Origin of the sequence: Streptomyces sp. NPDC060232 (assembly GCF_042726555.1) — a bacterium.
GTDB lineage: Bacteria > Actinomycetota > Actinomycetes > Streptomycetales > Streptomycetaceae > Streptomyces.
Map to the genome: position 1 here is coordinate 1 of NZ_JBHXAG010000008.1, position 57671 is coordinate 57671.

Consider the following 57671-nt stretch of genomic DNA (forward strand, 5'->3'; position numbering starts at 1 on the left):
GCCTAGGGTCTGTATCGAGTTGCCCCGTGGAGCAAGGAGCGGCGTTCGGTGCGTGCCCTCGGCGTGCGGGACGCATGTCCTCGTAGCGGAGCTACGAGGACATTCGGCTCGTGCGCCGAGGGTGCGTGCCGAACGCCGCTCCTTGCTCCACGGGGCAACTCGATACAGACCCTAGCCCCGGTTCACTTCATGGGGTACTTGGTCTTCTCCGCGAGCTTGCCGTCCTTGAAGCAGAAGCGGAGCACCGTCTCCGCGCCCGGCTCGGTGTCATCGCCGGATATGTACCAGGCGCAGGTGCTGCCTTCGGGCTCGACCGGTCCGCCCTCCTTGAGGACGTCCTTGACGAAGCTCTCGCCCGACGGGAGCTTCGCCCGGACGTCGCCCTCCGCGTCGCCGACCTTCACTCCCTCGTAGACCGCGGGGTCGACCACGGTCTTCTCGGCCACGTCGAGGACCTTGCCCATGCCGAAGACCACCGCGGCGAGGACGCCGATGCCCAGCACCAGCGCCACTCCGCAGCCGATCAGACAACCCTTGCGCTGAGCCACGCCCGTTCCTCCAAGTCGCTTCGCGTCCGGCGGCGGTCGCCTGGACGCTCACACCCTCGCAGGGGGCGGGGGTACAGGCTGTCCTCGAAAGTCGTCACCCACCGCAACGATCGTCGTTCGAGGCCGGCTCTGCGTTGCGTGTGTACGGGCCGTCGTCCGCCGACAGGCGTCGGCCCGGGACCTCAGGCCAGGGGGTCCGTCAGGTCCCGGGGGTCCGTGTTGGCCCCGCACAGGATGACGGCGACCTTCTCCCCCAGCTGCTCCCGAGCGCCGTGGAGCGCCGCCAGGGCGGTGGCCGCGCCCGCCTCGACGACGATCCGGTGCTCCTCCCACACGGCGCGCCGCGCGGCCGTGATCGCCTCGTCCGCCACGAGGACCGACGTGACGTTCTTCTCCTGCGCGGCCGCCAGCGCGTCGGCCGAGACGCGGGTGGCCCCCAGGGAGTCGGCCGCCACCGAGTCCACGGCGACGTCGACGACCCGGCCCGCCTCCAGGGCCGCGTTCAGGGCCCGGCAGTTCTCCGGTTCGGCCGCGACCACCCGTACGCCGTGCTCGCGCGCGGCCGTGGCCACTCCCGCGAACAGTCCGCCGCCGCCCACCGCCACGACCACGGTGTCCAGCCCGGGCAGGGCGTCGCGGATCTCGTCGAGCAGGGTCCCGGCGCCGGCCGCGATGAGCGGGTGGTCGTAGGCGTGGCTGCTCAGCGCGCCGCTCGCGGCGGCGAACTCCTGGCAGGCGGCCTGCGCTTCGGCGTACCGGTCGCCGACGAGCCGGACGTCGGCCCCGTAGCCGCGCAGCCGTTCCACCTTCACGCGCGGGGCGTTGGCGGGCAGGAACACCGTCGCGGGCACGTCCAGCGCGCGGGCCGCCCAGGCGCAGGCGAGCCCGGCGTTGCCGCCGGAGGCGATGGTGACGCCGGCGGCCGGGAGGGCGCCGGCCTCGTGGTGGGCGGCGAGGAAGTTGCGGGCGCCGCGCGCCTTGAAGGTGCCGGTGTGCTGCAGGTACTCCAGGGCGTACCAGACACCGTCGGCCGCGGGCGCCACCGTGACGGGCCGCACCCCGCCGGCGATCCGCGCGGCGGCGGCGCGCACGGCGGCGTAGTCGAGCTGCCGCGGGGGCTGCAGCTGCTGCGGGTCCTGCGGACGTTCCATGGTCGGTCTCCCCATCAGGTGGCGGGCCGGGCGGCCTCGATCAGCTGGCGCAGGGCGCCGTAGTACACCTCGTGGTCCGTCAGGGCCGGCAGCACGTCGGGCAGTCCGCCGCAGAGCACGGGGAACTCCTCGGGATCGAGCGCGGCCAAGGCGGCGCGCGAGGCGGAGGTGGCGCCGGCCGGATCCCGGTGGTCCACGAAGGCCGCGCTGCCCAGGGTGAGCAGGTACATGCGGCGGTATGCGGTGATCGCCTCGGTGACGGTCATCCCCGCGGCGACGCTGTCGGCGAGGGCGGGCTCGACGAGGCGGGCCAGCAGCTGCCGGCCGAGCCAGGGCCGGCCGCCGCGCAGGACGAGGAGTCCGGGGTGGGCGGTGAGCAGCAGGTACAGCGCGCGGAACCGCTGCTCGGTTGCCTCGGCCCAGTCCGTGCCGGCGGGGATCTCGGGGAGCTGTGCGGCCAGGTGCTCGGTGCACAGGTCGAGCAGTCCGGCGAGGTCCACGCAGCGGCGCTGGACGGTGGCGTGGGAGACGTCGAGCCGGTCGGCGAGGGCGCGGAAGCTGAGGCCCTGCGGCCCCTCCTCGTCGAGGATCCGCAGCGCGGCGACGGCGATGGCCCCGGGGGTCGCACGGTCCAGGGCGGCGGATCTCCTCGGCATAGATACACCGTATCATACGACGTATCGACACTTTCGTGTGACATCCATTGCAGCCATATTGCTGGTCATCGCACGACAACCAGCGACTTGCGTTGACACTGAGTAGCCGCCTCGCTGCACTGGTCGCACGACTGTCCCCCCGTCAAGGAGACCCAGTGCCGCCTCGCCTGCGCGCAACGCTCCCCTGTCTGACCGCGGCCGCCCTGCTCGCCCTCGCGCTCTCCCCCGCCCCGGTGGCGGCCGAGCCCCGGGCGACCTCGGACACCCCGCTCGCGCTCACCCCTCCCATGGGCTGGAACAACTGGGCGCACTACATGTGCGACATCGACGAGGCCAAGGTGGTCGCCAACGCCGACGCCCTCGTCTCGACGGGGCTCGCCGCCAAGGGCTACGACACGGTGACCGTCGACGACTGCTGGATGACCAGGAGCCGCGACGCACGGGGCAACCTGGTGGTCGACACCGCGAAGTTTCCGCACGGCATGGCCTGGCTCGGCGAGTACCTGCACGCCAAGGGCCTGAAGTTCGGCATCTACCAGGACGCCGGCTCCCTGACGTGCGAGAAGTACCCCGGCAGCGGCGCCCCCGAGGGCGGTGGGCCCGACCACTACGCCCGGGACGCACGGCAGTTCGCGTCCTGGAAGGTCGACTACGTCAAGATGGACGGCTGCAACCTGTGGGTGCCGGAGGACCGTACGAAGGAGCAGGCCTACCGGGACGCCTACAACGCCGTCGCCAAGGCACTGCGCGAGAGCGGCCGGGACATGGTCCTGTCGGCCTCCGCGCCCGCATACTTCCAGCAGGGCGAATGGGGCGGCTCCGACTGGCACAAGGTGCTCGGCTGGGTCGGCGAGACCGGCCAGCTGTGGCGCGAGGGCAAGGACATCAAGGTCTACAACCCGGCCGCGCCCGCGACCTCCCGGTGGAGTTCGGTGCTCGGCAACTACGGCTACAACCGCTGGCTCGGCCGGTACGCCGGCCCCGGCAACTGGAACGACCCCGACTTCCTGATCGCGGGCGCCCCCGGCCTCACGGCGGCCGAGAGCCGCAGCCAGGTCGCCCTCTGGTCCATGATGGCGGCCCCCTTCATCCTGTCCTCCGACGTCTCGAAGCTGACCCCCGCCGGGCTCGCCGCCCTCGGCAACACCCGGATGATCGCGCTGGACCAGGACCCGATGGGCCGTCAGGGCGCCGTGGTCTCCTCCAACGCCACCTTCGAGATCCTGGTCCGTCCCCTCGCGAACGGCGACCGGGCGGTGGCCGTCCTCAACCGCTCGGCGAACACCCGGGACATCAGGGTCCCGCTGGACGAGATCGGCCTGAGCGACTGCACGGCCGACGCGCAGGACCTGTGGAGCGGTGCGCGCGCCGAGGTCTCCGACGCCCTGACCGGGAAGCTGGCCGGCCACGACACCGCCGTTTGGCGGCTCAGCCCGCGCGGCTGCGCCGAGGCCGTGCCGACCGGGCAGATCGTCGGTGACGGCGTCCGGTGCGCCGACGGGGCCAACACCAGCGGTGTCGGCGCGGTCGTGATGGCCGGCTGCACCGGAGCCCCCGACCAGCGGTGGTTCCTGGGCGAGGACGCCCGCCTGCGGCTGGCCGGCGAATGCCTGTCGGCGGGCGGGAACGGCCTCGTGGAGCTGGCCGACTGCGCGCCGCGGCACAGCGGGCAGCCCGGCCAGAGCTGGCACCACCGCCGTGACGGGTCCCTCGTGGAGGAGGCGAGCGGCATGTGCCTGACCGCGCCCGCCCGGGCCGCCACTCCCGACGCCCCGGCCGAACGGCTGCGGCTCACCCCCTGCGGCGAACACCGGGTCGACCAGGCCTGGTCCCTGCCGGTCTGACGACCCGAGCGAACGGATGACGAACCCGATGCCGCGAAGCGGGCGCCGCCTGCCCGCCGCCCGCCCGGCCGCCCTCGCCGCGCTCCCCGCGGCGCTGCTGGCCGTGATCTGCGCGGGACCCGCGCCCGGAGCCACCGCCCCGGGCGCCGGATCGCCCGCACGTGCCGACGTACGGCCCCTGGAAGGGGCGGCGCATGCGCACACCGGCGCCCCCCGCGCCGCGACCTTCGACACCGCGCCCGCGCGCGCCGCCCTGGAGCGGCTGCTCCCGCGGCACGCCCGGCAGTTCACCCTGGTGCCCGACCCGGCCGCCGGCGCCGACACCTTCACGGTGTCCGGGACCGCGGGGGCCGTCACGGTGCGCGCCGGCACCGGAGCCACGCTGCTCACGGGCGTCGGCTGGTACCTCCAGCACGTCGCCGGCGCCGACATCGGCTGGCCCGGCGACAGCATCGGCATGCTGCCCGCCCGGCTGCCGGCCGTACCGGCACCGGTGACCCGCAGCGCGCAGGTCCCGCACCGCTACGCCCTCAACGACACCGACGACGGGTACTCGGGCCCGTACCGCACCTTCGAGGAACACCAGCGGCAGATCGACCTGCTCGCCCTGCACGGCATCAACGAGGTGTTCGTGCAGGTCGGAGCGGAGTACCCGTACTACCGGGCGCTCCAGCGGTTCGGGTACTCCGCCGAGGAGCTGCGGGCGTGGATCCCCGGCCCCGGCCACCAGAGCTGGTGGCTGCTGCAGAACCTCAGCGGCTTCGGCGGCCCGGTCACCGAGCGGCTGATGCGCGAACGCGCCGAGCTCGGCGGCCGGATCGCCGAGCAGCTGCGCGGCCTCGGCATGACCCCGGTGCTGCCCGGCTACTTCGGCACCGTGCCGGCCGGTTTCGCCGCGCGCAACGCCGGGGCCGCGACGGTCGCGCAGGGCGACTGGGCGGGCTTCGACCGCCCGGACTGGCTGGACCCCGCCTCGCCGGTCTTCGCCAGGCTGGCCGCCGCCTACTACGCGGAGCAGCGCGCGGTGTTCGGGGACAGCACGATGTACCGGATGAGCCCGCTGCACGAGGGCGGCCGGACCGGCACCGTCGACGTCGGCGCGGCGGCGGGCGCCATCCAGGCCGCGCTGCACGCCGCCCACCCGGGGGCGCTGTGGGCCGTGCTGGGCTGGCAGGACGACCCGACGCCGGAGCTGCTGGCCGGCGTGGACACCTCGAAGCTGCTGATCCTCGACGGGCTGTCCGACCGCTACAACCGGCTCGACCGCGAGACCCGTTGGGGCGGCGTCCCGTACGCGATGGGCACCATCTACAACTTCGGCGGGCACACGACGATCGGCGCGAACACCTCGGTGTGGCTCGAACGCTTCGGCCCCTGGCGGGCCAAGAGCAACAGCGCGCTGGCCGGCATCGCCTACCTGCCGGAGGCCACGGGGACCAATCCGGCGGCGTTCGACCTCTTCACCGACCTCGCCTGGGACGCCGGGCCGATCGACCAGCGCACCTGGTTCGCCGGCTTCGCAGCCCGCCGCTACGGCCGCCCCGACGCCGAGGCCGCCGCCGCCTGGGAGGAGCTGCGCAAGGGCCCGTACAGCACCTCCTCGGGGCTGTGGTCGGAGTCGCAGGACAGCCTGTTCAGCGCCCGGCCGAGCCTGTCCGCGGCGGGGGCGGCGCACTGGAGCCCCAAGTCCATGCGCTACCCGGCCGGTTCGGTGCGCAGGGCCCTGGACCACCTGCTGCGGGTGGATCCGGCGCTGCGCGGCTCCAGCGCCTACCGCTTCGACCTGGTGGACACCGCGCGGCAGGCCCTCGCCAACCACTCGCGGGTGCTGCTGCCGAAGATCAAGGCGGCCTACGAGGCCGAGGACCTGGCCCGCTTCCGCGCGCTGACGGCCGAATGGCAGGACGGGATGCGGCTGTTGGACCAGGTGACCGGCTCCGACCCGAACCTCCTCCTCGGGACATGGCTCTCCCGGGCCCGCTCCCACGGCGCCGACCGGGCCGAGCAGGACCGGTACGAGTACGACGCCCGCTCGCTGCTGAGCGTGTGGGGCCGGCGCAGCACCAGCGAGGGCGGCTTCCTGCACGACTACGCCAACCGTGAATGGAGCGGCCTGGTCTCGGAGTTGTACGCCAGGCGGTGGGCGGCCTACTTCGGGGCGCTGGACGAGGCGCTGGTCGCCGGGGCCGCGCCGCGGGAGATCGACTGGCACGCCTTCGAGGAGGAGTGGGCCCGGCGGACCACCCGGCACCCGGACCGGCCGAGCGGGGACCCGTACCGGCTGGCCGCGGCGGTGGCGGCGGCCCTCCCCGCGGCGGCCACCGGCTGACCGGCGGACGCGGCCTACACCACCGGCGGCGGTGGTGATCGCCCGTCGTGGTGATCACCACTCAACCGGTGGAAACTCCGCGCTCGTGCGAGGGAGATCACCGTCCGCGGTTCGTCGCGCGGGGACGGCACTGGGTTGACTGGCCCGTCAGAAGACCAGGGGCGGCCACCGACAGCGATCCGGTGGCCGCCTCTTGCCGATGCCACGAGGCGCGACGCGACCAGGAGTGCACCCGAGCATGTCCCAGACCGAAGACGACCAGACCTCGTACCAGGGGGAACAGGAACGGCAGCGCCAGGGGCGGTCCGCGGGCGCCGGCTCCGCAGCCGCGTCCCTGGAACTCCTGACGCTGCTCGCCGCCGGGGCCGCCGACCTGGCCCTCGACCAGCTGCGGCAGACCGCCGACCGCGCACAGGACGCGCTGCGCCGCGCCGACCTGCGCGAACTCCTCACCGAGGGAGTCGTGGAGCTGCGCAAGCGCGGCGAACTGGCCACCCGCCGGGCCGGCACGGGCGACGAGAACTACCTGGAGACCATGGCCCGCCGCGTCGCGGAGCAGATGACCTCCGAGGGCCGCCCCTGTGCATGACCACACCGGCTTCAAGGAACGCATCGACGAGGTGCTGGTCCGGCTGGCCGACGAGGAGGAGCAGGCCCTGCTCGGCCTGCACGCCGAACTCACCCCGCTCTCCGAGCAGCTGCGCCGGTCCCTGGCCCGCGGCAAGCGGATCCGGGCCGCGTTCCTGTACTGGGGGTGGCGGGCGGCCGGCCAGCCGGACTGCGAGGGGGTGATCCGCGCCGCGGCCGCGATGGAGCTCGTCCACGCGGCGGCCTGCACCCACGACGACATCATCGACGACAGCCGGATGCGGCACGGGCAGCTCACCGCGCACGCCGCCTTCGCCGCGAACGGGCAGCGCTCCACCGCCCTCGCCATGATCCTCGGCGACCTGCTGATGGGGTACGCCGGGCACGTCTTCACCTCCTGCGGGCTGCCGGGGGCCTACCTGGCCCGGACGGTTCCGCTCTGGTCCACGCTGCTGCGCGAGACGATGGCCGGCGAGTTCCTGGAGGTGCTGCGCACCGAGGCGAGAGCGGACCGGGAACCGCTGGTGGCGGAGTCCCTGGAGGTCGCCCGTTTCAAGACGGCCAAGTACACGGTGGAGCGGCCGCTGCACCTGGGCGCCACCCTCGGCGGCGGCTCCCGCGCCCTGCTGGAGGCCTTCTCCGGCTACGGCCTCCCGCTCGGCGAGGCCTTCCAGCTGCGCGACGACCTGCTGGGGACCTTCGGCGACCCGGCACGGACCGGCAAGTCGAACCTGGACGACCTGCGGGACGCCAAACCCACGGCGCTGCTCGCGCTGACCGTGGCGGCGGCCGGACCCGACGACCGCCGACTGCTCGCGAAGCTGGTCGGCAACCCGGAGCTGGGCGAGCAGGAGGCCTCGTCGGTCCGCGAGCTGATGGAACGCTGCGGGGCCAGGCAGCAGGTCGAGGACATGATCCGCGAGCGCATCGGCCGGGCCGAGGCCGCCCTGGACCTCGCCGCGATGCCCGCTGAGGCCCGGTCCGCGCTGAGGGGGCTGGCCGCGACCGCCGCCGACCGCTCCCTGTAGCCGCGCGACCGCGCCCCCACCCCTGCCTCCTCGCCGCGCCGCCGGGCTCGGCCGCCCGCGGCGGCCCCTCCCCGGACCAGGCGGCCGGTCCGCACCCGAAGACACGACAAGGACGACCGACGTGAACGCCAACGCCACCAAGACCGACCCGGCGCCCGCCCGTTACGACCACGCCGCGCTCGACGCCCTGCGCATGCAGGGCGATCCGCTCGCCGACGAGACCGTCGCCGAGATGTTCCGCCGTGAGGAGGTCGGCGATCTCAACACCCTCATGCGGTTCTTCACCACCACCGGCGACAAGCTCCCCGAGCAGCTCCCGCGGTCCGCGCGCGCCTACTTCGAGGCGACCGCCATGCCGCCCAGCTGGGTGGACTGGGACGTGATGGAGCAGGCCCGGCTGTTCTTCATGGACAACGCGGCCCACATCAACACCGGCCTGTCCTTCGCGGCCATGCCCGCGACCTACGCCATCCCCCGGCTGTCCCGGCTGCTCGCCTCGACGCACTCCCTGGCCTACCCCTCGCGGCGGATGGCCAACACCGGGCAGTTCGTCACCTACCTCATGCAGACCAACTCCTTCGCGGAGGGCAGCAAGTTCATCCCCGCCGCGCAGAAGGTGCGCCTTCTGCACGCTGCGGTCCGCCACCACCTGCGCCACGGCGGCCACTGGAACGTCGAGAAGGACGGGGTGCCCATCTGCCAGGAGGACATGATCGGGGGGCAGATCTGCTTCTCCCTCCTCGTCCTCGACGCGATGCACCGGCTCGGCATCCACATGAGCGAGGACGGCGCCGAGGCCTACTTCTACGCCTGGCGGGTCGTGGGCGCCATGCTCGGCTGCGACATGTCGGCGGTGCCGCAGACCCTCGGCGAGGCCCGCGACTACTGCGACCTCTATCTCCTGCGCAACCTCGGCCCCTCGCCGGAGGGGGTCCGCCTCAACGCCCAGCTGATGCGCATGTACGAGGACGTGGTGCCGGGCACCCTCTTCGACCCGATGGTCCCCGCCACCGTCCGGTTCCTCGTCGGCGACACCATCGGCGACTGGCTGGAGATCCCGCGCACCGCCTGGGACACGGCGGCCAAGGCGGTTCCGGTGTTCCTCGGGCTGCTGGAGACCATCGAGGACAGCAGCCCGTACGCGGAGTGGGCGCTCGACAAGGCGGGCTCGCTGCTCTCGGGCTTCGAGCTGGCCTCACTGACCCGGGGCCGGGTGATGCACCACGCCATCCCGGCGGAGCTGAAGGACGACTACGGGGTGAAGGCGCCGCGCACCGGGCGCTGGGTACCGCCGGCGCCCGTGCACTGATTTCCCGTGTGGCGGGGATCCGGCGGGTCGGGACCGTGCCGGACGGGGCGACCGGGTGGCACGCGGTGGGGGTGCACGTCCGGGCCCTGGGCCGAGTCCCCGCGGAGGTCACCCGTGCAACGGCTCCCGCATGCGGCGGACGGGGCCGCCGGTTAGCCTGCCGGGACGAGGCCTGCAATCGCGAGGCGGGGGACCTTCGCCTTCGACCCGCATGGAGGCACGCCGTGCGCCACCCCAGGACCTTCACCCTCACCTGTCTGGGCGGCCTCATGCTGGCCGCTTCGCTGGCGAGCGGCGCCGCCGGCCCCTCCGGGAGCGCCTCCCCGCAGTGCCCGGAGGGCCAGATCTCCCGGGGCGGCACCTGCCTGCCGGGTGACACGGAGGAGTTCACCGCGCGGCAGGTCGCGGACGCGCTGAGGGAGTACAAGCTCACCGCGGCGATGGCCGGGGTGTGGGTCGACGGGCAGCGGGTCTCGACCGCCGCGGCCGGGGAGACCATGACAGGCTTCCCGGCGACGACGGACATGCGGTTCCGCATCGGTTCGGTCGCCATCCCCTATATGACGACCGAACTGCTCAAGCTGGTCGACGAGGACAAGGTCACGCTCGACGACAAGCTCTCGCGCTGGCGCCCGGACCTTCCGCACGCGGACGAGATCACGCTGAAGATGCTCGCGTCCTCCTCCTCCGGATACGCGGACTACGTCACGGACAAGGCCTTCATCGCGGATCTGTACGAGAACCCCTTCCGGCACTGGACCGGCGAGGAGCTCGTCCGCATCGCGGTCTCCCGGCCCATGGCCAGGCCGCCTGGCTCGGGATTCGCCTACTCGCACGCCAACTGGGTGCTCCTGGGCGACATCATCTCCAAGGTGGAGGGACGGCCCCTGGGAGAGGTGATGCGCCAGAACGTCCTCGAACCGATGGGTCTGACCCGGACGGCCATCTCCTCCAGGGCCGAGATCCCCACGCCGGTGCTGCACGGCTTCGACAACGAGCGGGGCGTGTTCGAGGACTCCACCTACTGGGATCCGTCGTGGACGGTGGCGGAGGGGGCGGTGATGACCGGGACGCTGGAGGACATGGCGAAGTCCTTCGCGGCGATCGGCGAGGGGAGGCTGCTGACGCCCGAGTCGCACAGGCTCCAGCTCACGCCGGTCGTCAAGGTCAAGGGGGACGCCTCCTTCGCCCTCGGGCTGCCCGTGGTGAACACCTGGATCCTGCAGAACCCGTCCTTCGCGGGATACGCGGGCACGGTCGCCTACCTGCCGTCCCGGAAGCTCGCCATCGCGACGGTGGCGACGCAGGGTCACGGCAGCACCGTGCAGAACGCCAGCACGAACGTGCTCCAAACGATCGCCGCCCACCTCGCCCCCGAGCGTCCCCTCAGCCTGGGCTGAGGGCACGCCGGGGCTCGGGGGCACGGGCTCTGGCGGGCTGTTGCCGGCGCCGGCTGGTTTCCGTGGCCGGCGGGCTGCGGGGCCCGCGAGCCGTCGTAGGGTTCGCGTATGACTCTCGAAGGCAGGGTGGCCCTCGTCGCGGGGGCGACGCGGGGCGCGGGCCGCGGCATCGCGGTCGAGTTGGGGGCGCGGGGCGCCACTGTGTACGTGTCGGGGCGCAGCACCCGGGGCCGGCGTTCGGAGTACGACCGGCCCGAGACGATCGAGGAGACCGCCGAACTGGTCACCGCGGCGGGCGGCCGGGGGATCGCGGTGGTCGCCGACCATCTGGTGCCGGCGGAGGTCGAGGCCCTGGTCGGGCGGATCGACGCCGAGCAGGGCCGTCTCGACGTCCTGGTCAACGACATCTGGGGCGGGGAGCTGCTCTTCGAGTGGGACAGCACCGTCTGGGAGCACGATCTGGACAAGGGGCTGCGCCTGATGCGGCTGGCGGTGGAGACGCACGCGATCACCAGCCATTTCGCGGTGCCGCTGCTGCTGCGGGAACCGGGCGGTCTGGTCGTGGAGATGACGGACGGCACCGCCGACTACAACGCGTCCCGCTACCGGGTCTCCTTCTTCTACGACATCGCCAAGTCCTCGGTGCTGCGCATGGCGTTCGCGCTCGGGCACGAGCTGGGCCCGCGCGGAGCCACGGCGGTGGCACTGACCCCGGGCTGGCTGCGCTCGGAGATGATGCTCGACGCGTTCGGCGTGACGGAGGAGACCTGGCGGGACGCACTGGTGCGGGTCCCGCACTTCGCGATCTCCGAGACCCCGGCGTACGTGGGCCGGGCGGTCGCCGCGCTCGCCGCAGACCCGGAGGTCTCCCGCTTCAACGGCGGGTCCCTCTCCAGTGGTCAGCTGGCACAGGTCTACGGCTTCACAGACCTGGACGGCAGCCGCCCGGACGCCTGGCGCTACCTGGTCGAGGTGCAGGACCCCGGCCGGCCGGCGGACACCACCGGCTACCGCTAAGTCCTGTCCGGACTTCGACGGACAGGGCCTACCGGGCCGGCGTCTGCGGGGTGGGGCGGGCGGCGAGGCGGTGGGAGAGGCCGTCCAGGATGCACTGGAGGCCGAAGGACCAGATCGTCTGGGGGTGGTAGCCGGCGACCGCGGTGCCGACGCGGTCGGCGAGCGGGTAGCGCTCGGGGTCCAGGGTCCGCTCCAGCAGCGGGGCGCTGACGGCCCACCAGTCCTCCTGGCTCTGGCGGCTGTTGTGGTCGGCGTCGTCGGCCGCGGCCAGGGCGTTGGCGTGGACGAAGCCGAGCAGGTGGGTCAGGGCGGCGTCCATCTCGGTGTCGGTGAGCCCGATCCCCTCGAAGGCCGCCAGCTCGTACTCGTACTTCCCGATCACCCCGGGGCCCAGCGGGGGGCGGGTGACGGCCAGGTCCGCGATCCAGGGGTGGCGGATCATGAGGTCCCGGTTGTCCTCGGCCACCCGGGCGACGTGGACCTGCCAGGGCTCCTGCGGGCCGGCCGGCCGGCGTTCCATGTGCAGGTAGGCGTCGTCGAGCATGAGGTCGAGCAGCTCGGCCTTGCCGGGGACGTACGTGTAGACGGTCATCGGCGTCACGCCGAGCCGCTGCGCCAGCGCCCGCATGGTCAGCGCGGCCAGGCCCTCCTCGTCGGCGAGCGCGGTCGCGGCCCCGACGACGGCGTCCACGCTGAGGCCCTGCCGCGGGCCGCGCCGGGCGGGCTGCGCCGGCTCCCCGGGCTCGCGCCACAGCAACGCCAGCGTGCGGACGGGGTCTCCCGCCCCGCTCCGGTCCTTCACCATGTCCCGGCCTCCCATCTTTCACCGCCAATTGACTACACCGTATAGAGTACAGCGTATAAAATACAGCGTAGAGAGTAAGCCGCAACGCCGCACCTCGAGGAGTTCCGTGCACATCGCCGCCGACAACCACCAGGTCATCCAGGTCCGGGGAGCCCGCGAGAACAACCTCGCCGACATCTCGCTCGACATCCCCAAGCGTCGCCTGACGGTCTTCACCGGCGTCTCCGGCTCCGGGAAGTCCTCCCTCGTCTTCGGCACCATCGCCGCCGAGTCGCAGCGGATGATCAACGAGACCTACACCGCCTTCATCCAGTCCTTCATGCCGAGCCTCGGCCGGCCGGACGTGGACGGACTGCACAATCTGAGCGCCGCCATCGTGGTCGACCAGGAGCGGATGGGCGCGGGCTCACGCTCGACCGTGGGCACCGCCACCGACGCCTACACCATGCTGCGGATCATCTACTCCCGCGTCGGCACGCCCCACATCGGCACGTCCAGCGCGTTCAGCTTCAACAACCCGGAGGGGATGTGCCCGCGCTGCGAGGGCGTCGGCGAGGTCTCCGACATCGACGTGGACCAGCTGGTCGACCGTGAACTCTCGCTCAACGAGGGCGCGATCACCGTCCCCGGCTTCGCCGTGGACTCCTGGTACTGGCAGAACATGGCGAACTCGGGCTTCTACTCCCCCGACACCAAGCTCAAGGACTTCACCGAGCAGGAGTGGGCCGACTTCCTGCACAGAAGCGCGGTGAAGGTGAAGGCGGGCTCCAACGGCTTCACCTACGAGGGCCTGATCACCAAGATCACCAGGCTCTACCTGGCCAAGGACCGCGAGTCCATGCAGCCCCACATCCGGGCCTTCGTGGACCGTGCGGTGATCTTCACCGCCTGCCCGGACTGCCGGGGCACCCGCCTCTCGGCGGCCGCGCTGTCCTCGCGCATCCACGGCGTGAACATCGCCGAGTGCGCGTCGATGCAGATCAGCGAACTGGCCGGCTTCGTACGCCGGATCGAGGACCCCGCCGTGGCCCCGATGCTGGCCAACCTCCGGGGCCTGCTCGACTCCCTCGTCGAGATCGGCCTGGGCTACCTCAGCCTGGACCGCCCCTCGGGCACGCTGTCCGGCGGCGAGGCCCAGCGCGTGAAGATGGTCCGGCACCTGGGCTCCTCCCTCACGGACGTCACGTACGTCTTCGACGAGCCCACCACCGGCCTGCACCCGCACGACATCCAGCGCATGAACGACCTGCTGCTGCGGCTGCGCGACAAGGGCAACACCGTGCTGGTCGTGGAGCACAAGCCCGAGGTCATCGCCATAGCCGACCACGTCGTCGACCTCGGCCCGGGCGCCGGCACGGCGGGCGGGCGGCTCTGCTACAGCGGGGACGTGGCCGGGCTGCGCACCTCCGGCACCCTCACCGGGCGCCATCTCGGACACCGGGCACGGCTGCGGGAGTCGGTGCGCACGCCGCGCGGCCACCTCTCGGTGAAGGGCGCCGACCTGCACAACCTGAAGGACGTCAGCGTGGACGTGCCGCTCGGCGTGCTCACCGTGGTCACCGGTGTCGCGGGATCGGGGAAGAGTTCGCTGATCCACGGCTACCTGGCGGGGCGGGAGGGGGTCGTGGTGGCCGACCAGTCGCCGATCCGCGGTTCGCGCCGGTCCAACCCCGCCACCTACACCGGTCTGCTGGGCCCGATCCGGACCGCCTTCGCCAAGGCCAACGGAGTCAAGGCGGCGCTGTTCAGTGCGAATTCGGAGGGCGCCTGCCCGAAGTGCAACGGCCTCGGACTCGTCTACACCGACCTGGCGATGATGGCCGGGGTGGCCACGGTGTGCGAGGAGTGCGAGGGCAAGCGGTTCACGCCCGAGGTGCTGACGTACCGGTTGCGCGGAAAGAACATCAGCGAGGTGCTGAACATGCCGGTGGCCGAGGCGCACGAGTTCTTCGCCACCGGCCAGGCGCGGGCCGTCCTCGGGCGGCTGTCGGACGTCGGCCTCTCGTACGTGCGGCTCGGCCAGCCCCTCAACACCCTGTCGGGCGGGGAGCGGCAGCGGCTGAAGCTCGCGATCAGCATGGCGGAGAAGTCCTCGACGTACATCCTGGACGAGCCGACGACCGGACTGCACATGGCCGATGTCGACAAACTGCTGGCCCTGCTGGACCGGCTCGTCGACGACGGCAACTCCGTGATCGTCATCGAGCACCACCAGGCCGTGATGGCACACGCCGACTGGCTGATCGACATCGGCCCCGGCGGCGGTCACTCCGGCGGCGAGGTCGTCTTCGAGGGCACGCCGGCGGCTCTGGTCGCCGGGGCGGACACGCTGACCGCCCGTCACCTGCGGGAGTACGTCGGCGCCGGCGCGTAGCGGGGCGGCGGGGGCGGGAAGCCGCAGCGGGCGCCACCCCTGGGGCCTCGGTGCCCGGGCGGGCGCGCGGGCGGAGCCGGGCACCTCGGCCGGCGCCGTGCAGCGCAAGGCGGAGGGGCGCCCGCGTACCGGGCGTACGGGGGCGCCCCGGCAACGCGGCGAGGTGCGGTGCCGGGGCGCCGCGGGCCAGGCGGGACTTCGACGACAGGACCTATGGCAGGCGTAGTTCGCGGCCTTCGCCGAGTGGGGCGAAGAAGCGCTCCACGTCGGCTTCGGTGACCTCGGCCAGGGTCGGCGGGGACCAGCGCGGGGCTCGGTCCTTGTCGACGACCTGGGCCCGGATGCCCTCCACCAGGTCGGGTGCGGTGAGCGCGTTGCAGGAGACCCGGAACTCCTGGGTCAGCGCCCGCTCCAGCGTGTCGAGGGCGGCGGCCCGGCGCACGGCGGCGAGGGTGACCTTCAGCGCGGTCGGGGACTTGGCCAGGAGCGTCTCGGCGGCCTCCTTCGCGGCCGGCTCGTCCCGGCCGAGCAACCGCTCGACGATCTCCTCGACCGTGCCGGCCGCGTAGCAGTGGTCGATCCAGGACCGCCCGTCGGCGAGCACGCCGGGGGCGGGCGTGGCGGCGTACCGCGGCAGCACCTCTACGGCAGGGGCCGTGGCCAGGGCGGCGGTCAAGCCCGGTAGCCGCTCGGCGGGTACGAAGTGGTCGGCGAGCCCGCAGAGCAGCGCATCCGCGGCGCCCACGGCGGCTCCGGTGAGAGCGAGATGGGTGCCGAGCCGGCCGGGGGCGCGGCCGAGCAGCCAGGTTCCGCCAACGTCCGGGACGAAGCCGATGCCGGTCTCCGGCATGGCGACGCGGGAGCGTTCGGTGACGACGCGGACGCTCCCGTGCGAGGAGAGCCCGACGCCGCCGCCCATGACGATGCCGTCCATCAGGGCGATGTACGGCTTGGGGTAGCGGGCGATGCGGGCGTTGAGCCGGTACTCGTCGCGCCAGAAGCCGGCGGAGGCGGTGCTGCCGGCCTTGGCGTCGTCGTGGATGGCCCGGATGTCGCCGCCCGCGCACAGCCCGCGCTCGCCGGCTCCGCGGATCAGGACCTGGCCGACGGCGGGGTCGTCCGCCCAGGCGCCGAGGGCCTCGGCGATCCGCAGCACCATGGGGTGCGTGAGCGCGTTGAGGGCGCGTGGGCGGTTGAGGGTGACCACGCCCGTCCGGCCGTCGACGTGGAAGAGGACGGTGTCGTCGTCGAAGGGGCCGCTGGTGTCGGTCTCGGGTTCGGTCTTCACGGCGATCAGTATGTCCGCCCATCTGCCGGAGTTCGTCGTTGAGGTACTGGTGCAGTTCCTCGTCGAAGACGTCCCAGTCGATCTGCCTTTCGGGGCCCTGGAGGGCAGCCGCACCTTCGGCAACGGGGTCGTCGAGCTGCGCTACGGGCGCCCCTGAGGAGTGTCAGTCGCGGGGGCGGGACCGATGGGTCCGCCAGGCGGCCAGGGCATCGGTACGGGTACCGCCGGGGTGGCGGGCGTGCCAGTCTCGCAGGAAGCGGTTGAACTCGAACTGGGCGCCGACCTCCTGGGGTTCGGCCGCCTGGGCCCGGGTCGCGTGCCAGTGCTCGACGGCCTCGGCGAGGGTGTGCCCCGCGTGTCCGGCGACGTACTCCCGCATGAAGGCGTCGAAGTGGAAGCCGGGGCCGATCTCGCGGACGAAGTACTCCCGCAGCACCTGGCTGCAGCGCTGCCCCGGCGGGATCACCGTCGTCCCGTCGACGGGGGCGGCGAGCTGCCGACCCGCGGGGCGGGGCGCGGCGGGCGCCGCGGGCCCGGGCGCGGGCTCGGGGCGGCCGTCGAGCGCGGCGGCGAGCCGGGCGGTGAGGGCGGCCTTCCCGCCCCGGACCGGCACGCCCATCCGGCGTGCCAGGCCGCTCAGTTCGGCCAGGGTCCAGTACCAGCGCAGCAGCTCCGCGCCGGTCAGCGCCGTCGACAGGAGGGGGCGCCCCTCCCCCACTACATGCGTACTCATGTTCGTATTCTACGAGGCTTCGCCGGCGTGCAGTCGTGTGCGACATGCCGGTGACCAGCCGGGGCGGGCCCGGCTCGGTCTGACAGGCTTTCACCTCAGACCGAGCGCCGCGGCGGCCCCGCCGCACCCGGCTCCGAAGGAGAGTGCATGCCCGCCGACCCGACCGGCCTCGTCCTCGGCGAGGACACCGCCCTGGTCCTCATCGACCTGCAGACCGGCATCCTGGCCCGGCCCACCACCAGGCCCGCCGCCGAGGTCCTGGGGCGGGGAGTCGCGCTGGCCGCGGCGTTCCGCGCCCACCGGCTGCCCGTGGTCCTGGTCAAGGTGGCCTGGTCGCCGGACGGCGGGGACCTCCCCACCGCCAATGTGGACCGGCCGGGTCCGGCGGCTGCGCCGCCCGCCGCGTTCTCCGAGATCCCCGCAGAACTCGCCGCGCTCGGGGACGTGGTCGTCACCAAACGCCACTGGGGCGCCTTCACCGGCACCGAGCTGGACCTCCAGCTCCGCCGCCGCGGTATCCACCGCATCGTCCTGGCCGGCATCTCCACCAGCGTCGGCGTCGAGTCCACCGCCCGTACGGCGTGGGAGCTCAGCTACGACCTGGTCTTCCCGGAGGACGCCACCGCCGACACCGACCCCGACTCCCACGCCCACACCTTCGGCAAGATCTTCCCGCGCATCGGCAGGGTGACCACCACCGACGAGGTCATCGCGGCCCTGCGCCCGTGACCGCTTCCGGCCGGATCCGCCCGTAACCCCCGGGGCTCTCAAGGGTTAGCAGCCCGGGAGACGAGGAGCAGGCATGGCACAGCAGCACACCACGTCCCTGCGGCTGCGCCTGCGGTACCGGTTCGACAACCTGGTGGCGGGGGGAACCGCCCCGCTCGTCGGGTGGCTGGCGGTGGCCTGCCTGGCGGTCGTCGTCCCGGCGAGCGCGGTGCTCGTCTGGGCCGACCGGGCGGCCCCCACGACCCTCTCGGGGCGGCTCACGGCCGTCTGGGTCAGCGTCGGGCAGACCCTCAAGGTCGGGGGCGCGGTCGGCTCCCCGCTCTACGTGCTGGCCTCGGTGACGCTCGCCCTGGTGGCCCTGCTGTTCGTGTCGACGCTGGTCAGCCTGATCACCACCGGCATCAACCAGCGCATCATGTCGCTGCGGCGCGGGCACTCCACGGTCCTGGAGGCGGGGCACACCGTCGTCCTGGGCTGGTCCGACCAGATCTTCCCGGTGGTCGCCGAGCTCGTCGCGGCCAACGCCAACCAGCGCCGGTCCGCCATCGCCGTCCTCGCCCCGAAGGACAAGGTGGACATGGAGGACGAGATCGCCACGGGCCTCGGCGGCACGGGAGTCCGTACGGGCCTCGGCGGCACGGGAGTCCGTACGGGCCCCGGCGGCACGGGAGCACCTCCGGGAACCCGTACCTGGACGGGCGCCACCCGGATCATCTGCCGCAGCGGGCCCACTACCGACCCGACCGTGCTGGCCCGGGTGAGCCCGCAGACGTCGAAGGCGGTCCTGGTGCTGCCCCCCGACGGGGACTCGGGCGACGCCCACGTGGTCAAGACCCTGCTCGCCCTCGACGCGGCGCTCCCCCGGCCGCGCGAGGCGGTGGTGGTCGCCGCGGTCCGCGACGCCCGCAACCACCTCACGGCCAGGCTGGCGGCCGGACCGGGCGGACATGTGCTCTGCGCCGACGAGATCATCGCCCGGCTCCTCGTCCAGACCGCCCGCCAGCCCGGACTCTCCCTCGTCTACCAGGAGTTGCTGGACTTCGAAGGCGACGAGTTCTACACCGCCCCCGCGCAGGGTCTCGCGGGACGCACCTTCGGCGACGCCCTGCTCGCGTTCACCACGTCCTCGGTGGTCGGGCTGCTGCACGCCGACGGCCGCGTCGCGCTCAATCCGGACACCGATGCCCGGATCGGCGCGGACGACCGGATCATCCTGATCTCCGAGGACGACGACACGGCCGTGCAGGAGCCGGCGGGGCCCTGGGTCGACGAGGGTGCGATCGTGACCGCCCGCCCCCGGTCCCGCTACGCCGAACGGCTGCTCCTCCTCGGCTGGAACCGGCGCGCTCCGCTCGTCGTCGAACAGCTCGACGAGTTCGTCAGCCCCGGCACCACCCTGGACGTCGTGGCGCTCGGCGACGGGGCGGCGCGGCGCACCGCCGCCGAGGTCGCGGCGGCGCGCACCCGACTCGAAGTGGCCTTCCACAGCGGGGACATCACCGACCCGGACGTCCTGGCGAAGCTGGACGTGCCCTCCTACGACAGCGTGATCGTGATCGGCGAGACGGACGGTGAGGGCACCGCCCCGGCCGCCGCACCCCCCGACGCGGACCCGCCCGCCCTCGCCGCGCAGGCACGGAGCGGCACGGACGACAGGACCCTGGTGACGCTGCTGCACCTGCGGGCCATCGGGGAGGCGGCGGGCTGCGAACTCCCGCTGACCACCGAGATGTCCGACGACGGCAACCGGCTGCTCGCCCCCGCCCGGGCCGGTGCCGACTTCATCGTCAGCGGTCGTCTGATCAGCCTCCTGATGACGCAGATCTCGGAGAGCGGACATCTCGCGGACGTCTTCGAGGAGTTGTTCAGGGCGGAGGGGAGCGAGTTCTACCTGCGGCCGGTCGCGGACTATGTCCGGACCGACCGGGAGGTGGCGTTCGCCACGGTGGTCGAGTCGGCGCGCCGCCGCCGGGAGTGCGCGGTGGGCTACCGGCTGCGCGACCGGACCGCGACGGCTCCCGCGTACGGCGTCCGGCTCAATCCCGACAAGCGGCAGCGGGTCCGCTTCGGCGAGCACGACTGGGTGGTCGTGCTCGCCGAGAGCTGAGGCACGCCCCTCAGCCGTCGGTCATGCCGACGTGTGGACCTCCAGGGCGGTGCGCACCGCGGATTCCAGGGCGCCCTCGATCCACGCCGGCTTGACGGAGGTGTGGCAGCCTGCGAAGTGGAGGTTCCCCTCCGCCCGGCGCACGTGCGGGAAGAGCTCGGTGTGCTGGCCGGGCAGGAGGACGGAGGCCTCGCCGTAGGCGTACGGGTCGCGCATCCAGGACTGGGTGCGTCCGACGCCGGTGTAGAAGACCTCGATCCGCTGCCCGAACACCTCCTGGACCCCGGCGAGGGCGCGGGGGTAGCGCTCGTCGTCGTCCAGGGAGTCCCACTTCAGGGCGTCGTCCGACCAGCTGTAGGAGGCGAGCACGACCCCGCCGCGGCTGCCCTCAACCGGGTAGGAGGGCTGGAACATGAAGCGGTTGGGGTTGTCGGTGGCCGAGCCGCCGCCGATGACCCCGGCGGCCTCGGGCTGGTCGCGGGTGAGGCTGCGGCAGGCCGCGTAGTGGGCCCGCTGGGCGCCGGAGATGCCGCTGCGCGGTACGGAGGAGTGGGCGCCCAGCAGTGCGCCGTCCTCCGGGGTCTGCCCGAGCTGGTACTTGCGGTACAGGCCGGGCTGCACGGCTTCCAGTTCGCGCTTCCAGTCGGCTTCGCCGAACTCCCACCAGCGGCGGCTGAACTCCAGCAGCACCTTGGTGGCCGCGTCGTAGTGCAGCTCGGTGATCGCGCGCCGCTTGCCGTAGGAGAGCGCGGGGGTGACCGGGATGTGGCGCAGGCCGGAGAAGGGGACGGTGATGATCGCGGTGTCGCCGGTGAAGGTCTCGCGCTGCACGGGGCGGCCGCCACGGCCCTCGGAGACGGTGTCGACGGTGACCCTGCCCTCCCCGTGGGTGATCCGGGTGGCGCGGCGGTCGAGCCGCACGATGTCCCGGACGCGGGCGTAGAGCGCGTCGGCCAGGGTGGCGGTGCCGCCGGGCAGTTCGAAGAAGGCGGTGTCGGGGCTGATGAGCGAGGCCCCGATGAAGCTGTGCACGAAGGCGAGGTGGAGGCGGGAGGTGAGGTTCTCGACGGTTCCGATCAGGTCGATGGTGCGCTCGTCGAGCTTCGCCTCCTCGGTGAGGTAGCGGTACATCGACATGTGGCCGTAGCGCTGGATGACGCGGGCCCAGCCCTCGACGAGCGCCTTGTCCTTCTTGCCGTCGATCTCCTTGCGTACGGGGGCGAAGGCGCTGCGGACGATCTGCGCGGCGGGGATCCCCTCGTAGGCCGCCGGCACGCCGAAGGAGCGGTTGAGGGTCTGCGGTGCGCGCGCGTAGTCGGCGCGGCGGACGCGGATGCCGTTGACGAAGATCCAGGTGCGGTAGGCGGGGCGGCCGGATCCGTCGACGTCGACCAGGTGGAAGCGCCTGCGCTTGAGGCCGAGGCTGTCGATCAGGCCGGTGACCAGCGGGTGGCTGTCGGGGATCCGCATGGCGCCGGCTTCGGCGTACTGCTTGGGGTCGGCGAAGGCCGCGGGGGACTTCTCGTGTCCGCCGGTGCGGAAGGTCTTGATCCGGCCGCCGACGCGGTTGCCGTTGGCCTCGATGACGGTGACCTCGTGCCCGGCCTCGCGCAGCAGGTGGGCGGCGGTCAGGCCGGCCGGACCGGCGCCGACGACCAGCACCTTCCTGCGGGGCATCCGGGAGCGCGGCAGGCCGTTGCGCAGGAGGACGTCCGCGTAGCCGGGTACCAGGGGCTGGTCGTCGTCGCCCCGTACGAGGATGGCCCGGGCGACGGTGAGGCAGGTCTCCCAGTCGGGGCGTGCGGAGCCGGACGGGGCCTGCGGGGTCCCGGCGGACGCGGCGGCGACGCTGAGGGCGCCGGCTCCCGCGACCGCGGCGGTCCCGGCGATGAGCGTGCGGCGCGAGGGTCGGCGGGCAGGGTCCGGAGCGTGCCCGTCCGCCGGGTCGGGGGTGGCGTCAGGGGTGGGGGAAGTCTCGTTGATCATGAAGCAACTCTCCCGGCCCACGGGCACCTTGAACGCCGAAAGCGGCCCGGGCGGGGAACTACCACCCGGACGTGCGGAGCAGCACCGCGCGGTTGACGAACGGGGTTTCGGGTCCGGGCGTGTGCGCTCAGCGGACCACACGCACCCGCTGGCTGGTGAGTTCGTACCGGGCCCCCACGACGGCCAGGGTCCCGGCGGCGACCTTGGCGGCCATCTCGGGCTCGGCGGCCAGCCGCGCGCGCACCAGCCGTACGTTGGCGGTGATCGCGGCGTCGATCCGCTCGGCGCCCTGCAGGCCGCGGTCGATGGCGGGGCGGATCTGGTCGACCAGGTACTGCATGTGGCCCGGGAGCGGCGGTCCGCCCTCCGCGGCCCGCACGGCCGCGGAGACAGCCCCGCACGACTGGTGTCCCAGGATGACGACCAGCGGGATGCGCAGTTCGAGGACCCCGTAGGCGATGCTCCCGAGGACCGCCTCGTCCAGGACCTCGCCCGCCGAGCGCACGGTCAGCAGGTCGCCGAGCCCCTGGTCGAAGACCAGTTCCGGCGGTACCCGGGAATCGACGCAGCCGAGGACGACGGCGAACGGGTGCTGGCCGGCGACGAGCGTGCGCCGCACGGTCCGCGTCTGGTCGGGGTGGCGCTCGTGGTAGGTCCGCCAGCGCCCGTTGCCCGCCGCGAGTTCGCGGAGCGCCGACGCGGGGGTGGTGGGCCGCGATCCGGCCCCTCCCCCGGTGCGCGGAGCCATGGGTACGCGGGAGGAGCCGGCCACCAGCCCGGCGCCCACCGCGGCCACGCCCGTCAGTACCGCCCGGGCCAGCCGCCGCCGTCCCGGGACTTCTTCACCTTCAGCTTCGACGCTCACATCAGGACAAGCTATGCATCTTCCGCTGCCCTGCTCCACAGGACACGGCCTGCGTTCAGCTCAGCTCGGAGTGCGCGCGGGCACCCGTGGGGGTGTCGGTGTCGGTGTCAGGGGTGGTGTCGGTGTCAGGGGTGGTGTCGGTGTCGTGGAGGAATCCCCCCGACTGGTGCTTCCACAGCTTGGCGTAGGCGCCCTCGGTCGTGAGGAGCTCCTGGTGCGTGCCCTGCTCCACGATCCGGCCGCGGTCGAGGACGACGAGCTGGTCCATGGTGGCCACCGTGCTCAGCCGGTGCGCCACCACGAGCGCCGTCCTGCCCTCCATGAGCCGCCACAGTGCCTCCTGGACGAGGACCTCGCTCTCGGAGTCCAGGGCGCTGGTCGCCTCGTCGAGCAGCAGGATCGGCGCGTCGCGGAGGATGGCCCGGGCGAGGGCGACCCGCTGGCGCTGTCCGCCGGACAGTTTGACGCCGCGTTCGCCCACCATGGTGTCGAATCCGTCGGGAAGCGCGTCCGCGAACTCCGTGACGTGCGCCGCCTCGGCCGCCCGCCGGATCTCGGCCTCGGTGGCCCCCGGCCGGGCGAAGGCGATGTTCTCGCGCAGGGTGCGGTGGAACATCGCCGGGTCCTGCGGCACGTAGGCGAGCCTGCTGCGCAGGTCCGCCTGGCGCAGCCGGCTGATGTCCTGGCCTCCGATCAGGATCCGGCCGCCGTCGACGTCCGTCATCCGCAGCAGCAGCCGGGTGAGCGTGGTCTTGCCGCCGCCGGACCGGCCGACGAGGCCGATCTTCGAACCGCTGGGCACGTCCAGGTCGAGGCCCTCGAAGAGCGGCCGCCCACCGCCGTGGGAGAAGTTCACCCGTTCGAACCGTACGTCGGCGCCCTCGGAGCGCAGCGGCTCCGGCGTCACCGGGTCGAGCACCGTCGGCGGCTGCAGCAGGAGTTCGGTGAACTGCGCCGCCTCCGTCATCGAGCTCTCCAGACGGCGGTAGATCTGGTTGAACTCGAACATGATGCGGGTCGCGTTGGCGTAGTAGGTGAAGGTGACGATGATCGCCTCCACCCCGTGCTCCCCCGCGCCGAGGGCGATGGCCAGCAGCAGGCCCAGCACGTTGGTCAGTACGGACAGGGGCGCGACCAGCGTGTCGATGCGCAGGTTGCCGTAGTCCCACGAACGCAGCGTCAGGCGGCGCGACTCGGCGACGCGGGACTGGTGCTCGGCGGCCTCGCGGTCCTCGGCGGCGAACGCCCGGACCGTGTCCATGTTCATCAGGCTGTCGGCGACGTGGCCCGAGACCCGGGCGATGGCCTCCTCGCGCTGGGCGACGAGGGTCTGGCGGCGACGGATGAGCGGGGCGACGCACAGCGCAGTCAGGGCGATCAGTGCGAGGAGGCCGACCACGAGCATCGGTTCGTACTGCCACAGCACGACCGACGCGAACAGCAGCGGTACGAAGCTGCCCATGACCGAGAACGTCAGCGTGTCGACGAACTCCTCGAAGCGGGAGGCGAAGCTGAGGACCCGCTTGGTGAGCGACCCGGCGAAGTTGTCGTGGAAGAACGCCGCGTCCTTCGCGAACAGTTCGTCCATGCCGAGGACGTAGAGGTGCTCGATGCCCCGGGCGTCGAGGCGGTTGAGGCAGTGCAGCCCGATCCGCCACAGCGCCTCCGCGAGCAGCAGGACGCCGGCGAAGGTGAGGACGTAGGGCAGCATCGTGTCCAGGCCGGCGCCGCCGCCCTCGGCGACCTGGCCGACGAGCTTGGCGACGACCAGCGGCGCGATGTAGAAGATGCCGATGTTGCCCAGCGCCGGGAGCAGCATGGCGGGAACGGTGACCCGGCGCAGGCGCGCCAGTTCCCGTCCGTAGTAGCGCAGTGCGAGGAGTACCGAGCCCCTGCTCGGCATGCTGTCGCGCGATGTTGGCGATCCCATCCCAAACCCTGTCTTGTCGGACCAGCAGGACAGGAGTCGGAGTGTCCCGTACGTACGCCGGGGCGGTCCACGGGTTTTCCGGCCGCCGCGGCCCGCCCGGAGCCGTGCCTGGGCGGACAGGTCGATGAGCTGCCCTCCCCCGGCCTGCCGGTCCCGTACGGGGGCGGGATCCGGGTTCGGGGACCGGGCGGGGCGGCCGGACGGATCAGGCCGGTGGCGCCTCCCCGTGGCGCCAGACGGTCAGGCCGTGCGCGGCGAGGGTCTCCGGCAGACCGGCCAGCGCGGGCAGTTGCTCGATGTGGTGGACCCCCGGGGCCGGGGAGCCGGCGAGCAGTTCGCGGGTGGCGTACGAGGCGACCAGCGCGGTGAAGCGGCTCTGCGCACGGCCGGTGACGGCGCACGCGGCGTACGGGCCGGACCGCGCCGGGCGTTCGTGCGCCCCGGCGCGGTCCGGCCCGGTCCGGGTCAGCTCCGGCCGAGGAGCTTGTTCATCTGCGCGATCTCGGCGGACTGGGAGGTGACGATCGCCCCGGCCATCGCCTTGGCGGCGGGGAAGGCACCCTGCGCCTGCTCCGTCTTCGCCATCGCCACCGCGCCTTCGTGGTGTTCGACCATCAGCTCCATGAAGGCGGTGTCGAACGCCGCACCCGACGCGGTCTTCAGCCTGTCCATCTGCTCCGCGGTCATCATCCCGGCCATGCCGTGCGCCGAGTGGTCCATGGCGCCCTCGGCGGGCACCTGCTCACCCCACGAGGTCAGCCACCCGGACAGGGTCTTGATCTCGGGGTCCTGTGCCTTCCTGATGTCCTCGGCGAGCTTCTTCACCTCGGCCGAACCGGCGCGGGAGGGAGCGAGGTCGGCCATCTCCACGGCCTGGCGGTGGTGGGGGATCATCCCCTTGGCGAAGGCGGCATCGGCCGCGTTGTGCTGCCCCTGGCCGGCGGGAGCCGGGGCCTGGGCCGACGCGGCGGCCGACGGGGAGGCGGTGCCGCCGCTGCCGCCCGCGCCGTCGCCGCCACCGCAGGCGGCGAGGACGACGGCGGCCGCTCCTGCCGAGACCACGGCGGCGGCGCGACGGAAGGCGGCGCGACGGAGGTGGGAACGCTTGCTGGTCATGATGCTGCTCCTTGATCCGCGGCCCGGTTCTCGGGCATGCGGGAAGAACGGATGGAGAGGGGTGCCCGGGGCACGGCCGGCCCTCGGCGGAGGGACGGGGCGTGCGGGCGGCTCTAAATCCGCAGGAGCTGTAGTTCGGCGAGATCGGGCGGGGCCCGGGCGCCGGCCTCGGCTGGCGGGTCGGCGGGGTCCGAGGAGGGCATCGCGTACACGCCGACCAGCGCTTCGGAGAGCGCGGGGGGCGTGTACCCGGAGGCGATACCGGCGGCGGCGCAGGTGGCGTCCGCGTGTCCGGAATGGCCCGAGCCGCCGTCGGGGTGCGAGCAGTCCCCGGCCGTCTGGCCGGCGGCGGGAGCGCCGTGGCCCGCGGCCATCGCGTGGTGGCCGTCCGGGGGGAGAGCGGCACGTGCCGGGGCCGGCCCCAGGGCGTGCATGCCGAGGATCCCGGCCAGTACCGCCAGCACCAGCACCTGCAGGGCGGCACCGAGCGCCGAGGGGCGTCGGTGGGTCGGCCGGCGGGTGTGGGTCACGGGGTCATCCTACGGTCCCCCGCGCGCCGGAGCGCTCGGGGCGGCCGCGCGTTACGCCGGGTGCCCGCCCGGCGGCGGGAGGCCGGCCAGCAGCTCCCGGGCCAGGCGCAGATGGCGGTGGCCCGGCTCCAGCAGGGCCCGGGCTTCGCCGAGGGTCCGGGTCAGCAGGGCGCCGGCCTCCTCGGGACGGGCCGAGGAGGCCAGCGCGCGGGCCCACTCCAGCCGGGCGTAGATCGTGTGCGGGTGGTCGGGGCCCATGACCCGGGTGCGGTCGGCCACCAGCGACTCCCAGGCCACCGCAGCCTCGGCGGTGCGGCCCGCCCGGGCAGCGAGGGCGGCGCGGCTGCTGCGGACGGCGAGGGTGTGCGGGTCGTCGGGGCCGAGGCAGCGTTCGGCGTCGGCGAGCAGCTCGGCCAGCTCGGCCTCGGTGCGGGCGGGTTCGCCGGCCCGGTACCAGATCAGGCCGCGCCGGGTGGCCAGCACCTGGGGGTCGTCCGGGCCCTGTACGCGCAGCCGGTCGGCGAGCAGCCGGGCCAGCTGCCGGGCCGCCTCGGCGGGTGCGCCCGACTCGCCGGTGAAGTAGGCCAGTGCGTGGCGGGCGGCAAGGGTGTCGGGGTGGTCGGGTCCGAGGACGGACGCCGCGTCCGCGGCCAGGGCGGCGAACCGCCCGGCCGCGGCGTGCGGGCTGCCTGCCTCGCCGGTGAAGAAGGCCAGCTGGTGGCGGGCGGCGAGGGTGTCGGGGTGGCCGGGGCCCAACCCGTACTCGCGCCGCCGGGTGATCGCGGCGAGGTCGGCCGCGGCGCGGCGCGGCCGGCCCGCGTCCCCGACCGTGATGGCGAGCAGGAAGTCGGCGCCGGGGACCCCGCCCAGCCGGGCCCGGGAGAGCGCTTCGGCTGCCCGCCCGGGCCGCCCCTCCTGGTGGGCCAGCAGGCCCATGTCGTAGGCCTCGGCGGCCGTGACGCCGGCGACGAGGGACTGCCACAGGCGCTCCGGGACCGGGGCGAGGCCGGGGGCGGTGAGCAGGTAGCCGAAGGGCGTGTACCCCTGGGTGTGGTCGCCGGTGAGCAGGCCGCCGGTGGCGTGGACGGCGGTGCAGGCCCAGGTCATCGCGTCGTCGAAGGGTTCCGGCTGGAGGTCGCCGCCGCCGCGCTCCGCCAGGTAGGGGCCGTGCAGTGCGCGCAGCCGGTCGCGGCTCACCGGACTGCGCAGCCCGGCCCGCCGGCAGTCCACGGCGGCCGCGACCACGGCCGCGCCGCGCGGATGGGCTCCGGGTGTCCAGGCGTTGTGCCAGGTCGCGAGTAACTCAGGCCCGGCCGCGAGGACTTCCGCGATGCCGAAGCGCTCGTCGGCCCGCAGTGCCGCGGCGATCCTCGGGTCGTGCGTGTGGGCGGCGGCCCGCCGGCGCTCGTCGGCCGACCAGTGCCGGGCCAGCCGTACCACCTCCGCCTGCCGGAGCACGTCGCGCTGGGTGCGCCAGGCGTCTTGGTCGGAGCCCGTCAGACGGCTCTCCTCGCGGGCGTCGAAACGCCGGAACTCCTCTGTGCGCATGGTCCCCAGCACGATCCGGCGGCCCGGCACCGGGGCCGGCAGCGCGGCCAGCATGGTGGTCGTGAGTCCGTCCGCGCCGAGGAACTCCTCCAGGTCCTCCAGCCACAGCACGGCCCGCCGCCGCGTGCCGGCCACGCGCAGGGCCTGCGGGAGCGCGGCCCTGCCCAGCGGGCGGACGAAGGCGTGCCGGGGGAAGAGCGCGCGGGCCACTTCGTGCGCGAGCCGGGACTTGCCGGCGGTGGACTCCCCCACCAGCAGCACGAATCCGGCCCGGCCGAGAGCCTCGCGCAGCTGGGGTTCGACGTCGCGGCGGATGTACGCGGGGGCGGCGCCCGGCATCCGGGGGCCGTCGGCGGGGTGCCCGTCCGCTGGGTGGGCGCCGGCCGGCTCGGGGCGGTCCACCTGCCGCAGTGAGGGGATCCGGCCCGCGGCGGTGCGCAGCAGTGCGTCGGCTCCGGTTCGGGGGGTGGCCCCGCCTCCGGCCGCCCCGCGCTGCGGCTGCAGCCGCTCGGAGAGGAGCCCGGAGAGGGCCGTGACGGCGGTGACGGCGGCGCCGATGCCCGTGGCCCACGCACCGCTGGTCCAGGTCGAGGCCAGGGCCAGCGCTGCCGCACCCAGGCCGACCGCCCCCGCACAGGCCGGCCAGCCGCGCACCCGGCCGTTCTCTCGTACGAGCAACACCGGCATGCCGCCCCCCACATCCGCGCCCGACCCCCATTTTCACCCGTGCGGGTGAATTCGGTACCCGGGGCGGCGAGATGGCCGCACGCCTGACCGGATGTCAGCGGTCGCGGCCGGGCCCTGGGCCGGGCTCAGCCCTCCTTGACCAGCACGGTGATGTTCCGGTTGCGGATGACGACCCGTTCGACCTCGTCGCCGATCTCGAACTCGCCTTGGACGTCGGTGGGCGTGATGACCTGGGTGACGGTCCCGGTCGGCGCGACCTCAGTCAGCTCCAGGTGGAGCTCCTCGGGGACCGCCACGATCGGTGGGGCCGCCAGGGCCAGTTGGAGTCGGAAGCCGGGAGTCCGGCACGCGCACGTGCCCTTCACCGTGACCAGGCGCCGGCCCTTGCCGCCCCGGTGGGCGGTGGCGGTGAAGTCCTCGGCACCGGCTGCGCAGGCGAATCCGTTCCCGTATGCGGACATGTCTTCTCCCATCGTCCGTTCGCTGGTCGGCTGATCACACGCGGGTCCAGTCTCGGCGCGGTCGGCGGGGTCCGCAAAAGGAGGGCGAGGGCCTTCATGTGTCCGGCCGCGTCTGCCTCGTGCATACGCCGGGGCCGTGGCGGTGGTTTTCCGCCTGTCAGGCCGGGTGGCCGGGCGTGAGGTCCACGACGTCGCCGAGGAGCAGCAGGGACGGCCGTTCGGGGCCCGGCCGGCCGGCGGCGACGGGATCGAGGAGGAATCCGACGTGGTCTCCGCCGTCGACGCGCGTTTCGATCCGGCCGAGGAACCAGGCGGCCGCGTCGTCCAGGATCGGCGCGGACGCGTGGGGCGATCGGTGCCAGGCGAGGTGGGCGAACTTGTCGGTGTCGTCCCCGGTCCGGCTTCCGAAGAGTTCGGCGGTGTCCTTCTGGTCGTCGCGCAGGGCGTGCACCGCGAGGTGGGAGGCCGTCCGGGCGACCGTGTAGGTGTGGTTGGCCTTGGAGAGCCACACCATGTAGCGGGGCGGGTCGATGGAGCACTGGGAGGTGAAGCCCACCAGGCAGCCGGCCCGCCGGTCCCCGGCCGCCGTGGTGACCACGTACACCGGGTAGTCGAGCACGTCGGTGAACGCGTCCAGGTCCGCCACGGTGACACCCGCCTCCCGGTCGCTCACAGGCCCGGCAGTGGGGTGCGCAGTGCGCTGTGGCCTCGGTTCCAGGCCCGCCGGATGTGGTCGGCGAGCCGGTCCTCCACCAGGACGGTGGCCGCGCAGCCGAAGGCGATGTCGGCCTCAAGGTCCGGTTCGTCGGCCAGCAGGCCACCGATCACCTCGTGGCGTACGACCTGTTCGTGGACGGCGTCGGCCTCCACGTGCTCGGCGTAGAAGCGTTCCGCGGCGGGCCCCGCCCCGCAGCGCCGCATGGCTCTGGCCAGGCGCCGGGAGCCGGGTGAGGAGGTGACCTCGACGCATGCGAAGTGGCCGACGAGGGCGCCGCGCAGCGCCCGGTGCAGGCCGAAGAGGGACATCAGGTTGACGGTGGCGAGCAGGGGGGCCGGCGCCTGGTCGAGGTACCGGCCGTAGGTGGGATCCAGCCGGAGGTCGGCCATCAGCTCGGCGAAGAGCCGTGCGTGGATGCGGTCGGCGCGGCCGGCGCCGAACTCGTCGTACTCGATGGCGACCATCGCGGCCTTGGCGCGGCCGGTCAGCCGGGGGATGACCCAGGCGTGAGGGTCGGCCTCCTTGAGGTGGTAGAGGGAGCGCAGGGCCGCGTATTCGCGCAGCTGCCACAGCTCGCCGTCGGTCTGCAGCCGGTGGCTGAGGCTTCCGGAGAGGTCCACGGGCTCGACGAGCAGCGGGGCGAAGGCGTCCTCGACGGTTCGGGGCCCGTCGGCCAGCTCGCTGCGCAGGGCGTGCAGGAACCGGGCTTCCATGCCCTGCCGCAGCCGCAGCAGGTCGGGGTCCCATTCCCGTTCGTCGCCGACCTGGTCGAAGCCCGCGTAGTGCAGTTCGTAGAGGAGGTAGAGGGCGAGGTGCAGGTCCTCGCCCCAGGGGTCGGCCAGCAGCACCGATCCGGGGGCGTAGGCCGGTGGGCCGCCCGACCGGAGGGCGCGGATCACGGCGGCGGACAGCTCGCCCCGCGCCTCGACCAGGCCGGGGCCGGCGGCCGGGGCGGGCGCCGCCTGCGCCGTCGTCGCTGTGGTCGTCGCTTTCGTCGTCGCTGTCGTCGTCATGGTCCGGTGGTTGCCTGCTGTCATCAGGAGTTCCCGTCCTCGTTCGGCGAAGCGGCTCGTTCGCGGGGTCGGTGGCTGGTGTCGCACCACGGGTACGTGCGGCTGCGACGGCAGGCGCACACCGCGACCACGAACCGGTCGGACCGGACGACGGTGCCGTCGTCGAGGGTGATCTCGACCGGGCCCTCGACCAGGACGGGACCCTGCGGGTCCACGGACACCCGCCGGGCGGGGGTCGCGGCGCTGTCAGACGGACACGGCACGGATGATCACCAGCTCTTCCCACTCCTCGTACGGGGCCGCCAGCGCCCGCCGCTCCAGCCAGGCCCGCCGCCCGCGCAGGACGGGGCCCCACGGCACGGCGGTCCTCGCGGTGACCCCGGCGGTCAGTCCGGCCGCCGACAGCCGGTCGACGGTCTTCTCGGCCCCGCACATCCCCGAGTGCACCATGAGCAGGGAGCCTCCGGCCCGCAGCAGCGCCGGGGCCCTCGCGCAGATCCTGTCGATGACGGCGCGGCCGTCGGGGCCCGCGTCCCAGGCCCGCTCCGGCCCGCGCGCGGGCAGCCCGGTGCCCGGGGCGGGGACGTACGGCGGGTTCGTGAAGACCAGGTCGAAGCGGCGGCCGGCGGTGCGTGCCGCGAAGTCGCCGTGCAGGAGGCGCAGTGGCCGTCGCCGGCGCGCGGCGTTCAGGCGGGCCGTGAACAGGGCGGGCCAGGAGACGTCGACCGCGGTGACCTGGGCGCCCCGGTCCGCGGCGTGCAGGGCCAGCGCGCCGGTGCCTGTGCCGATCTCCAGCACGTCCCGGCCGGGGCCCAGGTCCTCGTGGGCGAGTGCTTCGGCGAGGAACCGGGTGTCCGCCTGTGGCCGGTACACACCCGGGAGGGCGATCAGACCCGCAGGCAGCGCGCTCGGGGTGAATGTCGTACTGGACACCGTGTACCTCCGGTTTCGCGTGGGGCCCGCGGGGCCGAGTCGCGGCATGTGACGGCAGTGAGCGCCTGCCCGCACCTCGGCGACCCATCCGGAATCACGGTGACCTTCGGAGGAACGGACAGGAATCGGGTGCTGTCGGCTGTGTCGGCTGTGCGGGTCAGCCGAGGGCCAGCACGACCGGGCCGCCGGTGCGGTCGACGCGGGCCGTCCACTGCGGCGGGAGGCGCAGGGAGCGGGACGGTGACGCCGGGCCCGCGAGGCGACGCCGCCACAGCGGCCGGCCGTCCTGGGTCGCCCTGATCACGGGGGCGGTGACGGTTTCCCCGGAGCGCAGGAGCAGTGGCCGTCCGGCGGCGTCCGTGATCCGGTTCGGAGTCACCCACAGGAGCGGGGCCCGGACCTCCAGTGTAGGCCCGGGCTGCGGCCAGGGCGCACCTTCGAGGTGGGCCAGTACGGGCGCCGCCGCGGCGGCGCCCTCCCCGGCCGCGGTGGCCGCGCGTTCGATGCCGTGGAGGGCGTTGCCGACGGCGAAGACGCCGGGCGCCTCCGTGCGGAAGGAGGCGTCCACGCGGGGGCCGCGGGTACCGGGGTCGAGGGGGACGCCGCCGCGGCGGGCCAGTTCGTGGTCGGGGATCCAGTCGCCGGTGAAGACCACGGTGTCGCAGGTGAGCAGGCCCGTACGGCCGTCGCGGTGGCGGATGACCAGGCCGGTCAGCCGGCCGCGGCCGCGCAGTTCGCCGACGGTCGTCTCCGTGAGCAGCGGAACTCCCGGTACGGCGGCGGCGCGCGGGTGGTGCGTGACCATCGCCGCCACGTCCGTGCCCGTCCCGCGCAGCACGGCGGCGGCGTGGCGGGCCACGGGCTCGGCGCCCACCACCACGGCCCGCCGGCCGACGGGCAGTCCGTGCTCGTGGACCGACCGGAGCAGCTCCCCGGTGGTCAGCACGCCCTGCGGGCGCGAGCCGGGGACGAGCCGGGCGCTGCGCGGGCGTTCCCGGGCGCCGGTGGCGAGGACGACGGCCCGGGCCGTGATCCTCTCCAAACCCGCCGGGCTCGTGGTCTCCAGGGAGAGCGGGCCGGCCCAGCCGGTGGCGGTGACGCCGGTGCGGACGGCGGCGCCGGCGGCGACGGCGGCCCGCACCGACCGCTGCGCGTACGCGGGCCCGTGCAGCCAGGGCCGCGGTGGCCGGCCGAAGCCGCCGTGGTGGAGGTGGAGCGGCATGCCGCCCGCGTACTGCTCGCGTTCCAGGACCTCGACCCGGCCGGCGCCCGCCTGCGCCAGCCGGGCGGCGAGGGCCAGTCCGGCGGGGCCCGCGCCGACGACCAGTACGTCCACCCGGACGTCGGCCCGTGCGCCGCGTACGTCGGCGCGCGCGTCGGGACGGTTCACCGGCGGGCCTCCTCGAACAGGGCGCGCACGGCGGCCCCGCAGTGGAAGCCCTGGCAGCGGCCGCCCCGGGCGCGGGTGCGCCGCCGCAGGCCGTCGGGCGAGCCGGGCGGGACGGTCGCGGCGAGCGCGTCGCGGATCTCGCCGCGGGTGACGCGCTCGCAGTGGCAGACGATCCGGCCGTACTCCGGGTCCGCCGCGATCATCGCGGCGTCGCGGTACGGGCGGGGGAACGCCTCGCCGAGGTTCGGCATCCGCACCGGGTCCGGCTCGCGGGCGCCGGTGACGGGCAGGCCGCCGTCGGCGAGCAGCTCGACGACGTGGGCGGCGATCGCCATCGAGGCGCTCAGGCCCGTGGACCGGATGCCGCCGACGGACACGTACCGCTGGCCGGGGTGCGCGCGGATGGCGTAGTCCTCCTGCCCGGTGGCCGCGCGGAGCCCCGCGTAGACGGCGGTGACCTCCTCGTCGAGGAGGGCAGGCAGGATCCGCCGGCCCTTCTCCCGCAGCAGCGCGAGCCCTTCGGCGGTCGAGCCGGTGTCGGTCTTGTCGTCCAGGTCCTCGGCGGTCGGCCCGAGCATGACGTTCCCGTAGACGGTCGGTGTGACCAGCACGCCTTTGCCGCGGGCGTCCGGTACCGGCAGCAGGATGTGGCGTACGAGGCCGCGGGCGAGTTCGTCGAAGACGATGAGCTGGCCGCGGCGGGGCGTGACGGTGAAGTCCGCGTGGCCGAGGAACCGGTCGATCTCGTCGGCGTACAGGCCCGCCGCGTTGACCAGGTGACGGGTGCGCAGCGGGCCCCGGCCGGTGGTGAGCGTGTGCGGCTCGCCCGCGGTGACCGACCGCACCGGGCAGTTGAGGTGCAGGTGGACGCCGGCGCGCACGGCCTGCGTGGCGTAGGCGAGGGTGGTCGTCCAGGGGCAGATGAGGGACTCGTCCGGTATGTGGAGGGCCCCCAGCACGCCGGGGCCGAGCTCCGGTTCGCGGGCGCGCACCGCGGCGGCCGGGAGGATCCGGGCGGAGCGGTAGCCGCCCCGCACGGCTTTGTCGGCGAGTGCCGGCAGGGCCGCGAGCTGCTCCTCGTTCCAGGCCACGAGCAGGGCCCCGACCGGTTCGACGGGGATGCCGCTGTCGGCGGCGTAGGAGGCGAGCAGCCGCTGTCCGTCCCGGACGAGCCGGGACTCCAGGGAGCCGGGCACGGCGTCGAAACCGGTGTGCAGGATGGCGGTGTTCGCCTTGGAGGTGCCGTTGCCGACATCGTCGGACGCGTCGATGAGGGCGGTCCGCAGGGGGAGGCGGGCCAGTGCGCGGGCGATGGCGGAGCCCACCACTCCGGCGCCGACGACGGTCACGTCGTACGGGTCGCCGCCGTCGGGCAGCGGACCGTACCGGGTGACGGTCATGCGGGGCCGTCGAGCAGGGCGGACACCGCCGTCCGGAACCGTGCGCGGCGCTCGGCGGCGTGCCCGGCGCCGGCTTTCGGTTCGTAGACGGCGGACGGCTTCCACTGCGGGACGGCCTCGTGCACGGTGAGGGAGGGGTCCAGGCCGAGCCGGGCGACGGCGCCCACGCCGAGCGCGGTGGCGTCCGGGAGCGCCGACACCTCGACGGGGATCTGCAGCAGGTCGGCCTGCGCCTGCATGAGCAGGGCGGACCGGGTGAGTCCGCCGTCGACGCGGAGGGCGGCCAGGGGCGCGCCGAGGTCGGTGGCGACGGCGTCGGCGAGCTCGGCCACCTGTGCGGCTATGCCGTCGCACAGCGCGTGCACGAGGTGCCCGGCGGTCGTGTCGAGGCCGAGGCCGGTGACCGAGCCGCGCAGGTCCCCGCGCCACCAGGGGGCGGCGAGGCCGGCGAGGGCGGGGACGAAGGTGACGCCGCCGGCGTCGGGGGCGGTCCCGCCCACGGTGTCGAGGTCCTGGGCGCCGGAGATCACGCCGAGGTCGGTGAGCCAGCGGACGGCGGACGCGGCCGTGTAGACCTGGCCGTCCAGGCAGTAGCTGGTGTCTCCGGCGAGCCGCCAGGCGACGCAGCCGACGAGTCCGGTGCTGCTGCGGCGGGGGCGGGGGCCGGTCTGTGCGAGGAGGAACGCCCCGGTGCCGTAGGTGCACTTGGCCGTTCCGGGCTCGGTGACGCGCTGGGCGAGGAGTGCGGCCTGCTGGTCGACGAGCAGGCCCGTCAGCGGCAGCGTGGGCCCGAAGGCGGTGGTGGCGCCGACCCGGGTGTCCGCGCCGACGACTTCCGGCAGGGGTTCCCCGGTGAGGCCGAAGACGTCCAGGGCTTCGGGCGACCAGTCGACGGTGTCGAGGTCGAGGAGCTGGGTGCGGCCGGCGGTCGCCGCGTCGGTGACGAAGGCACCCGTGAGCCGGTGCACGAGCCAGGCGTCGCTGGTCGTCACGACGCCCTGCCGGGTGAGGTGACGACGTATCCAGGCCATCTTGGGCGCGGCGAAATACGGGTCCAGTGGCAGTCCGGTCCGGTCCTGTAACGCGGCGGCGTGCGGGGCCAGTTCGGCGCAGAGTTCTTCGGCGCGGCGGTCCTGCCAGACGATCGCTGCGGTCAGCGGCTCGCCGTTCGCCGGGTCCCAGGCCAGGACGGTCTCGCCCTGGTTGGCCAGGCCCACCGCGGCGACCGGTTCGCCGGCCGCGGCCAGGGCCGCGCGTCCCGCGTCGAGGACCGAATCCAGCAGCTCGCGGGGGTCCACCTCCACGCGGCCGCCCGGCAGGTACCGGGGCCGTACGGGGGCGGAGGCGGAGCCGATGACGCCTCGTACGGGGCAGACGACGAGGGCCTTGGTTCCCGAGGTGCCCTGGTCCACAGCGAGCACCGGGCCCGTCATCACCACTCCGTCCCTGGTGTCGGCATGCGCGATCGTCTCCCGGAAGCCTTCACCAGCGAACGCGGCCTCGTCAAGATCCATCCGCGCGGACGCCCATGCGGCTGACGCGAATTCATATCTTGTAGGTGGCTTGATCCTTGCATTCGAAAAACTTTCATGACTCGAACGCTCATAGTCACTCTATAGTGATCGCCGATCACCAGGCGCGAAGGCCATGCGATGCGAGGACCGATGACGACGACCACCGCAAGACGCGCCCGTCCCGGCGACCCGTCGACCGGGGCGAGGTGATGGCGGGCAGCGACTTCCGGCCCGTCTACCACCCCGCCGGCCACGACAACGACCTGCGTGTGGCCGTGCAGGACCTGCGCACCGGCCGGTGGCTGGCGATGGCGCACTTACTGGACCGGACGGACGGCTGGGGGCTGTGGACCCAGCGCACCCAGGTGCTCGCCGCGGTCGCCGCCGGATCGGACGTGGTCCAGGCGTGGCGCTCCGAGGAGCCGCGCAGCGTCGCCGCGTCCGTCATGCACACCCGGGTCACCGTCGAACGCGCCGTCCGCGGCCACCGCGCGCGCCACACCCGTACGCCCGAGCTGTGGCAGGAGGCGTGGGCGGCCTGCCGCGACGCCGCCGAGCTGAGCCCCACCGACCCCGTGCCGTGGGTCTGCCTGCTGGCGCTGGCCCTCCTCGACGAGCACCGTTCGATGGACGAGCACCGTCAGCCGCCGCCCGCCCTGATGCTGCCCCGCGGCCCCTGGGGCATCCTCGCCCAGGTCGACAAGCGCGACCCGCACAACCGCGAGGCGTACCACCGGATGCTGCAGTTCGTGTGCGCGGGTGCGCCCGGACCGCTGACCGAGGCCGCCAACTTCGTGCACTGGGCGGCCGGTTCGGCCCCGCCGGAGTCGCCCCTCCACCTGCTGCCGCTCTATCTGAGCGTCGAGCGGTACCGCCGCGAGCGCGGCCAGGAGAAGGCCCTCGACCTCCACTGGGTCGCCGAGGACGCCGTCCGGGACGCCGGCCACGCCCTGGACACCTGGTTCCGCTACAGCGACCTGCGCCGCGCCTCCCAGCTCGACCTGAACCACCTCGCCCACGCACTGTGGGGGGCCCACCGGTTCGGCGAGGCGGCCCAGGTCTTCGACGCGATCGACCGGTACTGGACCACCCTGCCGTGGGCCTACCGCACCCGCGACCCGGCCGACCAGGACCTGGCCATGGAGGTCTTCCTGCGCGCCAGGACCCGCAGCCTGGCGGCCCGGGACTGACTCCGCCGTCCCGCCCCCGCACGCCCCTCGCCACCCCCGCTCACCGTCCCCGCTCGTCACGACCCCACGCCCCCGGAGGTACTCCCCCATGTCCCGAACCGCGCCGACCGTCCGCCCGGACAGCAAGGCCCCGCCCCGGCAGGACGAGGAGGAACGGCTCAGGGAGCTCGGATACCAGCCGGTCCTCGCCCGCCGGATGGGCGGCTTCGGCAACTTCGCCATCAGCTTCTCGGTCATCTCCGTCCTGTCCGGCTGCATGACCCTCTACGGCTTCGGCCTGGGCACCGGCGGTCCGGCCGTGATGCTGTGGGGCTGGGCCGGCGTCGGCCTGTTCGTGCTCTGCGTGGGTCTCGCCCTGGCCGAGGTGACCAGCGCCTACCCCACCTCGGGAGCGCTCTACTACATGGCCGACCGGCTCGGGGGGCGCCGCTGGGGCTGGTACACGGGCTGGCTGAACCTGCTCGGCCTGCTGGGCGCCATCGCCGGCATCGACTACGGCGCGGCCCTCTTCACCGGTGCCTTCCTCAACCTCCAGTACGGCATCGTGCCCACCCCCGGCCTGACGTTCGTGATCTTCCTGTGCATCCTGCTGCTGCACGCCGCGCTGAACCTCTTCGGCGTCCGCCTCGTCAGCGTGCTCAACTCCGTCAGCGTCTGGTGGCACCTGGGCGGCGTCGCCCTGATCGTGGGCGCGCTGGCCTTCATACCCGACCAGCACCAGTCGCCGTCGTTCGTCTTCACCGAGTTCGTCAACGACACCGGCTGGGCCAACCCGTTCTACGTGGCGGCGGTCGGCCTGCTGCTCGCCCAGTACACCTTCTCCGGGTACGACGCCTCCGCGCACCTGTCGGAGGAGACCTCCAACGCCTCCGTCTCCGCCGCCCGGGGCATCGTCCGGGCCATCTGGGTCTCCTGGGTCGCCGGCTTCGCGCTGCTGGCGGGCCTCACCTTCGCCATCCAGGACTACGCGGCCGTGCAGAACACCGCCACCGGCGTCCCGCCGGCCCAGATCTTCATCGACGCGCTGGGCTCCGGCGGCGCCACCGCCCTGCTCCTCGTCGTCATCGTCGCGCAGCTCTTCTGCGGCAACGCCGAGGTCGCCGCCGCGAGCCGGATGGTCTTCGCCTTCAGCCGGGACAACGCCCTCCCCGGCTCCGCCCTGTGGCGCAAGGTGAGCAGCCGTACGCAGACGCCGGTCCCGGCCGTGTGGCTCTCCGTCGCCGTGGCGGCCGTGCTGGCGCTCCCGTCGCTGTACTCCGCGACCGCCTACGGGGCCGTCACCGCCATCAACGTCATCGGCATCACCCCGGCCTACGCGATCCCGATCTACCTGCGGCTGCGCGCGGGGAACCGGTTCCAGCCCGGCCCGTGGAGCCTGGGCCGCTGGAGCAGGCCGATCGGCTGGATCGCCGTCGTGTGGGTGGCCGTCGTCACCGTGCTGTTCTGCCTGCCGCAGAAGTCGCCGGTGACCATCGACTCGATGAACTACGCGGTGATCGCCCTGGCCGTGGTCCTGATCCTGGCCAGCGCCTGGTGGTACGCCGCCCGGCGCTCGTACGGGACCCCGGCGGCCTACGGCAACGCCCGGGAGCAGGCCGAGATCGCCGAGGGCATCGTCTGACCGCCGGTCGGCCCGTCCGCCGGGCCCGTCCGTCCTGCCATGCGCGCCCCGCCGTACCGGGGCGCGCATGCCGTTCTCAGACCAGTTCGGGCTGCGGTTCGCGGCGCGGCTGCGGCAGGGACACCGCCGGGGCCTCGCGTTCCCACCGCCTGGTGGTCCGTACGTAGCCGTAGATCACCGAGACCATCGACAGGACGACCAGCGGCCCGAACACCCACGGGTGTCCCGCCATTTCCGTGGACAGGAAGCGGTAGGACAGCAGGAGCACGACGAAGACCGCGGTGCCGTAGGCGGTCAGCTGCATTCCCTTCCGGTCCCAGCCGTGGTCGAGGGTGCGCAGCGCGATGTCGACGGTGAGGGTGAAGACCACGCCGGCGACGATGTCCGCGCCGTAGTGGTAGCCGAATCCCAGCGTCGCGCCGAGCGTCGCGAACAGCCAGAACGTCCCCGCCCACCGCAGGGCCCGCGGGGCCTTGCGGGAATGGATGAAGATCGCGGTGGCCCATGCCGTGTGCAGGCTGGGCATGCAGTTGCGCGGGGTGAACTCGTCGAAGGGCATCGGCTGCGGGAGGGTGACCGGCGGCGGCGTGTTCGGCCACAGCTCGGCCAGCGCCCACTGGCCGCCGTCGGCGCCGTACGCGTAGATCGGCCCGACCACCGGGAAGACCATGTAGATGCCCGGTCCGAGCAGGCCGATGGCCAGGAAGGTACGTACCAGGTGGTGGCGCGGGAAGCGGCGCTCGACCGCCACGTGGCGAAGCTGGTACAGGGCGACGACGACCGCCATCACCGCGAGCTGGATGTACACGAATTCGAGGACGCGGAAGCCGACGGCCCCGGTGGCCTCGACGATCCGGCCCGCCAGCCATGACGGGTTGCCCAGTGCCTGGTCGGCGGTCGCCACGTACGGGTCGAGCACCGTCGGGCGGGTCTTGGAGGTGATCAGCAGCCAGGTGTAGCCGGTCTTGCGGCCGGTCACGAGCAGCAGGGCCAGGCCGACGCCCTGGAGCAGGAGCGTCCGTTCACGGCCGGTGCGGCGCGTGAGCGCGATGACGGCGCAGGCCAGGGTGACCAGCAGGGCGCCGTTGCCGTACATCATCTCGGCGCCGACGGCCCACCGTACGAGCCAGAAGACGAGGTCGATGCCGACCGCGGCGCCGACGGCGATGAACCGCTGCCGCCAGGTGAGCACCACCAGCATCAAGGCCATGCTGGCGTACAGCACCGTGCCCGACTTGGGGGCGAACACCACCTCGCGCGCCTGGTCGGTGATCGGCCCCGGCACGCCGTAGCCGCGCGCGGCGATCTCCAGCGCCACGAGGAATCCGAGGGCCACCACGCTCACCGCGACCCACAGCACGACGCGTGGTCGACGCCACCCGGCGGGCTCGGCTCCGCCGCCCTTTCGCGAAAACACTCGCAAAACCGCAGATATCAATTTTTCAGCCGATGTTCATATTTTCAACCTGATCATTGTTCGCTCGAACATGTTAGCGGAGCGGGTGGGCCGGTCCGGAAATGCGATGAAGGCCGCCGCGGAGAAACCGGGGGAGCCGCGAGGAGAGCCGGTCGGAATACGGAATTCCGTCACGTCAGCAGAGGGAGTCCCAGTGGTGGAGGGCGTCGAGGGCGGCCGTGCGGGTGGCCGGGGAGGCGCCGGCGGCCGGGGCGAGGAGGTAGTCCGCGACGGGGGTGAGGAGAAGGGAGGTGTCGGGAGTGTGGCCGAGGAGGCGGGCCTCGCCCCAGCTGTGGCGGATGACGGTGCGGCGGAGCAGGGCGCCGTGCCGGGCCGGAACGCGCCGGACGGTGGGGGCCCCGCCGCGGCGGCGGTGCTCGGCCGCCAGCTCCGGGGCGAGTGCGGCGCGTACGGCGGCGAGCGGGCCCAGGGCGACGTGCTGGGCGGCGTGGTCGAGGAGGCACGCGACCTCCGGGGCCAGCCGGTAGGCGGCGACGACCTCGGCGGTCTCGGCGGCCTCGAAGGGCCGGCCGGCGAGGGCAGCGATGTCGAGGAGGTCGAGCGGACCGGGCGGCAGGCCCGGCCCGCCGAGGCGGGACTCGGCCAGCGCGATGAGGCACTCCACCTGCTCGTCGGCGACCAGGAACGGCCGGACGGGCACGCTCCGCCCGTCGCCGGGCAGCGCCGCGGTGGAGACGTGGACGCGGTACCAGGGGTCGGCGAGGGGGTCCTCAGCGGGCCAGTGGAGCGTGACGGCGGTGTGGTGGGGGCGCTCCCCGAGCAGGGAGACGTCGATGTGCTCCACCGGGTGGTCGGTGACCAGCCGGATGACGGCCTGCCACAGCGCCGCCTCGTCGGGGGCGACCAGGTCGAGGGTGTCCAGCGGGCGGAACAGACCGGCCGGGTAGCACCCGGCGAGCGGGAGGCCCCGGATGGCGCGGACGCCGGTGGAACGGGTGAGGCCGGCGGCCAGGCGGGCGTACCGGGCGACGCGCTCACGCGCACGGCCGAGCTCGGCCCGGGCCGCCTCGCCCATCCGGACGCCGTCGCCCGCCAGGGCGGAGAGCACCAGATGGGGCAGATGACGGCCGGCCCGGGCGCGGTGCAGCAGTTCCGCCGGCCCGGCGGCGGGGTCGGTGTCGAGCAGCCGGTAGAGCAATGGGGTGTTCACGGACGTCCGCCTCCGAATATGGTCGGGCCCGGCGCCACCGGCGACCGAGGGGGCGGGCGCGAGCCCGGACGGTCTCCGGCGTGCCCGCGGGCACGGTGCGATTCTGAACCGCACGGTTCAACACCTGGTCACCACAGGCTCAACGGACTCTCGACACCGAGTGCGACGCTGTGGTTAAAAAGGTGACACAAATCGAGACATGGGCGCCTTGCGGGGGCGGGCACCGTGTTCTGGGGGCTGGGGGCAGGACTTGGGCGATCTCCGTTTCTCGTTACTCGGTCTGATGCGGGCTCATCGGGGCGCCACCGCGCTCAAGATCGGGAGTCCGCAGCAGCAGGCGATGCTGGCCGTCCTCCTGCTGCGGCCGGGGCACGCGGCGAGTGCGACCGACCTCATCGCCGCGCTGTGGGGTGAGGAGCCGCCGAGCGCGGCGATGACCACGGTGCGCACGTACGCGTGGCGATGGCGCAAGGTGCTCGACGCGGGCGGCAAAGGGGAGGAGGGCGACGCGGCGGCCGGAGGCGAACGGCCGGCGTCGAGCGTGCTGGTGTCCATGGGCGACGGCTACCGACTGGTCCTCCCGAAGCTCGCGGTGGACTCCGCGGAGGCGGAGTCGCTGGCCGCGGAGGCGGAGCGCACCGCGCGGACCGATCCGCTGCGCGCCCGGGACCTGCTCAACCAGGCGCTGGAGCTGTGGCAGGGCGAACCGCTGGCCGGCGTCCCCGGCCCGTTCGCGGAGCGGCACCGCCATCGGCTGGAGGAACTGCGCCTGACCCTGCTGGAGGAGCGGATCGGGCTGGACCTGAAGCTCGGCCGCCACTCGCGCTGCGTCCCCGAGCTGACCGCCCTCACCACCGAGCACCCGCTGCACGAGCGGGCGTACGGGCTGCTGATGCGGGCGCTGTACCAGGCCGGGCGGCAGGCGGACGCGCTGGCGGTGTACCGCGGAGTGCGGCAGCTGTTCCTCGCGGAGCTGGGTGTCGCACCGGGGTCGGACCTGGAGCAGCTGCACCGCAGGATCCTGGAGGGCGATCCGGCGCTGGCCGCCCCGGAACCGAGCCCGCCGTCGCCGTCGCCCGCGGACGAACCCCGGGCGGCCACAGCCGCCGAGGACACCGGGCAGGGATCCGGGCGAGGCGGGTCCGGGCAGGCCTCCGGTCCCGCGGCGCCCGAACCGGACCGGGACGAGGAGGACAAGGCACGGGAGGCGCCCCCCAGATCTGCGGCGCCGCCGCCGAGACCGGCCCAGCTCCCACCGGACGCCGCCGACTTCACCGGGCGCACGGCCCCGGTCCGGGTGCTGGACGAGGCACTCGGCGCCCCTTCCCCGCAGGCGCTGGTGATCGCCACCGTCGTCGGGATGGGCGGGGTCGGCAAGACCGCGCTCGCCCTGCACGTGGCGCACCGCGTCCGGGAGTCCTATCCGGACGGCCAGCTCTACGTGGACCTGCGCGGCTCCGACCCGGTGCCCGCCGATCCGGAAGCGGTGCTCAGCGGCTTCCTCGTGGCCCTGGGGGTGTCCGGCGACACGGTGCCGGACGGTCTGGACGCCCGCTCGGCACTCTTCCGGTCCGTCGTCGACGGGCGGCGCCTCCTGCTGGTCCTCGACAACGCCAAGGACACGGCGCAGATCCGGCCGCTGCTGCCGGGGACGGTCGGCTGCGCGGTCCTCACCACCGGACGCACCCGCCCCGCCGGACTGCCGGCCACCGTCCACGTCGACCTGGACGTCTTCCACCCCTCCGAGGCCCTCGACCTGCTCGGCCGCACCATCGGAGCGGACCGGCTCGACGCCGAACGCGACGCGGCGCTGGAGCTGGTGGTGGCCTGCGGGTACCTGCCGCTGGCGGTCCGGATCGTCGCGGCCCGGCTGGCGGCCCGGCCGGGCTGGACGGTGGAGACGCTCAGCCGCCGGCTCCAGGTGGAGCGGCGCCGGATCGACGAGCTGCGGATCGGCGACCTCGCGGTGGCTGCGGCCTTCGAACTGGGCTACCGGCAGCTCACCGCCGACCAGGCGCGGGCGTTCCGGCTGGTCGCCTCGGTGGACGGGCCGGACATCGGGCTGCCGGCCGCGGCGGCGCTGCTCGACCTCGACGCGTACGACGCCGAGGACCTGCTGGAGGCCCTGGTGGACGTGGCGATGGTGGAGTCGTCCTTCCCCGGGCGCTACCGCTATCACGACCTGCTGCGCTCCTTCGCCCGGCGGCGTCCGGCGGAGGGGTCGGCCCCCACCGCGTCCGGCGGGACGGCGTCCGGGGGTACGGCGTCCGGCGGGACGGCGGAGAGCGAGGAGGCGGTGGCGGCCCGGGACCGGCTGCTGGACCACCTGCTGGCCACGGCCTGCGCCGCCTTCCAGCACGCGGTGCCGGGCGACCCGGCGGCGGGCGCGCTGGGCCCGGCCCGCTCCCGCGGTGTGGCGCTGACCGGATGGGACGCGGCCCGGGAGTGGACGGCGACGGAGCGGGCCGGCGCCGTGGCGCTGGCGGCCCAGGTCGCCGCGGACGCGGCCGCGGGCCCTGCGGGCGGCACGGCCGGCGGGCCGTTCCCGCCCGACGGCGGGCAGGGGACGGCGCTGCGGGCCGCGATCGACCTGCTGATCGCGCTCACCCCGTTCGTCCTCAGCCCGCCGAGCCGGCAGCTCGCCACCACCGCCGACGCGCTGGCGGAGGCGGCGGTGCGGCACGGCGACGTACGGGCCGCCGGACGCGCGCACTTCCTGCGCGGGAACGTGGCCCTGGCCGCGACCCGGCTGGACGCGGCCGAGGCGGCCGCCCGCCAGGCGGTGGACGCGGCACGCACCGCCGGCGACACGGTGATCCTCCGCCAGGCGCTCAACGACCTCGGCCTGATCTGCCAGTTCCTCAGCCGCTACGACGAGGCGGTGGACCACTACGACGAGGCCCTGGTGCTGGCCAACGCACTCGGGCACCGCTCGGGCGCCCTGATGACGACCGTGAACGCGGCGCTGGCACGGGTGCGCAGCGGACGGGCGGAGGAGGCCGTGGAGATCTGCCACGAGGCGCTCGCCGAGCTGCGTACGCGGCAGGACGATCCGGGGCGGGCCTACACCTTGTACGTGCCGGGCCTGGCGCTGCACGGGCTCGGCCGGCACGAGGAGGCGGTGACCTGGTTCCGGGAGTGCCTGGCGGTGGCGACGGGGGCCGGGCTGCGGGACCGGGCCGCGCACGCGCGCTACCGGCTGGCGGACAGTCTGCGCTCGCTCGGCCGGGCCGGCGAGGCGCTCGACCACGCCGGGCAGGCGCTGGCGCTCTGCGAGGAGCTGGGGGCCGAGCGGGACCAGGCTCAGGCGCTGGTGGTACTGGGCCGCTCGCTGGCGGACCTCGGGCGCGGGGCCGAGGCGGGGGCGCGGCTGCGGCAGGCGTACGGGATCTTCTGCCGGCTGGGGCTTCCGGAGGCCGCCGAGGTGGCCTGTCTGCTGGAGGAGCCGGCGCTGGCCCTGGTGGAGAGCTGCGGGCTGGAGGCGTAGCCGGGGGCGGGGCGGGGCGTAGCCGGGCGCGGGCTCGCGGCTCAGGAGCCGGTGCTGTTCCAGTCCTTGTCGTCGGACGGGGTCGGGGTGGGCGCCGGGGCCTGGTGGGTGCTGACGGTCCCGCCGCCGCCCTGGCCGGTGCCGGTGGTGTCGTCGGCCATCGCAGCGCCGGCCGCGCCCAGGGCGATCAGCGTGCCGAGGCCGAGGCCCGCGACGGCCAGGCAGACCCGGGTGGCGGCGTTGTTGTTCGCGCGGTTCGCCATGACTGCTCCTGAGGGACGTCTTCCCTGGCGGGAAGGGGCCGGTTCCTCCCGGAGTGCTCCGGGCTGATGGCAGGAGCATCGCAAGGCGCGTTCAACAGCCGATCGACGCACGAGCACCGTGCGCCGACCGGCCTCGTCGATCGGGGCGTAGATCGGGGTGTCGAGAGGTGCCGGTCAGGCGGACTCGCGGATGTGCAGGGTGCAGCACTTCACGCTGCCGCCGCCCTTGAACAGCTCGGAGAGGTCGACCCCGATCGGCCGGAAGCCCCGTTCGCGCAGCCTCGCCGCGACCCCGGTCGCCGCCTGGGGCAGCACCACGTTCAGCCCGTCGCTCATCAGGTTGAGCCCAAACACCGCCGCGTCGGCCTCCTCCACCAGCACCGCGTCCGGGAAGAGCCGGCGCAGCACCTGCCGGCTGCCCGCCGAGAACGCGCCCGGGTAGTACATGACCTGGTCGTCGTCGAGCACGCTGAGGGCGGTGTCGAGGTGGTAGAAGCGCGGGTCGACCAGGTCCAGGCCGATCACCGGGCGGCCGAGGAACTCCTGTGCCTCCGCGTGGCCTGCGCTGACGCTGCGGAAGCCGCGGCCGGCGAGCAGGTGACCACCCGTCAGCAGCAGGTCTCCCTCACCCTCGTTGACGTGGACCGCCTCGTGGGTGGTGAATCCGTGGGCGCGGAACCACTCCAGGTAGGCGGGGCCCTCGGCGGCGCGCTCGGCGTTGCGGAACCGGGCGCCGAGCACCTTGCCGTCGACGACGGTGGCGCCGTTCGCCGCGTAGACCATGTCGGGCAGGCCGGGCAGCGGGTCGATCAGGTCGACGCGGTGGCCGAGGCCGACGTACAGCTCGTACAGCCGCTCCCACTGGGCGACGGCGAGGCCGGTGTCGACCGGCTCGGCCGGATCCATCCACGGGTTGATCGCGTAGCTGACCTCGAAGTGGGTCGGACGGCACATCAGGAAGCGGCGGGGGCGGGCGGTGCGGGGCATCGGGGGCTCCGGGAGGAGTGCGGGCGGGGGCGGGACGCGGGCGGCGGGGAGCCGGCAGACGGGCGGGGCCGGTCAGGACGGCGCGGGGCGCTCGGGGAAGCTGCGCAGGCCGCGCAAGGGGCTGGCCAGCAGGACCAGCCCGGCGGACAGCAGCACGCTCGCCATGATCCACAGGGTGGTGCGGGCGCCGAGCACCTCGCCGAGCCAGCCGCCGAGCAGGGCGCCCATCGGGATGGCGCTGAAGTTGACGGTGGAGGCGCTGGCCCGGATCCGGCCGATCATCGCGGGCGGGCAGTAGGCCTGGTAGAAGCTGCCGGCGATGACGTTCCCTGCGATCACCCCGCAGACCGCGACCGACCAGGCCACCGCGCTGACCGCCAGCGGCAGCCGGTCCCCGGCCATCGGCAGCAGCAGGATGAACGGCGCGCCCACCAGCTCGCAGAGCAGCAGCCCGCGGGCCGTCCCGAACCGGCGGGCGATCCGTCCGGCGAGCGCGGCGCCGGCCAGGCCGCCGACCGAGACCACCGCGAAGACGGCTCCGACGCCGCCGGGCGTCACGCCCACGCTGCGGACGAGGAAGATGGTCTGTACGGCCTGGATGCCGTTGAGGCCGAGGTTGCCGACGGCCGCGAAGCTCGCCAGGGTACGCAGGTACGGGTCGCGGGACAGGAACCGGACCCCTTCGCCGATCTCGCGCAGGATCCCGCGCCGTTCGGAGACCGGCGGCGGCTTCTCCTCGGCCCGGATGGACCCCACGCAGACCGCCGCCACCAGGTAGGTCACCGCGTCGGCGAGCAGCCCGCTGACGGCGCCGAACGCCTGGGAGAGCAGGCCGGCCAGGCCGGGGCCGGCGATCTCGGCGGCCGCGTCCCCGGAGCGCAGCTTGACGTTGGCCTCCAGCAGGTCGGGCTTGGCGACCAGGACGGGCAGCACGGCGCTGTTCGCGGTGGACAGGAACACCTTGACGGCGCCGGCCAGCAGCGCCACCACCACCAGCTGAGCCATGGTCAGCAGGCCGAGCCAGCCGGCCACCGGCACGCTGGCGAACAGCAACAGCAGCAGCAGGTCGCAGATCAGCATCACCTTCAGCCGGGGCCAGCGGTCCACCCAGGCGCCGGCCAGCAGGCCGAGGAAGAGCCACGGGACCCAGGCGGAGGCGGTCAGCAGGCCGACCATGAACGGCGAGGCCTCCAGGGTGACGACGGCCACCAGGGCGAGGGCGACGTTGCCGACGGCCGTGCCCAGGCCGCTGGTCGTCTCACCGATCCAGAGCTTGCGGAAGTTGCCCTGCGCCCAGAGGCCCCAGCGGCTCTTGGGCGGCGCGTCGCCCTCCGGGGGCGGCGGCGGCTTCACGGAAGCTGTGGTCATGGCGGGTCACTCTCCCAGCTTGTCGGCGAGCACGGCGGCGATCCGTGCGACGGGCTCCGGCTGCGTCATGGCGCCGTGCGTGCAGGTGATGCGGTGCTGCTCGACGCGGCCGTCGACGTACGGCCGCCAGGCCTCCCCGTAGGGCCAGCCGGCGGGCTTGTCGAGGGTGGCGCCGAAGAAGACGGCGTCGCCGCGGTAGCGGCCGGGGACGTGCTCGGCCATCAGCTTGGCGTTCTGCTCGAAGACGTCGGGCAGGACGCCGGCGGCCTCGCCGAGGAGTGCGGTCAGGTCGGACTGGCCGCGTCCGCCGGCCGGGTCGTAGCCGAGCGAGGCGAGCAGCGCGGCGAGGGTGTCGCCCGGTTCGCCGGAGGCCGGGGTGCCGTCGGCGGCGTACCGGGCGGGGTCGGCCGGGAGGCCGTCGAGGAGGGCGAGCAGGGCGACTTCCCGGCCCGCCGCCTGGAGGGCGACGGCCATGGCCTGGGCGACGACGGCGCCGAAGGACCAGCCGAGCAGGTGGTACGGGCCCTCGGGCTGGACGGCGCGGATCTGGCGTACGTAGTCCTCGGCGATCTCGGTGACGGAGGCGGGGGAGCCCCCGCGCAGGCCGCGGGCCTGGAGGCCGTGGACGGGGCGGTCGGGGTCGAGGTGGCGCAGCAGCCCGGAATAGACCCAGCTGATGCCCGCGGCGGGGTGGACGCAGAACAGCGGGGCTCGGGTGCCGCCCGTGCGCAGCGGGAGGAGTACGTCCAGGGCGCTGGGGGCGGTGTGCGTTGCGTCGGCCGGGGCCGCGGCGGACGGGTCGAGGTGACGGGCCAGGCGCCGGCCGAGGGCGGCCACGGTGGGGGCCTCGAAGAGGGCCCGCATACCGAGGTCGGCGCCGGCCTCGGTGCGGATCCGGCCGAGCAGTTTCATCGCGAGGAGGGAGTGGCCGCCGAGGTCGAAGAAGCCGTCGTCGATGCGGACCGGGCCGGGCAGGCCCAGCACCTCGGCGAAGAGGCCGCTGAGCAGTTCCTCGTGCGGTGTCCTGGGTGCCCGCCCGGTGGTCGGGGCGGTGAAGTCGGGGGCGGGGAGGGCGCGCCGGTCGACCTTGCCGCTCTCGGTCAGCGGGAGCGCGTCGAGCGGGACGACGGCGGCCGGGAGCATGTGGCCGGGCAGCGACTCGGCGGCGAAGGCGCGCAGTTCGGCCTGGTCGAGCGGGCCGTCCGGCACGACGTGGGCGACGAGCCGGGGACCGGCGGCGTCGTCGTGGACCGTCACGGTCGCGGCGAGGACCCGGGGGTGGCGCGTGAGGACGTGCTCGATCTCGCCGGGTTCGATGCGGAAGCCGCGGATCTTGACCTGGTGGTCGGTGCGGCCGAGGTAGTCGAGGTCTCCGTCGCGGGTGCGGCGGACCAGGTCGCCGGTGCGGTACATCCGCTCCCCCGGCACGTACGGGTCGGCGACGAACCGCTCGGCGGTGAGCGCGGGGCGGCCGAGGTAGCCGCGGGCGAGGCCGGCGCCGGAGAGGTACAGCTCGCCGGGGACGCCGGGCGGGACGGGGCTCAGGTGCTCGTCGAGCACGTGGGCGCGGGTGCCGAGGACGCTGCGGCCGAGGCTGGGGCGTCGGGTGGCCGTGAGGGGCTGGGTGAGCGCGTCGACGGTGGACTCGGTGGGGCCGTAGAGGTTGTGGGCGGTGGTCGCGGGGGCCTCGCGCAGGCGGGCCCACAGGGTCTGGCCGACGGCCTCGCCGCCGAGCAGCACCACGCGGGGGGCGGGCGCGTCCAGCAGGCCTTCGTCGAGGAGCTGTTCGGCGTAGGAGGGGGTGACCTCGACGACGTCGACGGACTCCGTGCGCAGGTGGCGGACCAGGGCGGCGGCGTCGCGGCGGATCTCGTCGCCTATGAGGTGCAGTTCGTGGCCGGCGATCAGCCAGAGCAGGCCGTCCCACGAGGCGTCGAAGCAGAGCGAGGCGGTGAGCGCGACGCGGCTGCGGCCGTGCTCGCGTTCGGTGGCGCCGATCGGGCCGGTGGCCGAGCGGTGCGAGGCGAGCAGCGCGGCGATCGAGCCGTGGCTGACCACGACGCCCTTGGGGCGGCCGGTGGAGCCGGAGGTGTGGATGACGTAGGCGGAGTGGGGGGCGGCTGCCCGGGGCGGCGGGTTGTCCGCGGCGGGGCGGTCACCGTCAGGGCGGGCCGCCGGGGCCGCGGCCAGGACGGTCAGGTCGGTGAGGAGTTCGGGCAGGGGCCAGCCGTCGCCGGTCACGGCCAGGGCGGGTGCGGCGTCGGCCAGCATGGCCGCGGTACGGTCGGCCGGGTGTTGGGCGTCCAGCGGGAGGGATGCGGCGCCTGCCTTGAGTACGGCGAGGAGGGCGATCACGGTCTCCGCGGAGCGCGGCAGGGCCAGGGCGACCAGCGTCTCCGGGCCGGCGCCCGCGGCCGTCAGGCGGTGGGCGAGTTCGTTGGCGCGTGCGTTCAGCTCGTAGAAGCTGAGTCGGGTGTCCCCGGCGACCAGGGCGGTCGCGTCGGGGGTGCGGGCCGCCTGGGCCTCGAAGGCGGCGGGCAGCAGCGGCACGGCCGGCGGCAACGCCTGGCTGTGGCCGAGGAGTTCGGCGCGTTCTTCGTCGCCGAGCAGGTCGGCGCGGCCGATGGGCCGGTCGGGGTGGGCGGCGACCGCCGTCAGCAGCCGGCCGAACCGGGTGGCGACGGCCTCGGCGGTCTCCCGGTCGAAGAGGTCGGTGGCGTAGTCGATCGCGCATTCCAGCCCGGCGGGCGCGCCGTCGGCGTCGAAGGACTCGCCCATGGCGATGGAGAGGTCGAACTTGGCCGCGCACCCGCCGACCGGTTCGACGGCGGCCGGCAGGCCGGCCAGGTCGAGCGGGGCCTCGCCGGGGCCGCCGGCCCGGCCCGCGCCCTGGAGCAGCAGCATGACCTGGAAGAGCGGGTGGCGGGCGAGGGAGCGGGCCGGGTTGAGTTCCTCGACCAGCCGCTCGAAGGGCACGTCCTGGTGGGCGTGGGCGTCGAGCTGCGTCTCCCGGACCCGGTGGAGCAGGTCCGTGAAGGTCGGGTCGCCGGAGGTGTCGGTGCGCAGGACGAGGGTGTTGACGAAGAAGCCGACGAGATCGTCGAGGGCCTCGTCCGAGCGGCCGGCGACCACCGAGCCGATCGGGACGTCGGTGCCGGCCCCGAGCCGGGTGAGCAGCGCCGCCAGCGCGGCCTGCAGGGTCATGAACATGGTGACGCGGTGCTCGCGGGACAGCTCGGCCAGGGTGCGGTGCAGTTCGCCGCCGAGCGCGAGGACGACGCGGTCGCCGCGGTGGCCGCTGTCCGGCCGCCGGGCGCGGTCGACGGGGAGGGACAGCTCCTCGGGGAGGCCCGCCAGGGCTTCGCGCCAGTAGGCGAGTTGGCGGGCCGCCGGACTGTCGGGGTCGGCCTCGTCGCCGAGCAGCTCGCGCTGCCAGAGCGCGTAGTCCGCGTACTGGACCGGCAGCGGCTGCCAGTCGGGCGCGGAGCCGCCCCGGCGGGCGGCGTAGGCGGCGGAGAGGTCGCGCAGCAGCGGGTCCATCGACCAGCCGTCGCCCGCTATGTGGTGCAGGACGAGCACGAGGAGGTGTTCGTCGGCGGCGAGCGGGAACAGGTGGGCGCGGAGGGGGAGTTCACGGGCGAGGTCGAAGGGGGCGGCGGCGTACTCGGCCAGGGCGGCCGCCGTGTCGGCGGGCGCGGCGGGGCTGCGGTCGAAGGGGATCCGGGCCTGGGCGGGCGGGACGATCCGCTGCCGCGGCTCGCCGTCCTGCTCGGTGATGAGCGTGCGCAGGATCTCGTGGCGGGCGACGAGGTCGCCGAGGGCGAGTTCGAGGGCGGCCGGGTCGAGCGGACCGTTCACGCGCAGGGCGAGCGGGAGGTTGTAGAGGGCGCTGGGCCCTTCCATCCGGTCGACCAGCCACAGCCGCTGCTGGGCGAAGGAGAGCGGCAGGTTCTCCGGGCGCTCGCGGGCGGTCAGGGCGAGCCGCGCGTCGGCGCCGTCGAGCCGCTGGGCGAGGCCGGCCACCGTCGGAGCCTCGAAGACGTCCCGGACGCCGATCTCGGCCGCGAACACCGTGCGGACCCGGCTGACGAGCTGCATGGCGAGCAGGGAGTGCCCGCCGAGCGCGAAGAAGTCGTCGTCGACCGAGACCTGTCCACTCGCGCCGAGGACTTCGCCGAACAGGCCGCAGAGGAGTTCCTCGCGCGCGGTGCGGGCGGCCCGGCCGCCGGCGAGGAGCGGGAAGTCGGGGGCGGGCAGGGCGCGCCGGTCGACCTTCCCGCTGCCGGTCAGCGGCAGCGCGTCGAGGGTGACGACGGCGGCCGGGACCATGTGGGCGGGCAGCGTCCGCGCCACGAACCTGCGCAGTTCCAGGGCGAGTTCGGGGCTAGGGGCGGCGACCGCGCAGTGGGCGGCCAGCCGGCGGTCGCCGTCGGCGCTCTCGTGCGGGGTGACCACGGCCTGGCGGACGGCCGGGTGCCGGGCCAGCGCCTGTTCGATCTCGCCGGGCTCGATACGGAAGCCGCGGATCTTGACCTGGTGGTCGGTGCGGCCCAGGTAGTCGATCCGGCCGTCGCGGGTGCGGCGGACCAGGTCTCCGGTGCGGTACATCCGCTCCCCCGGCGTGAACGGGTCGGCGACGAAGCGTTCCGCGGTGAGCGCGGGCCGGCCCAGGTAGCCGCGGGCCAGGCTGTCCCCGGACAGGTACAGCTCCCCGGGGACGCCGGCGGGGACCGGGTTCAGGCAGGCGTCGAGGACGTGGGCGCGGGTGCCCAGGACGGTGCGGCCCATGGTGGGGCGCTCCGAGCCGGCGTACGCCTGGAGCAGGGTGTCGACGGTGCACTCGGTGGGCCCGTAGAGGTTGTGGCCGGTGGTGGCCGGGGCCTCCCGCAGGCGGGTCCACAGCGCCTGCCCGATCGGTTCGCCGCCGAGCAGCACCACCCGCGGGGCGGGCGCGTCCAGGAGGCCCTCGGCGATGAGCTGTTCGGCGTAGGTGGGGGTGAACTGGACGGCGTCGACTCCGGCCGTGCGCAGGTGCCGGACCAGGGCGGCCGGGTCGCGGCGCAGGTCGTCGCCGATCAGGTGCAGCTCGTGGCCGGCGACCATCCACAGGAGGCCGTTCCAGGAGGCGTCGAAGCAGAGCGAGGCGGTCAGCGCGGCGCGCATCCGGCCGTGCGTGCGTTCGGGTTCGGCGAAGGTCTCGGCCCGGTGGGCGGCCAGCAGGCCGGCGAGGGAACCGTGGCTGACCACGACGCCCTTGGGGCGGCCGGTGGAGCCGGAGGTGTAGATGACGTAGGCGGCGTTGGCGGCGGTGGCGCGGGCGGGCGGCGGCCCGGCGGGCCGGTCGGCCCAGTGCCGTTCGCCGGCGTCCAGGACGGTGGCTCCGGTGAGGCCGTCCAGTGTCTCGGGCAGCGGCCAGGCGGCGTCGGTGAGGACGGCGGCGGGGCGGGCGTCGGCCAGCATGTGGGCGGTGCGTTCCAGCGGGTACTCGGCGTCCAGCGGGAGGAAGGCCGCTCCGGCCTTGAGTACGGCGAGCTGGGAGACGACCGTCTCCGCCGAGCGGGGCAGGGCGAGGGCGACCACGTCCTCGGGGCCGATGCCCGCGGCGGTCAGGCCGTGGGCGAGGCGGTTCGCGCGGGCGTCCAGCTCGGCGTACGTCAGCCGGGTCTCCCCGAAGACGAGCGCGGTCAGGTCGGGTGTGGCCGCCGCCTGGGCGGCGAAGGCCTGAGGCACCAGGGGCAGTTCGGCGGGCAGCGGCCGGTGGCCGCCCAGGAGTGCGGCGCGCTCGCCCTCGGCGAGCAGGTCGGCGCGGCCGATCCGCTGCTCGGGCCGGGCCGTCATCTCCGTCAGCAGCCGGCCGAAGCGGGCGGCGAGGGCCTCGACGGTCTCCCGGTCGAACAGGTCGGTGGCGTAGTCGATCGCGCAATCCACTCCCGCGGGCTCGCCGTCCGGTCCGAAGAACTCCTCCAGCGTCACGTTCAGGTCGAACTTGGCGACCCCGGTGTCCGCCGGCAGCGCCTCGGCGCGCAGGCCGGACAGCTCCGGCCCGCCTCCGGTGTCGGACTGCAGGACCATCGCCACCTGGAAGAGCGGGTGGCGGGCGAGGGAGCGGGCCGGGTTGAGTTCCTCGACCAGCCGCTCGAAGGGCACGTCCTGATGGGCGTAGGCGCCGAGTCCGATCTCCCGGACGCGGCCGAGGAGTTCGGTGAAGGTCGGGTCGCCGGAGGTGTCGGTGCGCAGGACGAGGGTGTTGACGAAGAAGCCGACCAGGTCGTCGAGGGCCTCGTCCGAGCGGCCGGCGACCACCGAGCCGATCGGCACGTCGGTGCCGGCCCCGAGCCGGGTGAGCAGCGCCGCCAGCGCGGCCTGGAAGGTCATGAACATCGTGACGCGGTGCTCGCGCGCCAGCCCGGTGAGCGAGCGGTGCAGTGCGCCGTCGATGGGCAGGGCGACGCGGTCGCCGTGGTGGTCGGCGCGGGCGCCGCGCGGCCGGTCGACGGGGAGCGTGAGCTCCTCGGGGAGGCCGGCGAGGGTGTCGCGCCAGTAGGCGAGCTGGATCGCCACCAGGCTGTCGGGGTCGGCCTCGTCGCCGAGCAGCTCGCGCTGCCAGAGCGCGTAGTCCGCGTACTGGACCGGCAGCGGCTGCCGGTCGGGCGCGGAGCCGCCCCGGCGGGCGGCGTACGCGTCCGCCAGGTCGCGCAGCAGCGGGCCCATGGACCAGCCGTCGCCGACGATGTGGTGGAGGGCGACGACGAGGACGTGCTCCTCGGGTCCGACCCGCAGGAGGGTGACGCGTACGGGCGGTTCGGCGGCCAGGTCGAAGGGGTGGCGGGCGGCCCGGTCCACCTCGGTGTCCACCGACTCCGGTGCGCAGTCGAGCAGTTCGACGGGGAGGTCCGCGCCGGCCGGGGGGAGGACCAGCTGGTGGGGCTCGCCGTCGTGCTCGGCGATCAGCGTGCGCAGGATCTCGTGGCGGGCGACGAGGTCGCCGAGGGCGAGTTGCAGGGCGGGGCGGTCGAGCGGGCCGGTGAGGCGCAGGGCGAGGGGCATGTTGTAGAGCGCGCTGGGGCCCTCCATCCGGTCGATCAGCCAGAGCCGCTGCTGGGCGGAGGAGAGCGGCAGGCGTTCGGGGCGCTCGCGGGCGGTCAGCGCGGGGCGGGCCGCGGCGCCGTCGAGCCGTTGGGCCAGGCCGGCCACCGTGGGCGTCTCGAAGACGTCGCGGATGCCGAGTTCGGCGCCGAGGATGGTACGGACGCGGCTGAGCAGCCGGGTGGCGAGCAGGGAGTGCCCGCCGAGGGCGAAGAAGTCGTCGTCGGCCGAGACCGGTCCGGTGAGGCCGAGGATCTCGCCGAACAGTCCGCAGAGGATCTCCTCGCGCGCCGTACGGGCGGCCCGGCCGCCGGTGGCCGCGGCGAAGTCGGGCGCGGGCAGCGCGGACCGGTCGAGCTTGCCGTTGACGTTGAGCGGCAGCGCGTCGAGTGTGGTGAAGGCCGCCGGGACCATGTAGTCGGGCAGTGCGGCGGCCGCGTGGGCGCGCAGCGCGGCGGGGTCGAGCGGGGTGCGCGCCACGAGGTAGGCGACCAGCCGGGTGCCGGCGGCGCCGTCGGCGCCGTCCTGGTAGGGCAGGACGGCGGCCTGGAGGACGTCGGGGTGGGCGGCCAGGACGGTCTCGATCTCGCCGGGTTCGATACGGAAGCCGCGGACCTTGACCTGGTGGTCGGTGCGGCCCAGGTACTCGACGCGCCCGTCGGGGCGGCGCCGGGCGAGGTCGCCGGTGCGGTACATCCGCTCCCCCGGCGCGAACGGGTCGGCGACGAACCGCTCGGCGGTCAGCCCGGGCCGGCCCAGGTAGCCGCGGGCGAGGCCCGCGCCGCTGAGGTACAGCTCGCCGGGGACGCCGGGCGGTACGGGCCGCAGGCCGGTGTCCAGGACGTGCGCGCGGATGTTGGGCAGCGGGCGGCCGACGAGCGGGCGCGGGTCGCCGGAGAGCCGGTGGTACAGGGCGTCGACGGTGCACTCGGTGGGGCCGTACATGTTGAGCACGACGGTGTCCGCGGCGGCGGTGAGGGTGGCCGAGAGGCTCTGGCCGAGGGCTTCGCCGCCGACCATCAGCAGGGCCGGCGGGCAGCGGTCCAGCAGGCCTTCCTCGACCAGCCGCTCGGCCTGGCCGGGGGTGACGTCGAGGACGTCGGCGCCGGTGTGCTCGGCGTAGCGGACGATCGCGGCGGCGTCGCGGCGCACGTCGTCGTCGAGGAGGTGGAGTTCGTGGCCGGCGACCATCCACAGCAGCGCTTCCAGGGCGGTGTCGAAGGAGAGCGAGGCGGCCTGGGCGAACCTGAACCTGCGCTCCGGGTGGGCCCGCAGGGCGGCGGCGATGGTCTCGTCGCGGTGGAAGGCGAGCAGGTTGGCGAGGCCGCCGTGGCGGACCACGACGCCCTTGGGGCGGCCGGTGGAGCCCGAGGTGTAGATGACGTAGGCGGCGTTGGCGGCGGTGACGCGGACGGGCGGGGCTCCGGCGGGCCGCTCGGCCCGTTCCTGCCCGTCGATGTCCAGGACGGTGGCTCCGGTGAGCCCGTCCAGTGCCTCGGGCAGCGGCCACGCGGTGTGGGTGAGGACGGCCGCGGGGCGGGCGTCGGCCAGCATGTGGGCGGTGCGTTCCAGCGGGTGGTCGGCGTCCAGCGGGAGGAAGGCGGCACCGGCCTTGAGTACGGCGAGGACGGCGACCAGGGACTCTGCGGAGCGGGGCAGGGCGAGCGCGACCACGTCCTCGGGGCCTGCGCCGGAGGCGGTCAGGCCGTGGGCGAGACGGTTCGCGCGGGCGTCCAGCTCGGCGTACGTCAGCCGGGTCTCCCCGAAGACGAGCGCGGTGGCGTCGGGGGTCGCGGCGACCTGGGCGGCGAAGGCCTCCGGCAGGAGGACGTCCGCCCCGCCCGGCCGGGCGGTGTCGTGCCATCCGGCCAGCGCGGTCCGGCCGGCCTCGCCCAGGACGTCCAGTTCGGCGACGGGGCGGTGCGGGTGCTCGGCGGCCTGGGCGAGCAGGCGCGGCAGGGCGTCGGCGAGGCGTTCGGCGGTGGCCCGGTCGAACAGGTCGGTGGCGAACTCCAGGCCGCCCTCGATGCCGGCGGGGGCGCCGTCCGGGTGGTGGCGTTCGGAGAGGTTGAGGGTGAGGTCGAAGGCGGTGGTGGGCAGCCCGAGCGGCTCGTAGACGGTGCGGGTGCCGGGGAACGCGGGGCCGGCGCCGGCGGTGTTGTCGAAGGCGATCATCACCTGGAAGAGCGGGTGCCGGGCCAGGGTGCGGGCCGGGTTGAGTTCTTCGACGAGCCGCTCGAAGGGCACGTCCTGGTGGGCGTAGGCGGCCAGGTCGGCTTCCCGTACACGGGTCAGCAGTTCGGCAAAGCTGGGCCGGCCGGTGAGGTCGGTGCGCAGCACGAGGGTGTTGGCGAAGAAGCCGACCAGTTCGTCGAGGGCCGGGTCGAGGCGGCCGGCCAGCGGGGTGCCGATGGGCAGGTCCTCGCCGGCGCCGAAGCGGTGCAGCAGGGTGGCGTAGGCGGCCTGGAGCACCATGAAGAGGGTGGCCCCGTGCCCGGCGGCCAGGTCGGCGAGCCGTGCGTGCAGGTCCGCGTCCAGCTCCAGCGGCACGACGTCGCCGCGGTGGCTGGGGGTCGCCGGGCGGGGGCGGTCCAGCGGCAGCGGCAGCTCGTCCGGCAGGCCGGCCAGCGCCTGCCTCCAGTGGTCGAGCTGGCGGGAGAGCGGGGACTGCGGGTCGGTGTCCGCGCCGAGCAGCCGGTACTGCCACAGGGTGTAGTCGGCGTACTGGACCGGCAGCGGCTGCCACACCGGCCCCTCGCCGCCGAGCCGGGCGGTGTAGGCGTCGGCGAGGTCGCGGAAGAGCGGCCGCAGGGACCATCCGTCGCTGGCGATGTGGTGCAGAACGAGGAGCAGCACGTGCTCGTCGGGGGCTTCGGGGCGCAGGTAGGCGTGCAGGGGGACGTCGTGGGACAGGTCGAAGGTGTGGCCGGTCAGCTCCTGCACCGGGCGGTCGGTGACGGTGAGCAGCGGGGCCGGGGGCGCGGGCAGGATCCGCTGGTAGGGGACGCCGTCGTGCGCGCCGAAGACCGTACGCAGGCTCTCGTG

Annotated in this window: 40 protein-coding genes (1 of these 40 running past the window's edge); 14 read left to right on the forward strand and 26 right to left on the reverse strand. The window is 74.2% G+C overall.

Annotated elements, in window-relative coordinates:
- Positions 1-182 precede the first annotated feature (182 nt).
- The 3 genes from ACFWFZ_RS13805 to ACFWFZ_RS13815 all read right to left on the reverse strand — a co-directional run bounded on the left by ACFWFZ_RS13805 (position 183) and on the right by ACFWFZ_RS13815 (position 2355).
- Entirely contained in the window at positions 183-548 is a 366-nt protein-coding gene (locus ACFWFZ_RS13805) for a hypothetical protein (protein WP_387121354.1), read from the reverse strand.
- A 182-nt stretch (positions 549-730) separates the two neighbouring features.
- Entirely contained in the window at positions 731-1699 is a 969-nt protein-coding gene (locus ACFWFZ_RS13810; protein ID WP_387121357.1) for a serine/threonine dehydratase, read from the reverse strand.
- Positions 1700-1713: 14 nt separating this feature from the next.
- On the reverse strand, positions 1714-2355 hold the full coding sequence (locus ACFWFZ_RS13815; protein ID WP_387121360.1) for a TetR/AcrR family transcriptional regulator: 642 nt from the start codon (positions 2353-2355) through the stop codon (positions 1714-1716).
- A gap of 155 nt (positions 2356-2510) precedes the next feature.
- Here ACFWFZ_RS13815 and ACFWFZ_RS13820 point away from each other — a divergent pair, with 155 nt between their 5' ends.
- From ACFWFZ_RS13820 to ACFWFZ_RS13850, 7 genes are all read left to right on the forward strand, one after another.
- Positions 2511-4199, forward strand: coding sequence for a ricin-type beta-trefoil lectin domain protein (locus ACFWFZ_RS13820; RefSeq protein WP_387121363.1), 1689 nt, complete (start codon positions 2511-2513; stop codon positions 4197-4199).
- Positions 4200-4227: 28 nt separating this feature from the next.
- Positions 4228-6528 carry an alpha-N-acetylglucosaminidase gene (locus tag ACFWFZ_RS13825; RefSeq protein ID WP_387121366.1) on the forward strand — a complete coding sequence of 767 codons (2301 nt, stop codon included), beginning with the start codon at positions 4228-4230 and terminating at the stop codon, positions 6526-6528.
- A gap of 238 nt (positions 6529-6766) precedes the next feature.
- Positions 6767-7117 carry a hypothetical protein gene (locus ACFWFZ_RS13830; RefSeq protein WP_387121369.1) on the forward strand — a complete coding sequence of 117 codons (351 nt, stop codon included), beginning with the start codon at positions 6767-6769 and terminating at the stop codon, positions 7115-7117.
- The gene (locus ACFWFZ_RS13835; RefSeq protein ID WP_387121371.1) at positions 7110-8144 is read left to right on the forward strand and encodes a polyprenyl synthetase family protein; all 1035 of its coding nucleotides are present in this window, start codon (positions 7110-7112) and stop codon (positions 8142-8144) included. Before ACFWFZ_RS13830 ends, ACFWFZ_RS13835 begins: the two co-directional genes overlap by 8 nt.
- A gap of 193 nt (positions 8145-8337) precedes the next feature.
- Positions 8338-9453, forward strand: coding sequence for an oxygenase MpaB family protein (locus ACFWFZ_RS13840; RefSeq protein ID WP_387121997.1), 1116 nt, complete (start codon positions 8338-8340; stop codon positions 9451-9453).
- 224 nt (positions 9454-9677) lie between these two features.
- Positions 9678-10853 carry a serine hydrolase domain-containing protein gene (locus ACFWFZ_RS13845; protein ID WP_387121374.1) on the forward strand — a complete coding sequence of 392 codons (1176 nt, stop codon included), beginning with the start codon at positions 9678-9680 and terminating at the stop codon, positions 10851-10853.
- Positions 10854-10961: 108 nt separating this feature from the next.
- Positions 10962-11870 carry an SDR family oxidoreductase gene (locus ACFWFZ_RS13850; protein ID WP_387121377.1) on the forward strand — a complete coding sequence of 303 codons (909 nt, stop codon included), beginning with the start codon at positions 10962-10964 and terminating at the stop codon, positions 11868-11870.
- Positions 11871-11898: 28 nt separating this feature from the next.
- On the opposite strand, the gene ACFWFZ_RS13855 is transcribed toward ACFWFZ_RS13850, so the two are convergent.
- Positions 11899-12675 (reverse strand): TetR/AcrR family transcriptional regulator, encoded by a 777-nt coding sequence (locus tag ACFWFZ_RS13855; RefSeq protein WP_387121380.1) that lies wholly within the window; start codon positions 12673-12675, stop codon positions 11899-11901.
- Positions 12676-12781: 106 nt separating this feature from the next.
- Here ACFWFZ_RS13855 and ACFWFZ_RS13860 point away from each other — a divergent pair, with 106 nt between their 5' ends.
- Positions 12782-15049 (forward strand): ATP-binding cassette domain-containing protein, encoded by a 2268-nt coding sequence (locus tag ACFWFZ_RS13860; protein ID WP_387121383.1) that lies wholly within the window; start codon positions 12782-12784, stop codon positions 15047-15049.
- A 211-nt stretch (positions 15050-15260) separates the two neighbouring features.
- Here ACFWFZ_RS13860 and ACFWFZ_RS13865 read toward each other — a convergent pair whose 3' ends face one another.
- Positions 15261-16337 (reverse strand): enoyl-CoA hydratase/isomerase family protein, encoded by a 1077-nt coding sequence (locus ACFWFZ_RS13865; RefSeq protein ID WP_387121386.1) that lies wholly within the window; start codon positions 16335-16337, stop codon positions 15261-15263.
- A gap of 10 nt (positions 16338-16347) precedes the next feature.
- Between ACFWFZ_RS13865 and ACFWFZ_RS13870 the strand changes: the two genes are divergently transcribed.
- A complete protein-coding gene (locus ACFWFZ_RS13870) occupies positions 16348-16494 on the forward strand; it encodes a hypothetical protein (RefSeq protein ID WP_387121389.1) in 147 nt (48 codons plus the stop codon).
- Positions 16495-16500: 6 nt separating this feature from the next.
- Here ACFWFZ_RS13870 and ACFWFZ_RS13875 read toward each other — a convergent pair whose 3' ends face one another.
- The gene (locus ACFWFZ_RS13875; RefSeq protein ID WP_387121392.1) at positions 16501-17070 is read right to left on the reverse strand and encodes a DUF6434 domain-containing protein; all 570 of its coding nucleotides are present in this window, start codon (positions 17068-17070) and stop codon (positions 16501-16503) included.
- Positions 17071-17217: 147 nt separating this feature from the next.
- Here ACFWFZ_RS13875 and ACFWFZ_RS13880 point away from each other — a divergent pair, with 147 nt between their 5' ends.
- The gene (locus ACFWFZ_RS13880; RefSeq protein ID WP_387121395.1) at positions 17218-17799 is read left to right on the forward strand and encodes a hydrolase; all 582 of its coding nucleotides are present in this window, start codon (positions 17218-17220) and stop codon (positions 17797-17799) included.
- A gap of 73 nt (positions 17800-17872) precedes the next feature.
- A complete protein-coding gene (locus tag ACFWFZ_RS13885) occupies positions 17873-19906 on the forward strand; it encodes an NAD-binding lipoprotein (RefSeq protein WP_387121398.1) in 2034 nt (677 codons plus the stop codon).
- A gap of 21 nt (positions 19907-19927) precedes the next feature.
- Here the strand turns inward: ACFWFZ_RS13885 and ACFWFZ_RS13890 are convergent, their stop codons facing one another.
- The 14 genes from ACFWFZ_RS13890 to ACFWFZ_RS13955 all read right to left on the reverse strand — a co-directional run bounded on the left by ACFWFZ_RS13890 (position 19928) and on the right by ACFWFZ_RS13955 (position 35916).
- On the reverse strand, positions 19928-21892 hold the full coding sequence (locus ACFWFZ_RS13890; protein WP_387121400.1) for a flavin monoamine oxidase family protein: 1965 nt from the start codon (positions 21890-21892) through the stop codon (positions 19928-19930).
- A gap of 127 nt (positions 21893-22019) precedes the next feature.
- The gene (locus tag ACFWFZ_RS13895) at positions 22020-22757 is read right to left on the reverse strand and encodes a carbonic anhydrase (protein ID WP_387121403.1); all 738 of its coding nucleotides are present in this window, start codon (positions 22755-22757) and stop codon (positions 22020-22022) included.
- Between the two features lie 55 nt (positions 22758-22812).
- Positions 22813-24660, reverse strand: coding sequence for an ABC transporter ATP-binding protein (locus tag ACFWFZ_RS13900; RefSeq protein ID WP_387121406.1), 1848 nt, complete (start codon positions 24658-24660; stop codon positions 22813-22815).
- 492 nt (positions 24661-25152) lie between these two features.
- The gene (locus tag ACFWFZ_RS13905) at positions 25153-25803 is read right to left on the reverse strand and encodes a DUF305 domain-containing protein (RefSeq protein ID WP_387121409.1); all 651 of its coding nucleotides are present in this window, start codon (positions 25801-25803) and stop codon (positions 25153-25155) included.
- Between the two features lie 113 nt (positions 25804-25916).
- Positions 25917-26333: a DUF6153 family protein gene (locus ACFWFZ_RS13910; protein WP_387121412.1), complete on the reverse strand. Its 417-nt coding sequence runs from the start codon at positions 26331-26333 to the stop codon at positions 25917-25919.
- Between the two features lie 51 nt (positions 26334-26384).
- Positions 26385-28568: a tetratricopeptide repeat protein gene (locus tag ACFWFZ_RS13915; protein ID WP_387121415.1), complete on the reverse strand. Its 2184-nt coding sequence runs from the start codon at positions 28566-28568 to the stop codon at positions 26385-26387.
- A gap of 125 nt (positions 28569-28693) precedes the next feature.
- Positions 28694-29029, reverse strand: coding sequence for a hypothetical protein (locus tag ACFWFZ_RS13920; RefSeq protein WP_387121418.1), 336 nt, complete (start codon positions 29027-29029; stop codon positions 28694-28696).
- A 157-nt stretch (positions 29030-29186) separates the two neighbouring features.
- Positions 29187-29702, reverse strand: a complete 516-nt coding sequence (locus ACFWFZ_RS13925) for a flavin reductase family protein (RefSeq protein ID WP_387121421.1) — start codon at positions 29700-29702, stop codon at positions 29187-29189.
- Positions 29699-30784, reverse strand: coding sequence for an iron-containing redox enzyme family protein (locus ACFWFZ_RS13930; RefSeq protein ID WP_387121424.1), 1086 nt, complete (start codon positions 30782-30784; stop codon positions 29699-29701). Before ACFWFZ_RS13930 ends, ACFWFZ_RS13925 begins: the two co-directional genes overlap by 4 nt.
- Positions 30784-31023 carry a CDGSH iron-sulfur domain-containing protein gene (locus ACFWFZ_RS13935; protein WP_387121427.1) on the reverse strand — a complete coding sequence of 80 codons (240 nt, stop codon included), beginning with the start codon at positions 31021-31023 and terminating at the stop codon, positions 30784-30786. The genes ACFWFZ_RS13930 and ACFWFZ_RS13935 overlap by 1 nt, the downstream gene beginning before the upstream one ends.
- On the reverse strand, positions 31007-31693 hold the full coding sequence (locus ACFWFZ_RS13940) for a HemK2/MTQ2 family protein methyltransferase (RefSeq protein ID WP_387121430.1): 687 nt from the start codon (positions 31691-31693) through the stop codon (positions 31007-31009). Before ACFWFZ_RS13940 ends, ACFWFZ_RS13935 begins: the two co-directional genes overlap by 17 nt.
- Before the next feature lie 157 nt (positions 31694-31850).
- Positions 31851-33083 (reverse strand): NAD(P)/FAD-dependent oxidoreductase, encoded by a 1233-nt coding sequence (locus tag ACFWFZ_RS13945; protein WP_387121433.1) that lies wholly within the window; start codon positions 33081-33083, stop codon positions 31851-31853.
- Positions 33080-34483: an FAD-dependent oxidoreductase gene (locus ACFWFZ_RS13950; RefSeq protein ID WP_387121436.1), complete on the reverse strand. Its 1404-nt coding sequence runs from the start codon at positions 34481-34483 to the stop codon at positions 33080-33082. The genes ACFWFZ_RS13945 and ACFWFZ_RS13950 overlap by 4 nt, the downstream gene beginning before the upstream one ends.
- On the reverse strand, positions 34480-35916 hold the full coding sequence (locus ACFWFZ_RS13955) for an FGGY family carbohydrate kinase (RefSeq protein ID WP_387122001.1): 1437 nt from the start codon (positions 35914-35916) through the stop codon (positions 34480-34482). Before ACFWFZ_RS13955 ends, ACFWFZ_RS13950 begins: the two co-directional genes overlap by 4 nt.
- A 290-nt stretch (positions 35917-36206) precedes the next feature.
- Here ACFWFZ_RS13955 and ACFWFZ_RS13960 point away from each other — a divergent pair, with 290 nt between their 5' ends.
- Both ACFWFZ_RS13960 and ACFWFZ_RS13965 read left to right on the forward strand, forming a co-directional pair.
- Positions 36207-37187, forward strand: a complete 981-nt coding sequence (locus ACFWFZ_RS13960; RefSeq protein WP_387121439.1) for a hypothetical protein — start codon at positions 36207-36209, stop codon at positions 37185-37187.
- Between the two features lie 88 nt (positions 37188-37275).
- On the forward strand, positions 37276-38808 hold the full coding sequence (locus tag ACFWFZ_RS13965; RefSeq protein ID WP_387121442.1) for an amino acid permease: 1533 nt from the start codon (positions 37276-37278) through the stop codon (positions 38806-38808).
- A gap of 76 nt (positions 38809-38884) precedes the next feature.
- Here ACFWFZ_RS13965 and ACFWFZ_RS13970 read toward each other — a convergent pair whose 3' ends face one another.
- Together ACFWFZ_RS13970 and ACFWFZ_RS13975 are read right to left on the reverse strand one after the other, a co-directional pair.
- Positions 38885-40225 carry a phosphatase PAP2 family protein gene (locus ACFWFZ_RS13970; RefSeq protein WP_387121445.1) on the reverse strand — a complete coding sequence of 447 codons (1341 nt, stop codon included), beginning with the start codon at positions 40223-40225 and terminating at the stop codon, positions 38885-38887.
- Positions 40226-40400: 175 nt separating this feature from the next.
- Positions 40401-41435: a hypothetical protein gene (locus ACFWFZ_RS13975; RefSeq protein ID WP_387121448.1), complete on the reverse strand. Its 1035-nt coding sequence runs from the start codon at positions 41433-41435 to the stop codon at positions 40401-40403.
- 283 nt (positions 41436-41718) lie between these two features.
- Here ACFWFZ_RS13975 and ACFWFZ_RS13980 point away from each other — a divergent pair, with 283 nt between their 5' ends.
- Entirely contained in the window at positions 41719-44922 is a 3204-nt protein-coding gene (locus tag ACFWFZ_RS13980; protein ID WP_387121451.1) for a BTAD domain-containing putative transcriptional regulator, read from the forward strand.
- A gap of 41 nt (positions 44923-44963) precedes the next feature.
- On the opposite strand, the gene ACFWFZ_RS13985 is transcribed toward ACFWFZ_RS13980, so the two are convergent.
- The 4 genes from ACFWFZ_RS13985 to ACFWFZ_RS14000 all read right to left on the reverse strand — a co-directional run.
- The gene (locus tag ACFWFZ_RS13985) at positions 44964-45185 is read right to left on the reverse strand and encodes a hypothetical protein (RefSeq protein WP_387121454.1); all 222 of its coding nucleotides are present in this window, start codon (positions 45183-45185) and stop codon (positions 44964-44966) included.
- A 174-nt stretch (positions 45186-45359) separates the two neighbouring features.
- Positions 45360-46172, reverse strand: coding sequence for a dimethylargininase (gene ddaH / locus ACFWFZ_RS13990; protein WP_387121457.1), 813 nt, complete (start codon positions 46170-46172; stop codon positions 45360-45362).
- A gap of 72 nt (positions 46173-46244) precedes the next feature.
- Entirely contained in the window at positions 46245-47540 is a 1296-nt protein-coding gene (locus ACFWFZ_RS13995; protein WP_387121460.1) for an MFS transporter, read from the reverse strand.
- Positions 47541-47546: 6 nt separating this feature from the next.
- Positions 47547-57671: the 3' portion of an amino acid adenylation domain-containing protein gene (locus tag ACFWFZ_RS14000; RefSeq protein ID WP_387121463.1), read on the reverse strand. It continues 3312 nt past the right edge of the window; only the last 10125 of its 13437 coding nucleotides appear in the window; its start codon lies beyond the right edge, outside the window; the stop codon is at positions 47547-47549.

Excerpts from the sequence above, each read along its gene's own strand:
- ACFWFZ_RS13810 (WP_387121357.1), bottom strand. The coding sequence starts at position 1,699 with ATGGAACGTCCGCAGGACCCGCAGCAGCTGCAGCCCCCGCGGCAGCTC.
- ACFWFZ_RS13815 (WP_387121360.1), bottom strand. The coding sequence starts at position 2,355 with ATGCCGAGGAGATCCGCCGCCCTGGACCGTGCGACCCCCGGGGCCATC.
- ACFWFZ_RS13825 (WP_387121366.1), top strand. The coding sequence starts at position 4,228 with ATGCCGCGAAGCGGGCGCCGCCTGCCCGCCGCCCGCCCGGCCGCCCTC.
- ACFWFZ_RS13830 (WP_387121369.1), top strand. The coding sequence starts at position 6,767 with ATGTCCCAGACCGAAGACGACCAGACCTCGTACCAGGGGGAACAGGAA.
- ACFWFZ_RS13840 (WP_387121997.1), top strand. The coding sequence starts at position 8,338 with ATGCAGGGCGATCCGCTCGCCGACGAGACCGTCGCCGAGATGTTCCGC.
- ACFWFZ_RS13850 (WP_387121377.1), top strand. The coding sequence starts at position 10,962 with ATGACTCTCGAAGGCAGGGTGGCCCTCGTCGCGGGGGCGACGCGGGGC.
- ACFWFZ_RS13855 (WP_387121380.1), bottom strand. The coding sequence starts at position 12,675 with ATGGTGAAGGACCGGAGCGGGGCGGGAGACCCCGTCCGCACGCTGGCG.
- ACFWFZ_RS13870 (WP_387121389.1), top strand. The coding sequence starts at position 16,348 with ATGTCCGCCCATCTGCCGGAGTTCGTCGTTGAGGTACTGGTGCAGTTC.
- ACFWFZ_RS13875 (WP_387121392.1), bottom strand. The coding sequence starts at position 17,070 with ATGAGTACGCATGTAGTGGGGGAGGGGCGCCCCCTCCTGTCGACGGCG.
- ACFWFZ_RS13880 (WP_387121395.1), top strand. The coding sequence starts at position 17,218 with ATGCCCGCCGACCCGACCGGCCTCGTCCTCGGCGAGGACACCGCCCTG.
- ACFWFZ_RS13885 (WP_387121398.1), top strand. The coding sequence starts at position 17,873 with ATGGCACAGCAGCACACCACGTCCCTGCGGCTGCGCCTGCGGTACCGG.
- ACFWFZ_RS13890 (WP_387121400.1), bottom strand. The coding sequence starts at position 21,892 with ATGATCAACGAGACTTCCCCCACCCCTGACGCCACCCCCGACCCGGCG.
- ACFWFZ_RS13900 (WP_387121406.1), bottom strand. The coding sequence starts at position 24,660 with ATGCCGAGCAGGGGCTCGGTACTCCTCGCACTGCGCTACTACGGACGG.
- ACFWFZ_RS13905 (WP_387121409.1), bottom strand. The coding sequence starts at position 25,803 with ATGACCAGCAAGCGTTCCCACCTCCGTCGCGCCGCCTTCCGTCGCGCC.
- ACFWFZ_RS13915 (WP_387121415.1), bottom strand. The coding sequence starts at position 28,568 with ATGCCGGTGTTGCTCGTACGAGAGAACGGCCGGGTGCGCGGCTGGCCG.
- ACFWFZ_RS13920 (WP_387121418.1), bottom strand. The coding sequence starts at position 29,029 with ATGTCCGCATACGGGAACGGATTCGCCTGCGCAGCCGGTGCCGAGGAC.
- ACFWFZ_RS13930 (WP_387121424.1), bottom strand. The coding sequence starts at position 30,784 with ATGACAGCAGGCAACCACCGGACCATGACGACGACAGCGACGACGAAA.
- ACFWFZ_RS13950 (WP_387121436.1), bottom strand. The coding sequence starts at position 34,483 with ATGACCGTCACCCGGTACGGTCCGCTGCCCGACGGCGGCGACCCGTAC.
- ACFWFZ_RS13955 (WP_387122001.1), bottom strand. The coding sequence starts at position 35,916 with ATGACGGGCCCGGTGCTCGCTGTGGACCAGGGCACCTCGGGAACCAAG.
- ACFWFZ_RS13960 (WP_387121439.1), top strand. The coding sequence starts at position 36,207 with ATGGCGGGCAGCGACTTCCGGCCCGTCTACCACCCCGCCGGCCACGAC.
- ACFWFZ_RS13965 (WP_387121442.1), top strand. The coding sequence starts at position 37,276 with ATGTCCCGAACCGCGCCGACCGTCCGCCCGGACAGCAAGGCCCCGCCC.
- ACFWFZ_RS13980 (WP_387121451.1), top strand. The coding sequence starts at position 41,719 with ATGCGGGCTCATCGGGGCGCCACCGCGCTCAAGATCGGGAGTCCGCAG.
- ACFWFZ_RS13985 (WP_387121454.1), bottom strand. The coding sequence starts at position 45,185 with ATGGCGAACCGCGCGAACAACAACGCCGCCACCCGGGTCTGCCTGGCC.
- ddaH (WP_387121457.1), bottom strand. The coding sequence starts at position 46,172 with ATGCCCCGCACCGCCCGCCCCCGCCGCTTCCTGATGTGCCGTCCGACC.
- ACFWFZ_RS13995 (WP_387121460.1), bottom strand. The coding sequence starts at position 47,540 with ATGACCACAGCTTCCGTGAAGCCGCCGCCGCCCCCGGAGGGCGACGCG.